The sequence below is a fragment of the Streptomyces sp. NPDC021020 genome, assembly GCF_044333285.1.
Classification (GTDB): Bacteria; Actinomycetota; Actinomycetes; order Streptomycetales; family Streptomycetaceae; genus Actinacidiphila.
In genome coordinates, this window is sequence record NZ_JBIRQQ010000016.1 from 112,791 (window position 1) to 160,399 (window position 47,609).

Annotated in this window: 32 protein-coding genes and 1 pseudogene (1 of these 33 only partly in view); 20 read left to right on the top strand and 13 right to left on the bottom strand. The window is 73.7% G+C overall.

Annotated elements, in window-relative coordinates; all coding sequences use genetic code 11:
- Together ACH4SL_RS35345 and ACH4SL_RS35350 are read right to left on the bottom strand one after the other, a co-directional pair.
- On the bottom strand, positions 1–950 hold the 5' portion of the coding sequence (locus tag ACH4SL_RS35345; RefSeq protein WP_398453872.1) for an ATP-binding protein. 469 nt of this gene lie to the left of the window's left edge; the window shows 950 of its 1,419 coding nt (coding positions 1–950); the start codon lies at positions 948–950; its stop codon lies off the left edge, out of view.
- A 71-nt stretch (positions 951–1,021) separates the two neighbouring features.
- Positions 1,022–1,603, bottom strand: a complete 582-nt coding sequence (locus tag ACH4SL_RS35350) for a TetR/AcrR family transcriptional regulator (protein ID WP_398453874.1) — start codon at positions 1,601–1,603, stop codon at positions 1,022–1,024.
- 139 nt (positions 1,604–1,742) lie between these two features.
- On the opposite strand from ACH4SL_RS35350, the gene ACH4SL_RS35355 reads away from it, so the two are divergent.
- The gene (locus ACH4SL_RS35355) at positions 1,743–2,393 is read left to right on the top strand and encodes a CatB-related O-acetyltransferase (protein ID WP_398453876.1); all 651 of its coding nucleotides are present in this window, start codon (positions 1,743–1,745) and stop codon (positions 2,391–2,393) included.
- On the opposite strand, the gene ACH4SL_RS35360 is transcribed toward ACH4SL_RS35355, so the two are convergent.
- Positions 2,394–2,960 (bottom strand): TetR/AcrR family transcriptional regulator, encoded by a 567-nt coding sequence (locus tag ACH4SL_RS35360; RefSeq protein WP_398453878.1) that lies wholly within the window; start codon positions 2,958–2,960, stop codon positions 2,394–2,396.
- A 119-nt stretch (positions 2,961–3,079) separates the two neighbouring features.
- Between ACH4SL_RS35360 and ACH4SL_RS35365 the strand changes: the two genes are divergently transcribed.
- On the top strand, positions 3,080–4,549 hold the full coding sequence (locus ACH4SL_RS35365) for an MFS transporter (protein WP_398453882.1): 1,470 nt from the start codon (positions 3,080–3,082) through the stop codon (positions 4,547–4,549).
- A gap of 44 nt (positions 4,550–4,593) precedes the next feature.
- Here ACH4SL_RS35365 and ACH4SL_RS35370 read toward each other — a convergent pair whose 3' ends face one another.
- The 5 genes from ACH4SL_RS35370 to ACH4SL_RS35390 all read right to left on the bottom strand — a co-directional run bounded on the left by ACH4SL_RS35370 (position 4,594) and on the right by ACH4SL_RS35390 (position 11,827).
- The gene (locus tag ACH4SL_RS35370; protein ID WP_398453884.1) at positions 4,594–5,175 is read right to left on the bottom strand and encodes a hypothetical protein; all 582 of its coding nucleotides are present in this window, start codon (positions 5,173–5,175) and stop codon (positions 4,594–4,596) included.
- 13 nt (positions 5,176–5,188) lie between these two features.
- Positions 5,189–7,198, bottom strand: a complete 2,010-nt coding sequence (locus ACH4SL_RS35375; RefSeq protein WP_398453887.1) for a vWA domain-containing protein — start codon at positions 7,196–7,198, stop codon at positions 5,189–5,191.
- Complete coding sequence (locus tag ACH4SL_RS35380; protein ID WP_398453889.1) at positions 7,195–8,466, bottom strand: KH domain-containing protein; 1,272 nt, start codon at positions 8,464–8,466, stop codon at positions 7,195–7,197. The genes ACH4SL_RS35375 and ACH4SL_RS35380 overlap by 4 nt, the downstream gene beginning before the upstream one ends.
- Positions 8,463–10,427, bottom strand: coding sequence for a hypothetical protein (locus tag ACH4SL_RS35385; RefSeq protein WP_398453891.1), 1,965 nt, complete (start codon positions 10,425–10,427; stop codon positions 8,463–8,465). Before ACH4SL_RS35385 ends, ACH4SL_RS35380 begins: the two co-directional genes overlap by 4 nt.
- Positions 10,428–10,555: 128 nt before the next feature.
- Positions 10,556–11,827, bottom strand: coding sequence for a hypothetical protein (locus ACH4SL_RS35390; RefSeq protein WP_398453893.1), 1,272 nt, complete (start codon positions 11,825–11,827; stop codon positions 10,556–10,558).
- Positions 11,828–12,112: 285 nt separating this feature from the next.
- Between ACH4SL_RS35390 and ACH4SL_RS35395 the strand changes: the two genes are divergently transcribed.
- From ACH4SL_RS35395 to ACH4SL_RS35415, 5 genes are all read left to right on the top strand, one after another.
- On the top strand, positions 12,113–12,973 hold the full coding sequence (locus ACH4SL_RS35395; protein ID WP_398453895.1) for a DUF4132 domain-containing protein: 861 nt from the start codon (positions 12,113–12,115) through the stop codon (positions 12,971–12,973).
- Positions 12,970–18,108, top strand: a complete 5,139-nt coding sequence (locus tag ACH4SL_RS35400) for a hypothetical protein (protein ID WP_398453898.1) — start codon at positions 12,970–12,972, stop codon at positions 18,106–18,108. The genes ACH4SL_RS35395 and ACH4SL_RS35400 overlap by 4 nt, the downstream gene beginning before the upstream one ends.
- A complete protein-coding gene (locus tag ACH4SL_RS35405; protein ID WP_398453900.1) occupies positions 18,105–19,316 on the top strand; it encodes an AAA family ATPase in 1,212 nt (403 codons plus the stop codon). Before ACH4SL_RS35400 ends, ACH4SL_RS35405 begins: the two co-directional genes overlap by 4 nt.
- Positions 19,317–19,944: 628 nt before the next feature.
- Entirely contained in the window at positions 19,945–24,024 is a 4,080-nt protein-coding gene (locus ACH4SL_RS35410) for a DUF5682 family protein (protein WP_398453902.1), read from the top strand.
- Positions 24,021–25,793, top strand: coding sequence for a hypothetical protein (locus ACH4SL_RS35415; RefSeq protein ID WP_398453904.1), 1,773 nt, complete (start codon positions 24,021–24,023; stop codon positions 25,791–25,793). Before ACH4SL_RS35410 ends, ACH4SL_RS35415 begins: the two co-directional genes overlap by 4 nt.
- A gap of 31 nt (positions 25,794–25,824) precedes the next feature.
- Here the strand turns inward: ACH4SL_RS35415 and ACH4SL_RS35420 are convergent.
- Positions 25,825–27,999, bottom strand: a pseudogene (locus ACH4SL_RS35420) (DEAD/DEAH box helicase).
- A 368-nt stretch (positions 28,000–28,367) separates the two neighbouring features.
- On the opposite strand from ACH4SL_RS35420, the gene ACH4SL_RS35425 reads away from it, so the two are divergent.
- The 13 genes from ACH4SL_RS35425 to ACH4SL_RS35485 all read left to right on the top strand — a co-directional run bounded on the left by ACH4SL_RS35425 (position 28,368) and on the right by ACH4SL_RS35485 (position 43,077).
- Positions 28,368–28,559, top strand: a complete 192-nt coding sequence (locus ACH4SL_RS35425) for an aroma-sacti cluster domain-containing protein (protein ID WP_398453907.1) — start codon at positions 28,368–28,370, stop codon at positions 28,557–28,559.
- A gap of 2 nt (positions 28,560–28,561) precedes the next feature.
- Positions 28,562–30,328 carry a BTAD domain-containing putative transcriptional regulator gene (locus ACH4SL_RS35430; RefSeq protein WP_398453950.1) on the top strand — a complete coding sequence of 589 codons (1,767 nt, stop codon included), beginning with the start codon at positions 28,562–28,564 and terminating at the stop codon, positions 30,326–30,328.
- Between the two features lie 50 nt (positions 30,329–30,378).
- The gene (locus ACH4SL_RS35435; RefSeq protein ID WP_398453909.1) at positions 30,379–30,519 is read left to right on the top strand and encodes a hypothetical protein; all 141 of its coding nucleotides are present in this window, start codon (positions 30,379–30,381) and stop codon (positions 30,517–30,519) included.
- A 107-nt stretch (positions 30,520–30,626) separates the two neighbouring features.
- Positions 30,627–32,756: a glycosyltransferase gene (locus ACH4SL_RS35440; RefSeq protein ID WP_398453911.1), complete on the top strand. Its 2,130-nt coding sequence runs from the start codon at positions 30,627–30,629 to the stop codon at positions 32,754–32,756.
- Positions 32,753–33,964: a radical SAM protein gene (locus ACH4SL_RS35445; protein ID WP_398453914.1), complete on the top strand. Its 1,212-nt coding sequence runs from the start codon at positions 32,753–32,755 to the stop codon at positions 33,962–33,964. Before ACH4SL_RS35440 ends, ACH4SL_RS35445 begins: the two co-directional genes overlap by 4 nt.
- Positions 33,961–34,863, top strand: coding sequence for a DUF6895 family protein (locus ACH4SL_RS35450; protein WP_398453917.1), 903 nt, complete (start codon positions 33,961–33,963; stop codon positions 34,861–34,863). The genes ACH4SL_RS35445 and ACH4SL_RS35450 overlap by 4 nt, the downstream gene beginning before the upstream one ends.
- Positions 34,860–36,257 carry an MFS transporter gene (locus ACH4SL_RS35455; RefSeq protein WP_398453919.1) on the top strand — a complete coding sequence of 466 codons (1,398 nt, stop codon included), beginning with the start codon at positions 34,860–34,862 and terminating at the stop codon, positions 36,255–36,257. Before ACH4SL_RS35450 ends, ACH4SL_RS35455 begins: the two co-directional genes overlap by 4 nt.
- Positions 36,254–39,553, top strand: coding sequence for an ATP-binding protein (locus tag ACH4SL_RS35460; protein ID WP_398453922.1), 3,300 nt, complete (start codon positions 36,254–36,256; stop codon positions 39,551–39,553). Before ACH4SL_RS35455 ends, ACH4SL_RS35460 begins: the two co-directional genes overlap by 4 nt.
- Positions 39,546–40,430, top strand: a complete 885-nt coding sequence (locus ACH4SL_RS35465; RefSeq protein ID WP_398453924.1) for a S8 family serine peptidase — start codon at positions 39,546–39,548, stop codon at positions 40,428–40,430. The genes ACH4SL_RS35460 and ACH4SL_RS35465 overlap by 8 nt, the downstream gene beginning before the upstream one ends.
- A complete protein-coding gene (locus ACH4SL_RS35470; protein WP_398453926.1) occupies positions 40,420–41,070 on the top strand; it encodes a GAF domain-containing protein in 651 nt (216 codons plus the stop codon). Before ACH4SL_RS35465 ends, ACH4SL_RS35470 begins: the two co-directional genes overlap by 11 nt.
- On the top strand, positions 41,063–42,163 hold the full coding sequence (locus ACH4SL_RS35475; RefSeq protein ID WP_398453929.1) for a RimK family alpha-L-glutamate ligase: 1,101 nt from the start codon (positions 41,063–41,065) through the stop codon (positions 42,161–42,163). Before ACH4SL_RS35470 ends, ACH4SL_RS35475 begins: the two co-directional genes overlap by 8 nt.
- A gap of 258 nt (positions 42,164–42,421) precedes the next feature.
- Positions 42,422–42,688 (top strand): hypothetical protein, encoded by a 267-nt coding sequence (locus ACH4SL_RS35480; protein ID WP_398453931.1) that lies wholly within the window; start codon positions 42,422–42,424, stop codon positions 42,686–42,688.
- Positions 42,685–43,077 (top strand): twitching motility protein PilT, encoded by a 393-nt coding sequence (locus ACH4SL_RS35485; protein ID WP_398453933.1) that lies wholly within the window; start codon positions 42,685–42,687, stop codon positions 43,075–43,077. The genes ACH4SL_RS35480 and ACH4SL_RS35485 overlap by 4 nt, the downstream gene beginning before the upstream one ends.
- Positions 43,078–43,109: 32 nt before the next feature.
- Here the strand turns inward: ACH4SL_RS35485 and ACH4SL_RS35490 are convergent, their stop codons facing one another.
- From ACH4SL_RS35490 to ACH4SL_RS35505, 4 genes are all read right to left on the bottom strand, one after another.
- Complete coding sequence (locus ACH4SL_RS35490; protein WP_398453935.1) at positions 43,110–43,928, bottom strand: transposase; 819 nt, start codon at positions 43,926–43,928, stop codon at positions 43,110–43,112.
- A gap of 407 nt (positions 43,929–44,335) precedes the next feature.
- Complete coding sequence (locus ACH4SL_RS35495; RefSeq protein ID WP_398453937.1) at positions 44,336–44,611, bottom strand: transposase; 276 nt, start codon at positions 44,609–44,611, stop codon at positions 44,336–44,338.
- Between the two features lie 249 nt (positions 44,612–44,860).
- Complete coding sequence (locus ACH4SL_RS35500; RefSeq protein WP_398453939.1) at positions 44,861–45,835, bottom strand: WD40 repeat domain-containing protein; 975 nt, start codon at positions 45,833–45,835, stop codon at positions 44,861–44,863.
- A 461-nt stretch (positions 45,836–46,296) separates the two neighbouring features.
- Positions 46,297–47,609, bottom strand: a 1,313-nt coding sequence (locus ACH4SL_RS35505) for a hypothetical protein (protein WP_398453941.1), incomplete at its 5' end; no start/stop codon positions are given.

Consider the following 47,609-nt stretch of genomic DNA (forward strand, 5'->3'; position numbering starts at 1 on the left):
GCCACCCGGTAGCGGCGGTCCTTCGACGGCCGCAGCGAGACGGGCAGCTCCGCGGCGACGATCCGCTTGTCCGTGAGCAGCCTCAGTGCCCGCTGCAGCGGCGCGGCTCCGATTCCGCCGGCCGCGCGGGCGATGTTCGTGAAGGTCCGCTCGCCACTGCCGATCGCCGCCAGCACCGCACGGGCCTGAGCCTGCGGGGGGAATTCCGCGGCGAGTGAGCGCTCGGCCGACACCAGCAGCGCGGAGACCGGATCGTCCAGCTCCTCGGCGAGGAAATCCCACAGCCCGGCGCCGTGCGGCCATTCCGCGCAGATCAGCGGCAGCCCACCCGTGACGAGCACCGCGTCGAAGGCCTGCGCCGGATCCAGCCCCAGCATCCGCCCCACGTCGGCGGGGTTCAGCGGCCCGAGCACCATCTCGCGGCCGCGCTGGTGGAAGGGCCGTCCGTAGCTGTTCAGCGCCTCCATCATCGACAGATCCGAGCCGATGAGGACCAGCAGCACCGGCTTTGCCTCCAGGGCCCTGTCCCAGGCGCGCTGCAGCATCCCTTCGAAGGCGCCGTCGTCATCCATCAGGTAGGGCACCTCGTCGATGACCAGCACGCTTGCCCGGTCGGCGGGCAGCGCCGCGGCCAGCACATCGAACGCCGCGTCCCAGCTCTCGGGCCGCGCGGCGGCGACCAGGTGCGCCAGGGGCAGCGTCGACGCCTGGGCGTCCCGGGCCAGCCGTGCCACATCGTCCGCAGGAGACGAACCGGTAGCCGCGTAGAACAGGAACGGCGCTCCGGATCGCTCCACAAACCGCTCGACCAGCCGTGACTTCCCCACCCGCCGCCGCCCGCGCAACATCACGCACCGCCCCGGCCGCTCGCCCCCGACCCCCGCGGCGACCTTCTGCAGCTCGCGCGCCAGCGTGGCCAGCTCATGCCCGCGACCGACGAAATCCACCATGGACAGACCTCCACACTGGAGCACGTTACTAACACACATGTTAGCAACATTCATGTGAGCAACGGCTCACCTTACGGTCGCGGTCCCATTCCGGCGAAGAGGGCGTCGAGAATTCGGTCGACGTACGCGTGGGTGAGCGGTTCCTGGGTGATCAGGAGGCGGAAGTACAGGGGGCCGGAGAGGATCGCCATCGCGAGGTCCAGGTCGAAGTCGGGGGACAGCTGGCCCTGGGCTCGTGCGGCTTCGAGGCGGGCGGCGGTCTTGTCCGACTGGGGGGTGATGAAGCGTTCGTTGAGCGCGGCCGCGAGATCGTGATCGTGCTGGGCCTCGCCGACCAGGGTCCGGAAGAGGGGGCTGAGGGGCTCCGCGGCCAGGAGGTCGACCGCGTCGTAGATCTGTTTCCGCAGGTCGGCGACGACATCGCCCGTATCGGGGTAGTCGAGGGCCGACTCGCCGAGTGACAGCAGCGAGTCGAGGAGCAGGGCGCCCTTGGAGGGCCAGCGGCGGTAGATGGTGTGTTTGCCGACGCCTGCCCGGGCGGCGATCGCTTCGATGCTGAGTTTGGCGTAGCCGACTTCCTGGCCCAGTTCCAGCGCGGTGCGCTTGATGGTTTCGGTCAGGTCGGCGCCGCCGCGACGGCGGACGGTTGTCATCCTTCGAGGATAGCGGCACGGCACGTGCCGTGCTTGACAGCGTCACACACGCCCGGGCACGCTGGCGAACGGCACGGCACGTGCCGTTCCAGGAGTGGCCCCCGCACCCAACCGCCCGCACACGACGAGGACGCCCGCCGTGCACGTACCCGCCGACCCGACCGTCCTGCACCCGATGCCCGACCAGCCGCGGGTCGTCCTGCTCAAGCCGCTGGTCACGTCGCCGCTGATCGACGTCGGGGAATACTCCTACTACGACGACCCCGACGACCCGACCGCGTTCGAGACCCGCAACGTGCTGTACCACTACGGGCCGGAGCGGCTGGTCATCGGCAGGTTCTGCGCGCTGGGCACGGGGGTGCGGTTCCTCATGAACGGCGCCAACCACCGCATGGACGGCCCCTCGACCTTCCCCTTCCCCACCATGGGCGGCTCCTGGGCCGACCACTTCGACCTGCTCACCGGCCTGCCCAACCGCGGGGACACCGTCGTCGGCAACGACGTCTGGTTCGGCCACGGCGCCACCGTCATGCCCGGTGTACGCATCGGGCACGGCGCGATCGTCGCCAGCGGCTCGGTGGTCACCAAGGACGTACCCGACTACGGCATCGCCGGCGGCAACCCGGCCCGCCTCGTCCGCACCCGCTACAGCGACGAGGACATCGCCCGGCTGCTCGCGCTGGCCTGGTGGGACTGGCCCGCGGAACACATCACCCGGCACGTACGGACGCTCATGTCCGGCAGCGTCGACGAGCTGTGCGACGCGGCGCCCCGCGCCGCAGCGCCGTGATCACAGCAGCCGGTCGACCAGGTCGTCGACGTACTGCGGGGTGAGCGGGCCCATGCCGAACAGGACGCGGATGTACATCGGGGCCAGGACGTGGTCGAGGACGGTGAGTGCGTCGGGGGCGGGCTCGCCGCGGTCGCGGGAGCGGTCGAGCATGGACTGCAGCTGGCGGGTGCGTTCGTCGCGGAGGTCGTCGCGGGCCCGCAGGCCCTGTTCGCCGTTGGTCGACAGGGCGACGGCCAGGCGTACCAGCACCAGACCGTCGGGGCCGGTGATCTCGCGGGCCACCTGGGCCGCGTACGTGCGCAGGTCGCCGGCCAGGCTGCCGGTGTCGGGCATCGGCGACTGCGCGTTGAGGCGGCTGAGCGCCACATCGGTGAGCAGCGTCTCCAGGCCGCCCCACCGGCGGTAGATGCTGCTGTCGGCCACGCCCGCGCGGGCCGCGACCTCGCCGACGGTGAAGCTGCCGTAACCGCGCTCGCTGATCAGCTCGGTGACGGCCCGGTGCACCTCCGCCGCGACCCGCGCGCTGCGCCCGCCGGGCCGCCGGGCCCGCTGCTGCTCGTTCATCCCCTCACCCTAACGCAGGTGGGACTTGCGTTTGTGACGCGAGCCTCCCTATAGTCCTCTAACGCAGTCGGCGACTGCGTTAGAGAGCCGGGCCCGATCACCGAGCGAGGGGAATCCCCATGACCGCACCGCGAACGACCCCGGAACGACGGCCGAACCGGGCCACGCTGCTCACCGTGACCTGCCTGGGCCAGTTCATGGTCCTGCTCGACAACACGATCGTCGGAGCGGCGCTGCCCGACATGCAGCACCGGCTCCACACCCAGCTGACCGGCCTGCAGTGGATCGTCGACGGCTACGTGCTGCTGGTCGCCATGCTGCTGCTGCCCGCCGGTGTCTTCGCCGACCGGTTCGGCCGCAAGCGCCTGTACCTGACCGGCGTGGCGGTGTTCACCGCCGCGTCGGGGCTGTGCAGCCTCGCGCCCACGGTCGGCTGGCTGATCGCCGGCCGGGCGCTGCAGGGCATCGGGGCCGCCGCGCTGAGCCCTGCCTCGCTGGCCCTGCTCGCCGCCGCCCACCCCGTACCGCAGGAGCGCATCAAGGCGATCGGCCTGTGGGCCGGGCTCAGCGGGATCGGCCTGGCCGCGGGTCCGGTGGCCGGCGGCATACTCACCGACGCCTTCGGCTGGCCCGCCATCTTACTGGTCAACCTGCCGATCGGCGTGTTCCTGCTGCTGGTCGGCCTGCGCCGGCTGGAGGAGTCCCGCAACCCGAACGCCCCCGCGACCGACGTCCCGGGCACGGCGCTGTCCGTCCTGGGGGTGGGGGCGATGACCTACGGGCTGATCGAGGGCGGCGCCCGCGGCTGGACCTCACCGCTCATCCTGGGCAGCTTCGCCGCCGCGGCGGCCCTGCTCGCCGCCTTCGCCGCCGTCGAAGCCCGCCGCACCGCGCCGATGCTGCCCCTGCGACTCTTCCGGCAGCGGCAGTTCACCGTGTCCAACACCGCCATGACCGTGGTGGGGTTCGCGCTGATGGGCGCGTCGTTCTTCTTCTCCCAGTTCTTCGTGTACGTCCAGGGCAGCTCGATCCTGCGCGCCGGCCTCCAGACCCTGCCCGCCAGCCTCGCCATGGTGGTCGTCAGCCCCTACGCGGGCCGGCTGGCCGCCCGCTACGGCGTCCGCACCGTGGCCACCACCGGCCTGGCCCTGGCCGGCCTCGGGCTCCTGTCGCTCGGCACGGTGCACGCCGGCACCGGCTACCCGAACGTGTGGTGGCGGCTGGCCGTCACCGGCGTCGGCTTCGCCCTGGCCCTGTCCCCGCTGACCGGCGCCGCCATCCAGGCGGTCAGCCCCCAGGAGGGCGGCCTCGCCTCCGGCATCAGCAGCACCACCCGGCAGATCGGCGCGGTGCTGGGCGTGGCCGCCCTCGGAGCCGTCGTGCGCACCCGCCAGTCCGGCGGCGCCTCCCTCGAATCCGGCATCACCAGCGCCTTCGTCGTAGCCGGCGCCGTCACCCTGGCCACCGCCGCCTTCACCGGCCTGTGGCTGTCGAAATCCGCCCCCGCGCAGGTCACCGCGGCGCCGCAGCCCTCCCCCGGCCCCGGCGCGACCAGCGTCCCGGACGCGGCAGCCGCGAAGAGCCGTTGACCACCGTGCGGCCGGCCAGGCCGACCACGCCCTCGCCGCCGTCCTCAGCCGGCTCCCGGCCGCACGGGGCCGTCGCCCGAGCCGACCGCGTAGATCCGCTCGCGGAGCTGCTCCTCCGCCGAGTCCAGGTCGGTCCACAGGTCCAGCCAGAACCGGCCCTTGCTCTCCCCGGGCCGGTCCAGCCGCACCACGACCCAGGAGAAGGCCCCGGTCAGGACCTCCCGCTTCCGGCCACCGACCACCGACAGCGCGAAGGACACGGCCAGTCCGGCCCGGGTGACGACGATGCTCTCCTCGTCGTCGGGACGACGTCGGCCGCCGGTGAGGAACCGGGGCTTGTCGAGGATCTTGACCCACTCCAGGACCGCGGTCGGCACCTGCGGCAGCAGGCAGTCGAGGATCGCCCCGCGGACCGCCCCGGCAGGGTCGTCGCCGAGCCAGCCGAGCCAGTGACCCGTGTCGGTGAGCTTGGCGAAGTCGTCCTTGGGCGGCCCGTATTCCGGGTTCTCCCTGAACTCCCCCGTCAGCTTCCCGTCCTCCCCGACGAGCCAGTAGCCGTGAACCGCCTCGCCGGGGACAAAACCGTCGAGGCTCTGCGTATCGGCAACGATCCCACACGTCGCCACGAGCCGCCCGGGCTCAGAAGCCCTGGACCCGCAGCGCGGTGCGCTCCGCGGGGACGAAGCCCCCGTCCTGCGGGGTCGGTTCGGCGGCGGTCGGGGTGGGGGGCTGCTCGGCGTTCAGTACCGCGTAGATGTCGGTGAGCATCCCGGCCAGGTCCTCCATCAGGCCCAACTGCAGTCGGCCCCAGCCTGCTTCGTCGTCGTCGGGCAGGTGGTAGCGGCCGGTGTGGGCGAGGAAGACCTCACCCACCATGCGCTGGTGCTGCTCCGCCTCCTTCTTGTTGTTCCGGCCCACGGTGTCGTGCGCCGTCTCCAGCCGCATGGTGTGGATGCGGAAGAGGCGGCCGTCCCAGATGATGTCGGCGACCCCCGGGATGGGGTAGGAGTCCTTGTCCCGGGGGGAGTTGAGGGCGCTCTCCTGCTGCTCGTAGAAGACCTTGTGCACGTCGAGCACCCAGGCCGCGAAGTTCGAGCGATCGCGGACCGGTTGGCCGATGTGGTGCAGGGCCCGGGTGTCGTTGGTCTGCCGGTAGAGCGGCCGGCCGATACGCCGGCGGGACGCGTCGACGCACGACGAATACAACAGGCTGATGGACTCCGCCAGTTCACCTCGCCGGGCATCGGTCGCGGTGGCGGCGCTCCGGCTGAGGGCGAGCGCGATCTCGGGCTGCGGTCCGGGCAGCCGCCCGGTCCGCGGGTGGCCCACCGTCTGGGTGACCCCGGCGCCCAACTCCCCGAAATACTCCATCAGTACGTCGGTACCGCCGATACGGGTGGGGTCGCCGCCGCCCACCTCCACCAGGTGGCGCAGCAGCGCGTGGTTGGGGACGATGCTCACATGCGGCTCACCGGTGCTGCGCCGGTGGTGGCTCTCCCACCACGGCCAGAAGGTGGCCTCGGCGCTGACCCCCACCGCGTGCAGGCGGATGCCGAGCGAGCGGTTCAACTCCTCCATCAGCGACACCGGGTCCGCGGTCGCCGCCAGCATCTCGCCGGTGGCGTCCACCCCCTTCTCCGCCCAGTCGGCGCCGTCGCTGACGAGCACCACCAGGCGCTCGTTGTGCGGATTGCCGTACCGGTGCAGCAGCTCCGACGCGTGGTGCAGTGCCTGGCCGATGTCGGTGCCCGCGTCTTCCGGCTGGAGCAGGCCGACCGCGGCGCGGAATTCCCCGATGGTGGACTCGTCGCCGACGTCGGCCATCCCGCCGGCGCGCGGGAACACCGGGACCGAGGCCTTCGTGAAGCGGACCAGCGCCAGCCGGGTGGGCCGGCCGCCCGCGGACAGCCGGACGTCGGCCATCTCGTGCAGTGCGCGTTTGAGCGCGTGCATCCGGGTCACGTACCGCTGCGTCCGACGGCCGAGGCGGCCGACGTCGCTGTCGTCCAGCACGTCGTCCCAGGACATCGAGCCGCTGCAGTCGGCGAGGATCACCACGTCCACACCGGTCCTGTTGCCCGGCAGGAACAGGTGCACGGTGGTGCCGGCGCCGATCCGCAGGAGTCCGGTCAGCGGGTCGCCCGACCCGTCGGCGACGCTGCGCACCCGGTAGGGCACGCCGTCCACGTACAGCCACGCGGCCTCGCCCGCCTCGGGCTCGTACCGGAAGACCTGGCCGTCCAGCGCGGAGGAGCCGCGCAACTGCTTCACCGAGGCCTCCGGGAGGGCGTCGGCCGCGGACTCCAGCACGACGGACGCCGCGACGGCGGCCGGCTGTTCGAGCAGCTGCCAGTCCTCACCGGCGGCACCGGACAGGCCGGCGGCGCGGGCCAGGTCCTCGTGCACGGCCACCACGCCCGCGGGCAGGCCGGGCGTCGGGAGCATCCGCACGGCCGGGCCGCGCCGCTCGTCGCCCGCCGCGGAGGGCGCTCCCGCCGCGGACAGTGCTCCCGCCGCGGACAGCAGTACGCCCGTGAGCTCGGCGGACACGTCGGACGCCGGGATGCCGACCCGGTTGTCGGCGACCAGCCCGTCGCCGCCGACGATCACCAGCCGCGTGCCATGGGCGCGGCCCAGAGGGACCCTCATCGCTTCTCCACCTTCAACGTGACACCCAGCCGGGCGCCGAGGTCGCGGATACCCGACCCACCGCGCCCGATGAACAGCCCGGCCACATCCGGCGGAACCCTGACGTAGAGGGCGTTCGCCTTGGGCCGGAAGTCCGAGAAGGAGAGCCGTTCGGCGAGCTGCCCCCTGCCCGCGGCGACCAGCATGCGCAGCAGGGCCTCGTAGTGCCGGCGTCCCAGCTCCTGGTCGCCCCGGAAGGCGTTCAGATCCTGCTCGCGGACCCGGGCGTGGGCGTCGAGCAGGGTGGCCATCTCCGCGCCTGCCCCGGTGCTGCCGGCGGTGGCCCGCAGCCGGGTGAACAGCGCGTCGACGACGCCCATGTCGAGCGCCTCGTTCCGCACGTGGATCAGGATGTGCCGGACGACGGACAGCCGCGGGAGCAGGGCCGGGCCGTCCGCGCGCGACCGGCGGCGCAGGGCGGTGGCGGCGACGATCTGGAAGACCACGTCCTCCCGCGACATGCCGCGCAGCCCGGAGAGGTGGGTGGGGCACAGGGCGAGGCCGCGCCGGTGGGGGCCGTAGATCTGCCAGCGCCCGGCGTGCGCGGCGCAGACCCGGTGCGGGCACGTCCCGCCGCCCCCGGAGCGCACGTGCTCGCACCGCAGGTAGCCGGTCTGCCCGCACCGCGGCGCCACGCAGGTCGGGAAGCGGTCGTCGAAGCAGCCCCGGCAGTACGAGGTACGGGCGTCGCCCGGGTGCGGGACGCGGTGGGCGGCGCACCATGCCTTGCGGTTCTTGCAGCCGGACCCGTCGCACCAGAAGACGCCGGGCCGGCCGCAGGCGGGGCAGGCGGGGGTGTGGTCGGGGCACACCGTGCGGAAAGCGCCCTCCAGGATGACCACATGCCGGTCGCAGAGCCGGGTGCCGCCGTCCTTGCCCTTCTCCTCGTTGCAGACGTGGCATTGGAACGGCCCGTACGTGCGACTGCCCGCGGTGGCGCAGGGCCCGCAGGCGTAACGGACCCGCGCGGTCTCCAGGATGCCGCGGACGGCGAACTGCGTGCCGGGGCCGAAGGCGTCGGGGTTGCCGGCCGGGTCGAGCAGTTGGAGCGTCAGGGCGCCGCGGTCGCCCAGGTCCAGCCGCAGGCTCCGGCCTTCGCGCGGGTCGACGCGCAGCAGGTGCGGTTCGATCTGCTGCCAGAGCGCCAGGTAGGCGTCGGCGTCCGGCAGCGGCTCGCGGTATTCGCGCACGTCGAGACTGACGGGGACGGGCGCTGGTGGGGTGGTCATCGGGCGGCCTCCTCGCCCACGGGCAGGTCGTGGTTGTCTCGTTCCCGATCGTCCGAGGGGGGCCGGCGGCGCGCAGGCGACTTATCGTCAGCCGGTCGCCCCTCGCCCCCCGCCGGGGATTCCGCCGCGGCGGAATCCCCGGCGAGGTCGACCAGCAGCAGTTCGGACTTGGCCCGCTGGCCCTGCTCCGAGCGGTAGACCGTGGACGCCAGGGTCAGCACCGCCAGCCCTTCCGGGCGGCGCTGGACGCAGCGCCGCACCGACGCGTTCAGGTCGAGCTTGTCGGCCACCGGGACGTCGCAGGCCAGCAGCGCGGCGCCGTGCCGGCGGGCCAGGGCGACGGCCTGTGCCGCCGCCTCGCTGTCCCAGGTGAAGTGGGCCTCCCCGGCGGTGACGGTCTGGCCTCGCGGCGGGCGCAGCGAGCGGCGGATCTCGCGGGCCTGCGCGTGGTTGCGCAGCTCCCGGTCGAGGTTGCCGCCGCCCCCGCCGGCCAGGTGCTCCCGTACCAGCGCGAGCGACGCGGCACCGGAGGGGTTGCCCGCCCGTTCCAGTGCGGTGAGGAGCGCGGCGGCGGTCCTGGGGGGTTGCGAAGGCTGTCCCGGGTGCTGCTTGGCCGGGTGGCCGCCGGGGGCGTGCGTAGGGGGCCGGTCCTTTTTGGCGGGCCGCGCGGGGGTGTTCCAGGCCAGCGGCTGCTCCCAGGCCAGCGCGAGCAGCGAGACCGAGCCCGGGGCGAGGCCGCGGACCTGCGCCGTCACATGGTCGGTGAGCAGCCAGTCGGCGTCGGCGAGCCGGCCGGCGACGTGCCGGCCGTCCAGATCGGCCGGCGCGGTGCGGCGCCAGGACGCCACCAGGTCGTTCTCGTTGCGGGCGGCCAGCGGATGCGTGTCCTGGAGAGCCAGGCCGGCCAGCATCGGGGCGATCTCCGCGAAGCCGACGTCCATGGCCTGGAATTCCGGCGTGAGGTCCTTCAGCAGCTCCAGGCAGACGCGGTGCGCCTTGCGCACCCGGGCCTGCGGCCTGGCCTTCGGCTGGTCGGCGGTGGTGCGGGGCCCGCCGCCCCTTCCCGGCCCGGCACCGCCCCGCCCCTGCCGCCCCTGCCCGCCGGACTCGACGTCGAAGGAGGCGGCCAGGCCGTGGGCGACGGCCCGGGAGCGGTTGCGGTCGACGATCTGCTGCAGCAGGGCGGGGACGCGCCGCCCCTCCCGCTCGAACCGCCGGGCCCGGATGGCCAGGGCCTGCACGAGCAGGGCGTGCGCCATCGTGTCGGTCACGAGGATCTGGGCGTCGATCATCCGCAGCGTCACTGCGGGGAAGGCGCCGTCCGCCCCGCCGAGCGGGTCGACGTCCATCAGGCCCAGCCGGGTCACCCCCTCGTCACGGCTCAAGGAGGCCGTGACCCGCTCCAGATGGGCGGGCGAGGCGGAGTGCAGGTAGCGCGTGGTGAGCTGGTCCGTGGTCTCGGCCAGTCGGCGCGACCCCTGGCCGCCCGCGGTGTGCGGGCCGTACGCGCTGCGTCCGGTCAGGGCGACGAGCGCCGCCGAATGCAGTCGGAAGAGGTTGGTGCACAGCTCGCGCTGGACGTCGCTGTGCACCTCGACGTCGTGCTCGTCGCCGGTCAGCCAGGCGGACGTGGGCGGCCCGCCCGGCGCGTATCCCGAGGGCAGCAGCACCCCGCCGCGGCGCCGTACCGCGACGGCCAGGGCCGCGGTGGCGTCGGCGAGCGAGCGGGCGATACGGGCCCTGGCCGCGGGGGTGCTCAGCGAGACGGGCCCCGAGTCGAGCCACACCCGCCCGGCCTCGGCGGGCTGCGCCTCACCGCGGACCACGGGCGCCTGCCGCTCCGGCGTCAACGCCCGTCCGAGCAGCGGCCGTAAGACCTCCGCGGGGTCGTCACCGGCGATCACGTAGCCCTTGCGGATGCGCTGGCGTAAGGCGCCATCACGGTACAGACCCACCAGCACGGGCGGCTTCCTCTCTCACGTACGGCGCCCGAATCTCGCGGCGCCCGAATCTCGGCTACGGCGGCCGGATCCCACGGCCTCCGATCTCACGTACGGCCCCGGGCCCCGGAGGCCCCGCGGTCGGTCCGTCACGGGGACCCGGTGCGGGGGCTGCCGCGGAGGGCCCGGAGCATGCCGCGCAGCGGAGGGAGCAGCGCGAGGGCGACCCCGGCCAGCAGCACCGAGATCCCGGTGGCCCACAGGAACGCGCCCGCGCTGCTGCCGGTCGCCACCGCGGCGCCGCCGTAGACCAGGGAGAACGGGACGCCCAGGACCGTGACGATGCCGAGCGCCGCGTTCACGGCGCGGGCGGTCGACGCCTCCACGAAGCGGGTGCAGACGGCCAGGTCGTCCACCACGCGGGCGCGCAACTCCGGCAGCCGGTGCTGCTCGCGATAGGCGGCCAGCAGCTCGTTGCCCTTCCCCCGCACGGTGACGTGGTCCGTACCCAGCACACCGCGGAGGTCGATCAGCCGGCGCTCCAGGGCCGCGATCGCGGCGGGATCCAGCCGGTGGGCCCGGATCGCCGCCACCGACTCGGTCAGGTCGCCCAGCGCCTTCGCCTGGAGCCTGCCGAGCAGGAAGGCGTCCAGGTAGATGCTGTGCACATGGGTGCGGGCCAGGTGGTGGAAGGATGCGCGGTCCCCCGGGTCGGCCGTCGTCCCGAGGAAGGCCGCGCCGTCCCGCAGCACCAGCGCCTGCCAGTCGGCGGAGAACCGGACCCGGCCGCGGAAGGACTCGGCGTGGCCCTCGGGATCCGGCGGGAAGCGGGCCACCGGCGTTGCCGAGGCGAGCATCCACAGCCACTGGTCCCGGGCGCCCCAGGCGCCGTAGGCGGCCGGCATGACCTCGGGCCAGGGCCCTTCGGAGCGGGTCAGGTGGACCAGCGTCCAGCAGCGCCGCAGCGCCCGCGCGACGCGCGTACCCGCCGGCAGCAGGGCCTCGATCGCCGCGCGGTGGGCTGTCCCGGTGCCGGAGGCCGACAGGTCGGTCAGCCCGGCGACTTCGGCGAGCGGATCGGCGCCGAAGCGTACGTGCAGCACCGCGAGCCCGTCGCCGTCGCCGAACTCCGCGGGCACGCGCAGCACTTCGACCGCGAAGACCTGCGTCCCGCCGATGCGGCCGGAGACCTGCCGGGACCAGCGCACCGGGCGGTCCGGCGCCCCGTACAGCGCCTCCGCCACGCGGTGCTCGAAATACCCGAGCCTGACCTCCCGGCCGGCGGGGACCGCCTCGGCCCGGTCCGCCGGGCCGACACCCGTGGCCACCGGTAACGGACCCGCGTCCCAGCCCGCTTCCCCGCCGGCCGCCACCCCGGTGACATCGACGACCAGGCATCCGGTGCCCGTGAACGAAGCCATGACGCAACCTCCCCCAGCCCGCCGTGATTACTCCGCATTGTCCCCTAATTCCCCCCACCCGCGCGTCTCTTTCCACAAGCCGATCCGCCGCCTCCCCCACTTCGCCGGCAGCGGGCGGCAAGGGCGGCCGGGCCGGGGCGGGGGCGGTCCTGGCGGTGATTGGACGCCGTTGTCACTGGGGGCGCCTAGAGTCTGTGCCACTCGTCACGGTGCGTTGCCGCAGGCGGGTTTCATCAGCGTGCCGCCGTGTTCGGCGGCCGTCCGGGGACAACGGGAGAGCAGCGCATGGGGTGGGTTCCGGCGGGCGACTACGAAGTCGCTCTGGAGGCGGGCAAGGTGGTCTGCCGCAACGGGAAGGGCCGACGGCTGAAGTCCGTTCCGGCCAGCTTGAAGGACGACCCGGCGGTCGTCGGGCTCCGGCAGTTGACCGAGTGGCTGGAGCGGCACGAACGCCGCTGCCTGACCGACGTCGAGCAGTGGATGGTGCGTTCGCTGCCCGTCCCCACGGCGGTGCTCGCCCAGGTCTGGCCCGACCCCGCGTGGCAGGCGGCGCTGCGCGACGTGGTCGTCACCGGCGCGGACGGCGGGGTCGCCGGGTTCCTGCGCGATGTCGACCCCGACCGCGGTCTCGGCCTCGTCGACCTGGACGGGGACACGGTCCGCATCACCCCGGACGTCGTCAGCGTGCCCCATCCCGCCCTCCTCGAAGACCTGGACGAGCTGCGGGAGTTCGCCGTCGAGCTGGGGGTGCGGCAGAACGTGGAGCAGCTGTTCCGCGAGGTGTGGCACCGCCCGCCGGGCCTCGCCCCGGACACCACCTCCGTGACCGACTACGCCGGCGGTGCCTTCAAGGAACTGCGCTTCCTGCACGGCCGTGTCACCCAGCTCGGCTACCGGTCGCGCGGCGGATACGCGGTCTGCCCGGTCGTCGAGGACGGCGCCACCACCGAGGCGCGCATCTGGATCGGCGAGCACGACGGATACGACGCGTACGGCACCGAGACCGGCCCCCTGGGCTGGACCGACCCCGCGGGGCGCGCGCTGACGGCCGCCGAGGTCGGCCCGGTCGCGTGGTCCGAGGGCATGCGCATGGCGGCGGCGCTCTACGCCGGCCGCGACGTCGAGGACGAGGAGCGGGCGGCATGAGCACCACGACGGCGACCACCACCGCGACGGCACCGCGCACGCCGCTCCTCCCCGACCCGGCCCGTGGCAAGAACGCCGCGGCCCTGCTGGACGCGGGCTCGATCCTGCCGGTCGGCACCACCGACCGGGAGGACGCCGACGCGCTGACCGCCCGCACGTACGCGCACCCCGCCCTCGGCGACCGCCCCGTGGTCCGGCTCGTGCCCGGCACCCTCGGCGAAGCCGAGGACCTGGCCCTGGAGTTCCTCGGGCTGGCCCGGACCGCCGAGGCCCCCGTCGTCGGCCAGGTGCGCCGCGAGACGCTGGGCTTCCCGGCCTGGGCGCTGGTCAACGACCCGGCCAACGGGCACCACGCCCTGGCCCTGGTCAAGGACATCGAGCGGCTGGGCCGGCAGGCCAGGACCCGCGCCGGAGCGGCCAAGGACGGCTTCGACGCACTCGGCACCCGCCTCGGCCGGGCCGTGCCCCACTTCCTCCCCACCTACTACGAGCAGGTGGCACGCCTCTTCCTCCAGGCCGAGAACACCGCCTACGCCGCCTCCTTCTTCGGCAAGGCCCGCGAGGCCGAGCGGGTGCACGGGCTGGTCGTGGACGAGGACCGGCAGCGGGCCGTCTTCCTGGAGTTCGCCTTCGCCGGTGCGCTGACCGTCAAGGCCCTGCGGCAGTACGTGCGGGACCTGGTGGCCCGGCTCGCGCCGGCGGACGCCTGGGCGCAGTTCCGCCGTCTGCTGGTCGAGCGCTGCGCGGCCGGCATGCCGCCGTACGCGGCGCTGCCGCAGGACGTGCGCGCGCTGGTCAAGGCCGCCGGGCTGGACCGCGAGGCCGCCGAACGCGAGCTGGTGGCCGATCTGATCGGCTCCCCGGGAGTCGTCCGCGCCCCCGCCTCGTTCTGGGCGGCCTACCGCGGCGCGCTCGTCACCCTGGCCCGGCAGGACGCGGCCGTACGGGCCCGGCTCCTCGGCTTCTTCCCGGAGACCTTCAGCGAGGGCGGCAAGGACAAGGACGGCGAATGCGACTGGCTCGCGTTCCTGGCCGTGTCCGGCGCCGAGGACCTGCTGACCGCCCTCCCGGCCACCTCCGACGACTCCCCCGCCGCCGCGTCCGTCTCCCCGGCGGACTGGACCGCCCGCTGGGAGGCGCACCGCCGGCGCCACCGGGCCACCGCGGGCCGCAGCCCGCAGACCCTCGACCTGGTCGCCCGGATGGCGGACCGGCTGCGCGCCGACGGGCGCCCCGTCGAGCTGTTCCAGGGCCGCTGGCAGCGCAACGCCGACCTGGACCTCCTCGACCTCTGCCTGGCCCGCGGCATCCCCGTCGCCGAGCCGGACGACGAGGACGTGGCGCGAACCTGGGCCCCCGCTCTCCCGGTCGGCCCGTGGCTCACCGACACCGCGCCGGGCGCACGGGACCTCACCGCCGTCGCCGAACAGCCCCTCTTCCGCGCCCTTCTGACGCGCAGCGTCGGCAGCCTCGGCGACCACCACCAGCGGCTGGACGACACCGTCACGGCGAGGCTGGCGGCGCACCCGGTGCTCTCCGGCATCCTGCGCGAGTGGCTGACCGCCCGCGCCGAGGAGTACGCGGCCGCGCGCGGGCTCCCCGGGCTGCGCACCGCTCTCGACCGGCTCTCGCCGTTCCGGACCGTCGCCGCGGACGTCGCCCCGGAGGCCGTACGGCTCGTCGAGGGCCGCGATGTCGTGCCGCTGCTCGCGTCCACCCTGCGTACCGGGGTCTTCGACGAACTGGGCTGGCCCGCGCTCGACGAGACGTACGCCGAACTGCTCGCCGAGGCCGCGGCCGCGCGCCGGCAGCACCACAGCTCGGAGAGCGTCGGTGTCAACGGGGCCTGGCCCGCCCTGATCCTGAACACCCTCGAACGGGCCGTCGTCGTCGGCCCGGAAGGCGTTCTGCTGCGGCACACCCTGCGGCTGCCCGCCGCCGTCAACCGCTGGCGGCCCCTCGCCTTCCGCTACGTCGACGGCGAGTTGCTGGTCGTCTGGTGGGAGGAGGGCAAGCAGCACGGCTACTGGTCGCACCGCCCCGCCGAGGTGTTCACCGTCGGCGGCGAGCAGATCTCGCGCTGGGGCGGCTCCGACCCCTCGGACGAGGTCTGCCTGCCGCTGCCCACCGGCGGCCGCGCCACCGGCGGCAAGGCCCTGCACGCGGGCGACACCTCCCTCCCGCCGCAGCGCGCCGTGATCTCCGACGGCACCGGCCACTGGCGGGAAGGCCACCAGGGCACGGAGCAGGTGTGGCTGGAGTACGACCCGGCCAGCGGCACGCACGGCCGCGCGTCCCTCCCCGCCTTCCTCCGCTCCGGGATCCAGGAGGGCACCCGGCTGCTCACCGAGCACTGCCAGGTACTGCCCCTCCAGCCCGGTCTGGAGGCCACCCCGTTCGGCACGGACGGCACGGTCCTCGGCCGCTGGGTCCGCCGCACGGTCGCCGAGCCCGGCACGGCCGACCCCGCCCACGGGCACCGATTCGTCGCCGGCACCCCCGACGGCCGCACGGTCGCCCTGCCGCTCCTGCCCGACGGCAGCTCCCCGGTGCCGCTCGGCGCCCTCGCCCTGCCCGGCGGATCACGGCCGGTCGCCGCCCGGCGCCACGGCCACGTCGAAGCGCACCCGGCGGACACGGACGGCACCGGTGGCTTCCTGTGGTCCGTCTCCCCGGGCCCCTCCGGTACGAACGACGCGACGGGCACGCCCTACGTGCCTCCCGTCGCCTACTGGCACGCCCTGCGCCCGCGGGACGAGCGGGGCTCCGCCGCCCTGCGGGAGCTGACGGACTCACGGGCGCGGGAGCTGTTCGAGGTGGTCGCCGCCGCGGTCGACCGGCACGCGGCGGCCTTCCGGGCCGTCGAGGAGTACACCGGGCCCTCGTCGCGGGAGATGAGCCTGGAGGCCGTCGCCCGGGTGCTGCCCGAGGTGTCCGACGCGCGGCTGCTCGCGGGCGTCACCGCGTTCGTCCGGAACGCGGTGGACCGGGCCGCCGCGGCCGCGCGGTATCTGGAACGGCCCGAGCCCGCGCGGCCGGCCACCCCCCGGGACACCGCGCGCACCCGGGGCATGTTCTTCGACCACGAGCCCGAGCACGGCGACGACACGACGCTGCGGGACGCCTCCGCCTGGGGCTCCGCGCGCATGCAGGGCAGCTGGTGGGGAGGCGGGAGCCGCTGGACGGTGATCCAGCAGATCCTCGCCGTCAACCATGTCCTCGGCGGTGAGCCGGCCTTCGGTCCGCCCACGCCGTCCAAGGTCCGGTTCACCCCCGTGGACGGCTGGGAGCGGGAGGAGAACACCGTGCCCGGCGGCACGCTGACGTGGACCTCCCTCCTGGACAAGCTGCCCGAACTGGCCTACCGGGCCGCCTCGGCGACCACCTCCCCCGAGCACCGCGCCGCGCTCCTGGTGCTGCTGGAAGCCCTGGCCGCGGGCCCGCTGGCCGACCCCGCGGGCACCGTCCGGCAGGTGGAGCTCGTCGAGTCGTTCGGCAGCGGGACACCCGCGCGGGGACACCAGGACGCCGTGCACCGCCTCGGGCAGGTGCTGCGCAGGGGCAGCCGCACCGTCGTCGTCCTCGCTGACCACGGCCGGAACTTCTGGGACAACACCGCCCGTTGGCTTGCCCTGGACCACGACCCGACCGGCGCCTTCGGCCCCGTTCCCGGCTTCACCCTGGAGAACGAGCGCGTCCACCGGCAGGGCATCGACCGCGACCGGCTCACCCGTCTCACCGCCCTGCTGCGCGAGCAGGGCCCGGCGCCCTGGCGTCCGGAGGCCGCCGAGGCCTTCCACACGGCCACCGGAATCGGCCCCCTCCAGTCCGCCGCCCTGCTGTCGGCGGCCGTCGAGGAGCCCGGCGCCGAAGCACTCGCGCTGCTCGGCATGAAGACCCGTGTCTTCGCCACGGCCCGGGCCCGGCTGGACGCCCTGCCCCGCGACGACCGGCACGCCCTGCTCCGCGCGCTGCTGCCCGCGGACCCGGCCGAGCTGTGGTCCACCGGTCCCGACGTCCGGGCCGCCGCCGAGGTCTGGCGCGAGCGCCTGGCCTCCCTCGTCCGCGTCCCCGAGGAGCTGGACCTCGACCTGTCCGGCTCCGGCCCGGGCGCCGTCGAACTGGTCCTCAACGCGGGCTCCCGGACCTGGCTCGACCACGGCACGGGCGTCTACGACGGCGCCGGGCGCCCGGGCCCGCGCCTGGTCAGCGCACACGGCGCGGTTTCCGCGGCCCTGACCGCCCTGCGCACCCTCGCCTACACGCTGCCGTACGGGCACCCCCTGCGGGCGCACCTGCCCGTGGGGCTCGCGGCCCTGCGCGACCGCCTCGCCGACCCCGGCCTGGTGCTGGACCTCGGTCTGGAGTGGACGGAGTCGGGGGGCTCGGTCGGCCCCGCCGTGCGCGCCGCCCACGGGCTCCCCGAGTCCGGCGGCGCGGGCGGCGACGGACTGGTCCGGGCCGGCGAGGCGCTGCTCCTCGCCCCCGGCCACGGCAACAACGAGAAGCTGCTGATACGCCCGGCCGGCCTGACCGGCCCCGACGACCCGGCGTTCGGCCTTGTCGAGGGCACCGTCGGCCCCCACCACACCGGCGACCTGCTCGCCCTGCGCGCGCTGCTGGGCGAGCAGATCGACGCGCTGGTCTCGGCCGGCGCCCCGGACGGCTCCCCGCACCACCCGGCGCAGGACCCGGCCCGTACGGTGCCGGAGCTGCTGGCCGAGGCCGCCGAGACCCTCGGCCTGGGCGCGGACGCCGCGGCCCTCTACCTGATGCTGCTCGCCCTGCCCGACCCCACGGACCGCAACTACGCCCGCTGGACGGGGTGGACACCGGCCCGGGTCAAGAAGGCCCGGACGGAACTCGCCGCCACCGACCTCGTCGTGGAGGCGAAGCGCTCCCGCGCCGGCCGCAGCCTGTTCCTCCCCTGCGGCTGGCTCGAACGCGGCGCCCCCGGGCTGCCGTTGGAGACCTGGAAGGAAGGCCTCTACCCCGTGGCCGGGTCCGCCCGGACCCTGCCCCACCTCCCCGTGCCCGCGCTGTTCGCAGCCGCCTGGGCACGCGTCCGCGGCGGCGACGCCCCCGCCTTCGAAGAACTGGACACCCGCGCATCCCGGAAGGGCCGCCGCCGATGACGACCGACACCACGACCACCACGGACAGCCCCGTCCCGGACCGGGCGGCGGCGTCCGGCACGGAGCACCGCCAGGTCACGCCGCCCGAGGACCGGTACGCCGCCGAGCTGGCCTTCCTCGCCGCCCACGACGCCGGGCCCCGCCCGCCCGGCTGGCTGCTCACCCCGCGCGCCGTCGTCACCTTCGTGATGGGCAGCACGGGCGAGGCGCTGAGCCTGCCGAAGGGCGCCGTGGCCGGAGCCGGGGTGCCGCGCCGCCTGGTGATCGACGAGAAGTTCGTCGGCGAACGCGCCCTGGTCGAACGGTGCGTGGTCACCCTCGCCGGGGAGCGCGGGCTCCTCCTCGTGGGCGAGCCCGGCACCGCCAAGTCCATGCTCTCCGAGCTGCTGGCGGCGGCCGTCTGCGGGACCAGCGCGCTCACCGTGCAGGGCACCGCGGGCACCACCGAGGACCAGCTCAAGTACGGCTGGAACTACGCGCTGCTGCTCGCCCAGGGCCCCACCGAGCAGGCGTTGGTGCCCTCCCCCGTCCTCGCCGCCATGACCCGGGGGGCCGTCGCCCGCGTCGAGGAGGTCACCCGCTGCCTGCCGGAGGTACAGGACGCCCTGGTGTCCCTGCTCTCCGAGCGGCGCGTCGCGGTCCCCGAACTCGCGGGCGGCGAGGGCGCCCAGGTGCACGCGGCCCCCGGGTTCGCCCTCATCGCCACCGCCAACCTGCGGGACAAGGGCGTCTCGGAGATGTCCGCCGCGCTCAAGCGCCGCTTCAACTTCGAGACGGTGGGCCCCATCGGCGACGTGGACGCCGAGACCGCGCTCGTCCGGCGCCAGTCGCGCGCCGCCGTCGAACGTGCGGGCGCGGCCTACCAGGTCGACGACGCGGTCCTCGAAGCCCTCGTCACCGCCTTCCGTGACCTGCGCGAGGGCCGCTCCGCGGAGGGCTGGGAGGTCGAACGCTCCTCGACGGTGATGAGCACGGCGGAGGCCGTCTCCGTCGCGGGCTCCCTGGCCCTGGCCGCCGCCTACTTCCCCGGCGACCGGGACATCCTCTCCCTCCTCCCCGGCCACCTCCTCGGCGTCGTCCGCAAGGACGACCCCGCGGACGCGGCCCGCCTGCTGGGTTACTGGGACGGCCCGGTCCGCAGACGCGCGGAACAGGGCTCGGCGACCTGGCGCGCCCTGTGGGACCTGCGCGCGGTGCTGGAGAGCTGAGCGGATGAGCGAGTCGACTGCTGCTGAGGCCCAGCACGCCGCGGCACCGCCGACCGCCGGCGGGGGGCTGGCCGCCGGCGGGGGGCTGGCCTCGGGCGGGGCGCCGTCTGCTGGCGAGGGCCCGTACGCCGCTGGGGGGCCATCTGCCGACGGGGTGCCGTCCACGGCCGGGGGGCCGGTCTCTGGCGAGGCGCCGTCTGCTGGCGGGGTGCCGTACGCCGCCGGGGGACCATCTGCCGACGGGGTGCCGTCCACGGCCGGGGGGCCGGTCTCTGGCGAGGCGCCGTCTGCTGGCGGGGTGCCGTACGCCGTGGGGGCGCCGTCTGCCGCCGAGCTGGGGGCCTCCGCCGAGGGGCCGTCCGCGGGCAGGGTGCCGTACGCCAGTGGGGTGCGGTCAGCCGCCGAGGGGCCTTACGCCGCCAAGCCGCGGTCCACTGCCGGGGTGCCAGCCGACGCCGGGGTGCCGTCTGCCGACGGAGAGCCGTACGCCGCTGAGTTGCGGTCCGCGGCCGAGGGGCCGTCCACCTCCGAGGGGCCAGCCGACGCCGGGGCGCCGTACGCCGCCGGTGCACCGGCTCTCTCTACGGCGCAGGGCCCGGCGGCGGGGCCCGCCGGGCCGGAGGCCGCGGTGGCGGTCCTCGCGGCGAGCGGGCCCGGGCTGCCGTTCCTGATCGGGGTACGCCACCACGCGCCCTCGCTGGCGGCCGCCCTCCCGGCGCTGCTGGACGCGGCGGCTCCCGACGTCCTCCTCGTCGAGCTGCCCGCCGAATTCCAGCCCTGGCTGGGCTGGCTCGCCCACGAGGAGACGGAGGCCCCGGTGGCGCTGGCCGCCGTACCCGCCTACGGGGCCGGGCCCGGGCCCGGCCCGGCAGGCGAACAGGGGCCGGCCTTCTACCCCTTCGCGGACTTCTCGCCCGAACTGGTCGCCCTGCGCTGGGCGGCAAGGAACGGGGTTCCGGCGGTGGCCTGCGATCTGCCGCTGGCCGACCGGGCGTGGGCGGGGGGAGGTCCGGACGCTCCCCCTGCTCCCGACTCCGCACCCGGGCCGGGGCAGGGGCAGGGGCTGTCCGCCGCGCTGCGGTCCCGGCTCACCGGCCGGGACGGCGAGGACCTGTGGGACCGGCTGGTGGAGGCCCGCGCACCCGGTTCGACACCCGAGGCGCTCCGCCGTGCCGCCCTCCTCACCGGCTGGGCCCTGCGCCGCGAGGCCGAGGCAGGGGGCGGTGTGGACGGCACGGACCTGGTGCGCGAGACCTGTATGCGTGGACACCTCGCCGAGGCCCTGGCGAACGGGCGGCGGCCCGCCGTGGTGGTGGGAGCCTTCCACGCCCCGGCGCTGCTGCTGTCCGCCACGGGGAGCGGCGAGGTATCCGGCCCGGACGCACCGGGCGTGCCGGGCGCTTCGGACGCGTCCGGGCCGGGGACGCCCGAGCGGGCGTCTGAGCCGGGGCCGCCCGAGTCAGGGGCGGACGGGCTAGAGGCGTCCGCGCCACGGTCATCCGCGCCGCACGCGCCCGAACCACGGTCGTCCCAGCCGGACGCGTCCGGACCAGGGCCGTCCCAGCCGGACGCACCCGAGCCAGGGGCGTCCGAGCCGAGGCCGCCCGTACCAGGACCGTCCGAGCCGGGGGCCGACGGGCTAAGGGCGACCGCGCCGGACGCGCCCGTACCAGGGCCGTCCGCGTCGCACGCGTCCGGGCCCGGAACGGGCAGCCACGTGAACGGCGCCGCCGAGGCACCGGCCTGCACCGTCTCGCTCGTCCCGTACACGTACCCGTTGCTCGACTCGCGGTCCGGCTATCCGGCCGGGATCCGGGATCCGGAGTGGCAGCACACCGTCCTGGAGGCCGCCGGGGACCCGGCCGCGCTGCACGAGGCGCTGGTCCGCACCGCGGTCCGCGTCTGCGCCGCGCTGCGCGAGCAGGGGCACCCCTACGGGCCGGCGGACGGCCGGGAGGTCGTGCGGGTGGCGGGGGATCTGGCCCGCCTGCGCGACCTGCCCGCCGCGGGGCGCGGTGAATTCCTGGAGGCCGTGCAGACGGTGCTGGGGCGCGGCGAGACGTACGGCACGGGCCGCGCGGTCGCCCGCGCCCTCGATCACGTGCTCGTCGGAGCCCGCACCGGGCGGCCCACGCGCGCCGCCCCGCGCAGCGGGCTGGGCCCCGCCGTCGAGGCCGAGGCCGCGGCGCTCTCCCTCCCGGGCCCGGGGGACGCGCACGAGCGGACACCGCGCGACCTCCGGCTCGACCCGGCGCGCTCCGCCCTGGACCGGCGCCGCGAACTGCTGCTGCGCAGGCTGACGGTGTGCGGCATCGCCTACGCGCAGGAGCAGGAGGTGACCGGCGCGGCGGGCACGGAGGGGCTCACCACGCGCTGGCAGGTGCGGTGGACCCCGGCGACAGCCGCGACGCTCACCGCGGCCGGGGCCCGCGGCGTCACCGCGGCGCAGGCGGCCGAGGGCGTACTGCGGCAGCGGCACACGGCCGAGCGCGCGGAGGGCGGCCCGACGGCCGCCCAGGTCATCCGCGGTCTCACGGAGGCCGCCGGATGCGGGCTCCCCGCCTTGACGGACGAGCGGCTGACGGAAGTGGCCGCCGTACTTCCCGCGAGCGGCACGCTTCCCGAACTCCTCGCCGGACTCGACCTGCTGGACCGCCTCGACGCCGGCCACCTGCCGGGCCTCGCCGTGCCCGACGACCCCTCGGCCCCCGACACTGCTGCCGCCGCCCGTGCCGCCCGCACCGCGCGCGCGGTCGAACTCCTGACCTCGGCCGCGGTCCGCCAGGTCGACGGCCTGACCGGCTCCGAGAAGCCCGAGGACGCCCGCGCGCTGCTCGAACTGTCCCAGCGGGCCGACCGGGTGGGCGGTATCCGGCTCACCGACGCCCTCGCCCGGCTGGCCGCGGACGGCACCCCGCTGATCGCCGCGGCCGCCGGGGCGGTCAGGGTGCTCACGGGCCACGAAGAAGCCGGCGTCTTCGGGGCGCGCGTCGCCTCCTGGGTGGACGGGGCCGTGCACAGCGACTCCCGGGCCGCGCTCGCCGCCCGCCTCACCGGCGTCCTGACGGTGGCGGGCCCGCTGCTGACCGTCGGCATCGGCGCGCTCGACCCGTTGCTGCACCGGGTCGTCGAGCTGGACGACGCCGCGTTCCTGACCCGGCTGCCGGCGCTGCGCGGTGGCTTCGACACCCTGAGCCCGGCCGCCCGGGAACGGCTGCTGGACACCGTCGAGGAGCGGCTGGGCGAACGGGTGGACACCCTCGGCGCGGACGATCCGGCGGAGCTGGCCCGCCGGACGGCCGCCGACCTCGCGGCCCGCGAGCTGCTGGCCGCACTCGGCCTGCCCGTCCCGCCCCCCGCGCACGACGGCCCGTTCACCCCGCCGTCCGACCACCCCGCCACCGCCACCGCCACGGGGACCGTCCCCACCACCGCCACCGTCCCCTCTACCGAGATCGCCCCCGCCACCACACCCGCCACCGCAAGCGGAAACGCACCCGCACCCGCCGGCACTCCCGCCACCGGGACCGCCGACGCCACCGCCACCGCCAGCGCCAGCGGAAACGCCCCCGCCCCCGCTCGGACCCTCGCGCCCGCCGACCGGTGGCGGCTCGTGCTCGGCCGGCGTCCCGAACAGCTGCCGCCCGCCGCCACCCGGCTGGCGACCGCCCTGGACGAGCTGTACGGCGCGGGACACGGCGAGGGATCCCGCAGCGGCCTGCCCGGCGACGGCCACGGTGGCGGCTCCGGACCGCGCGGCGGCCGGGAGCCGTCGTACCCCGGGGTCCGCGAGTGGTCCGAGGAGCTGGCCGCGCTGTTCGGCCCCGGCATCCGCGAGGAGGTCCTCGCCGCCGCGGCCGCGGCAGGCCGGCAGGACGTCCTCGCCGCACTCGACCCGGCGGCCGCCACCCCCTCCGTCGAACTGCTCCGGACGATCCTGCGGTACGCCGGCGGCCTTCCCGAAGCCCGCATCGCGGCGCTCCGGCCCCTGGTCCGCCGCCTGGTCGACGAGCTGACCCGGCAGCTGGCCACCCGGCTGCGCCCCGCCCTCACCGGCACGATGTCGCCCCGGCCCACCCGCCGCCCCGGCGGCCGGCTGGACCTGCCGCGTACGCTGCGCGCCAACCTGGCCACCGCCCGCCGCACGGCCGACGGAACGGTCCGGGTGATCCCGGAGAAGCCGGTTTTCCGCGGTCGCGTCCGCCGGTCGGCCGACTGGCGCCTGATCCTGGTCACCGACGTCTCCGGATCCATGGAGGCGTCCACGATCTGGTCCGCGCTGACCGCCTCCGTACTCGCCGGTGTCCCGGCCCTGAGCACGCACTTCCTGGCCTTCTCCACGGAGGTCGTCGACCTCACCGGCCATGTGCACGATCCGCTCTCCCTCCTGCTGGAGGTGAGCGTGGGCGGGGGCACGCACATCGCCGCCGGGCTGCGGCACGCCCGCAGCCTGGTCGCGGTGCCCGCCCGCACCCTCGTCGTCGTCATCAGCGACTTCGAGGAGGGAGCGCCGCTCGGCGGGCTGCTGGCCGAGGTGCGGGCCCTGGTGAACACCGGCTGCCACGTCCTCGGGTGCGCGAGCCTCGACGACGCCGGCCGGCCCCGCTACTCGACGGGCGTGGCCGGGCAGCTCGTGGCCGCCGGCATGCCCGTGGCAGCGCTCAGCCCACTCGAACTGGCCCGCTGGATAGGGGAGAAGACCGCGTGACCGCCGCCCAGTTGCCACCCGTCGCGCCGGAGGTCACGGCCACACTGGTGGAGGACCTCTCGCCCCGGCTGCGCAAGCGGCTGGACGCGATGGTCGCCAAGCTCGGCGCCCGCCCGACGCAGCGCGCCGGGGACACGGTGACGGTCGCGCTCGACGACGACACCGAGCTGCGCCTGCACGCCCCGGGCGGCGTGGTGGCGACGGCGGACGCCATCACCTGCGGCTGCCTCCTCGCCCCGGCGTGCGTGCACCGCGCGGCCGCCGCCTGCGCCGCTCCCACGGCGGAGCCGGCGGACCCGGCGCCGGAGCCCGCCGGCCTGCCCGCGCAGGCGGCCCCCGAACCCGCCCCGGACACCGCTTCCCCGCCCGAAGAGGCCGATCCGGCCCAACGCGCCGCCGCCGACGCCCTGTGGGCGGCGGGCGCCGCCGTGCTGGAGGCCGGTGTCGACGGGGCCGGCGCCGTCACCCAGTCGGCCCTGCTCCGGGCCGCGCACACCGCCCGGCTCCGGCACCTGCCGCGCGCCGCGGGCGCCGCGCTGTCCGTCGTCACGCTGCTGCGCGCGGCCCGCGCCGGGAGCCCGTCCTACCGGACCGCCGACCTGGTCACGGCCCTGACCGAACTCCTGGGCACCGCACGCCGGGTGGGGACGGCCTCCGGGGCGGAGCTGGCCGCCGTCAGGGGCCGTGCGCGCCGCCCGTACAGCCCGGACGGCTCGCTGCGCCTGTACGGCCTGTTCACCGAACCCGTCGTCACCGACTCGGGGCACGGCGGCGTCCGCACCTGGGTCGCCGGAGCCGACGGCCGCCTCTGCACGGTCGGCGACGTGGCGCCCGGCGGCGTCGGGCGCGCCCTGGGCGTGGCCGACCGGGCCGTACGCCTGGGGGACAGCGCGCTCACGCACCGGGAGCTGGGCCGGGCCGGGTTGGCGGTCTCGGGGGCGACGATCTCCCCGGACGGCAGGCTGGGCGCGGGCAAGGGCGTCAAGGCCGTCACCGCCCGGGGCGCGGCCTGGACGGAGCCGCCGCTCGCCGCCCTGTGGGAGAGCCCGCCGTCCGAACAGGCCGCCCGCGCCCTGCGGTTCACCTCCCGCTACGCGGACCCGGACGCCGGCGGCAGCGACCTGCTCTTCCTGGACGTCGAACTCCTCGGCGCCGTAAGGGAGTCGGGCGGTACGTGCCTGCTCGCACGGGACGCGGGAGGCCTACTCGTCCGCCTCGCCGCCGCCGGCGACGACCCGGCGCTGGCCCACCGCGACAACCTGACGCTGCTGGCCGCGGCGCCGGGCACGCAGCTGAGGATCATCGGCCGCCTGCTGCCCGCCCCCCACCCCCGGCTCACCCTCCTCGCCTGCTCGCACCCCACCGGCGAGGGCACGGTCGACCTCGGCCTCGACCGCCTGCGCCGCGCCGACCTCCCGACCCCGTCCGCCCCCGCACACCCCGCCCCGCCGCAGCACGGCGAGCCCGGCGCGCACTCCCCCCTGTACCTCCTGGAGCGCCGCGTCGAGCAGGCGGTCCTGGCGGGCCGCGCCCCCCTCGGCATGCTCGGCGACGTCACCCCCGAATCCGTCCGCCTCCGCCGCGCGGGCCTCCCCACGGCAGCCGGACTCCTCACCACCCTGTCCACCTCGGCGTCCCACCGCACCCGCGACCACTTCGGCCGCCTCCTCCCCACCGACACCGACGCCTTCACCACCTCCTGGCTGACCGCCGCCCGCTACACGGCCGCCGTGACCGAATCCCTGTGCGCGTCAGCCTGGCACCCGTAGCCCCGCCGCGCCCCGGCCCTCGGACGACGGGTCACGGCGAGGGCCTCTCGTCCGTCATACCCAGCCGTGCCTGTTCCTCCTCGACGATGCGACGTGCCAACTCGGTGTCCGACACGTCGACCGCGTCCGGGGTGGCTTCGGCCACGGCGCTGCGGCGGGCATAGGCGTCGAACAGGCGCGTCTTGGTCTCCAGCATCTTCACCATGCGTTCGTCCACGCCCCCGGTGGCGAGGATGCGGTGCACGCGGACCGGCCTGACCTGGCCCATACGGTGGGCCCGGGCCACCGCCTGGTGTTCGACGGTCGGCTTGATCTGGGGTTCGCAGATGACGACGACGGAGGCGGCCTGCATGTTGAGGCCGACGCCCGCTGCCTGGATCTGCCCCAGGAGCACGGCAGGGCCCCGGACACCGGCGAAGTCGTCGACGATCTCCTGGCGGCGCCGGGCCGGGACGCCGCCGGTCAGCGGACCGAACACCGGAGCGTCCGTGGCGGTCCCGGCCGCGAGGGCCTCCTTCACCACGCCCAGTACGTCCTTGAAGTTGGAGAAGACCACTGTCTTCTGCCCGTTCTCGCCGGCCTCCTGGACTATCTCCAGGAGCCGGTCCAGCTTGGCCGACTTCTCTGGGCGCATGTACGCGGCCCTGCGCATGGCCATGAAGTTGCCCGCGCGCACGGCCTCGCGGTAGGCCTCCTCGTCCGAAGCGCTCAACTCCTCCCACTCGTCGGTCTGTTGGAGACTGGGGAGTTCCGTCAGCACGTCCTCCTGGTTGCGCCGCAGGTAGACCGGGGCCACGGCCTTGCGGAAGGCGACCGATCCGGCCAACGCGTCCCGTTCGCCGAGGGAGTCCGCGACGTCGCCGTCGAGCATCCGGACCAGGTTGCGGAATTCCGCCACCCGGTTCTCCATCGGGGTCCCGGTCATGAAGAGGGTGCGCTCGCAACGCTCCGTCCACAGGGCGACCGACCGGGACCGCTTGGTCTCCGGGTTCTTCACGGAGTGCGCTTCGTCGACGACCAGGAGTCCGACCTCCCCGCCGCCCGGCGCCGGAAACCCGCGCAGTGCGTCGAACGTCGTCACCCCCACCCCGCCCCGCCCCTTCCAGTCGGCGAACGCGTCGTGCCGGTCGGGGCCGTGGAGCACCATGACGCGCAGGGCGCTGCGGTCCTCGATCTCCCGAGTCCAGTTCACCAGGACGCTCGCCGGGCAGACGACCATGAAGTGGCTCTGCCCCTCGGCGGCCAGGTGGGCGAGGACGGCGATCGCCTGGATGGTCTTCCCGAGGCCCATCTCGTCGCCGAGTATCACCCTGCGCTGCGCGAGCGCGAACCGTGCGCCGAACGCCTGGTAGCCGCGCAGGGAGACCCGCCGGTGGGTGTCGTCGAGGTGCTGGGTCCGTACCCGCTCCGCGATCTCGTCCGGCAGGAAGCCCTCCGCGGCAGCCGCGTCCGGCAGCCGCCCGGAGATCTCGGCGAGGAGGCTGTAGTACTCCGCGGAGCGGAGTTCGAAGTCCACCCAGGCCTCGACGTCGGACGGGAGCCCCCGGAGCAGGTCCACCGACGCCTAGGCGAGCAGCTCGGGCAGGCCGGCCCGCTCCGCCTCGTCCACCAGCGACCGGATCCCGGCGACCGCCGCCCACGCGCGGGCCTTCTTCTCCCGGCCGGCCAGCAGCATCCTGACCCTCCCGGCGGCGGGCCTCGCGTCGGCCAGCAACGGACCGAGCTGTTCCGCCAGGGCGGTGGCCTTGTCGACCGCACGCCGGGCGTCCGGGCCGGCCTGCACCAGGACGTGCAGGGCCATGACAAGCGCGGTGGTGCGCGGCTCCGGCCTGTCCACGTCGATGTGGACGGCCACGGTCTCGTGCACGGCCTCGGAGAGTCGGCGGGCGGCGGCGAGCATCTGGTCGACGGTGCGCTGCCCGACACCGGGAATCTGCCGCAACCGGTAGGGACCCGCTTCGAGGACACTGCCCAGGGTGCGCAGCCCGCTCTTCTCGACGCTCCCCAGCCGCAGCCGCCCTTCGGTGACGTCCTGCAACCGGGCGACGGGAATGGTGTCGAGCTCCCGCTTCACCGCCGCATCGTGCAGCGGCTTCAGCGCCGCCCGCACCGCCTCCACCGCCCGCCCGTGGTCACCGACCACTGCCTGAGCCGCCTCGTGCAGTCGCGCTCCCCCCGCGACCGTGTCCCGCTCCCCACGCCCCACGCTCCCCGCCCCTCTCCGACCCTCCTCGCATCCTCCCACCGCCCCGACCGGGCCTCGACAGACGTTCGCGCACCCCCGCCGGACCGGCGCGGGTGCTTTGCACCGGTTCACGTCGTCGGGGTTCGCCTCTTGCCACCACCCCGGATTCGACGTCAGCATGAACGCGTCACGATTCTGTTACGTGCCGTGGTGAAAGCGGAACATCGTGGGAAAGGGGCGCCACCGCCCGAGGCCGCGCCTGCGCATGCCTCGGCGTGCCGGGGTCCGACCCTCCGGGGGACCGGTCGGCGTCCGGGAACTGCCCGTCCGCGAACGTACTTTGAGCTGGCTCCGTACATGACATGCCGACATACGAACTGGAGGCAACCATGGACTTCGATCCCCTCGCGTCCCTGCGGCAGGCCGGCAACCCGGTCGATCTGCTGAGTGACGCACAGCGCGATGTGCTGGCGCAGCTCACGGAGGACGAGGTCGCCGTCCTCAACTCCGTGAAAACGAGGCTGGACGCGGTCGCGGACGCCGAGGTCGAGGGTCACTCCACCGCCATCAAGCTGGCGTGACGATGGGCGTGAGCTTCGGGATCCTCGGCCCGTTACAGGTGCTCCGGGACGGCTTCCCGGTGGACCCCGGGTCGAGGAAGCAGCAGACTCTGCTCGCCACCCTGCTGGCCCACGCCAACGCGCGGGTCTCGTCGGATGTGCTGGTCGAGGCGCTGTGGGCGGACGATCCACCGCGGACGGCCCGCAAGAACATCCAGGTGTACGTGTCCGCGCTGCGGAGACTGCTGGACGGGGGGTCGGATTCGAGGATCGTCCATCAGCGCGGTGGCTACCTGCTCCAGGCAACCGCCGACGAACTGGACGCGCTCGCCTTCCTGCAGCGGGCCCGGGTCGGCTCGCTGACCGAGGCGCTGGACCTGTGGCGCGGGCCGGCGCTGGACGGGTTCCGCGGCGTGCCGCTGATCGGGGATGCCGCGCGGCGGCTGGAGCGGCGGTTCCTGGAGGTCTCGGAGGACTGGGCGGAGGCGGAGATCGCGGCGGGCGGCGGGGCCGCGGCCATCGAGCGGCTCACCGAGATCGCGCAGCTCCATCCGCTGCGGGAGCGCCTGCGGATGGCGCAGATGACGGCGCTGTGCCGGGCAGGACGGCGCTCCGAGGCGCTGGCGGTGTACGACGACCTGCGCCAGGCCCTCGCCCGTGAGCTGGGGCTGCCGCCGAGCCCGGCGCTGGGGCGGTTCTACCAGTCGCTGCTGCGCGAGCAGGAGGACGCCGACTCCCGGTCCCCGGCGCCGCACCGGGGGCGGGCGCACGCGCCGAACCTGCTGCCGTGGGATCTGCCGAACCTCACGGGGCGGGAGTCGGAGGCCGACGAGGTGGCGGACGTGCTGGTCCGGGGGCGCAGCGGGCCGGTGGTGGTGAGCGGCCCGCTCGGCGCCGGGAAGACGGCGCTCGCGATACGGGTGGCGCACCGGCTCGGCGACCACTTCTCGGACGGCCGCTTCTTCGTCCGGCTGCGCGGCGAGGACGGCAGGTTGCGGCCGTTGGAGGACGCGGTGTCCCAGCTGCCGTTCGCCAGGGCGAGGACGCCCGGGCGGGCAGACCCGCTGCGGGAGTGGCGGACGTGGCTCTCCCAGCGCCGGGCGCTGGTCGTCCTCGACGACGCCCGGCGGGAGTCCGAGGTCCGTCCGCTGCTGCCGGAGACCGGGGAGAGCGCGGTCATCGTCACGGCCCGGTCGGCGCTGACCGGTCTGGAGGGCGCGTACCGGATCCGGCTCTCCACCTTCACCCCGGCCGAGGCGCTGCAGTTCCTCGGGCGGGTGATCGGTACGGAGCGGGTCACCGCGGACCGGGAGTCCGCCGAACGTGTGGTCGCGGCGTGCGGGCTGTCGCCGCTCGGGGTGCGGCTGGCGGCGGAACGGATGGCGTTCCTGCGCCATGTGCCGCTGCGCGAGTACGCGGCCCGGATCGCGGATCCCGGCGGTCTGGTCGACGAGCTGTGCGGGAGCGATCCGGCGGTCCGCTCCCGGCTGACCGAGGCCATCGGGGATCTGCCGGGACCCGCGCACCGGGCGGTGTTCCGGCTGGGCACCCTGACGGAGCCCGTGTTCACGCTCCGGCAGGCGGCCGCGGTCCTGGAGGCCGAGACCGGTACGGCGATACGGCTGCTGGAGACGCTGCTGGAGGCCGGGATCCTCACCGTCGTCGGCGGGGAGGGGGCCGCGGACACCGTCCGGTACGAAATGCCGCGGCTGCCCTTCGCCGTGTTCGTGAGCGGGCGTCATACCGTTTTCGAACCGGTGGAAAGTCGTTTGTATACCGAGGCCTCCTAGCTTCTTCCTGGGGCGGTGTCGCGGATGCCGCCGAAGCGAAGGAGGACAGCATGCCCGAGGAAGTGAACCCCGAGTCTGCCGAGACCGAGGCCACCGAGACCGAGGAGGTCGAGGTCGTCGCCCACGAGATGGGTGAGGACGGGCTTGTCGAGCCCGACTGGTGCGTCACGAACAACAGCTCCGAGCTCTGACCGACTGGTGACCCGGCTTCCGGCGGCGACCGCCGCCGGCCGGGTGGCCCCTGGGGTGCGTTCCGCACGTTCCGAGCGCACCCCAACCGCGGCGGCCGGGAGGGCCCATGAACATCCTGCTGTGCCCGCACAGCAGCGGCGGCTATCTGTACCCGGCGCTCGCGGCCGGGCGCCGGCTGCAGCAGCGGGGCCATCGGGTGAGCGTGCTCGGACGCGCGGCGGCCGGTCCCGTCGCCGCCGAGGCCGGGCTGCCGTTCGCGGCGGCGGAGGACTTCGGCGCAGGGCGGGCCTTCTCGCCCACCTGGTGGGGGACCACCGGCCTTGAGCAGTACCGGGCGGTCACCCGCGCCGCCCGGCAGTCGGGGGCCGACCTGCTGGTCACCTCGGTTCTCTGCAACGGGCCGCTGGCGGCGGCCGAGGTACTGGACATCCCCGTGGTGGTGATCGGGTTCTCGGTCCATCTGTGGGACTACCGGTCCGGCGGCGCCGGCGAGCCGCAGTGGGGACGGCCCCGGGACAACCGGACCGCCGAGATGCTGCGGTGGTACGCCGACACCCGCGAGCAGGCGGGCCTGGCCGCGCGCCCCTCCCGGTGGGCGGACAGCCCGCTGCCGGGCGACGCGCTCCTGCTGCGCGGCGACCCGCTGCTGGAGCACCCCGGCGCGGTGCTGCCCGCGCGAGTGCACCAGGTCGGGCCGCTGGCCTGGGAGCCCGCCGCCGCCCCGGCCGAAGTCGAAGCCGTACGGGCGCATCTGGCGCGCACCGGCAAGCCCGTCGTCTACGTGCACCTGGGCCGCTTCTTCGGGGGCAAGAACCCATGGCCGCGCCTCAACGCCCTCTTCACCGGCGGCCGGTTCCAGGCCGTGGTCGAGCAGGGCCGTTCGACGGACCCGCGGCCTGCTCCCGGGGCGGACATCCTGCCGGTGCGCAAGCCGTGGATGGGACCGCTGATCGACTCGGCCGGACTGGTGCTGACCAGCGGCACCAGCGCTCCCGTCCTGGCCGCGCTGCTGCGCCGGCGCCCGCTGGCCGTCTCGCCCAACGGCTCCGAGCAGCCACTGCTGTCCGGGGCCTGCCTGCGCGCGGGCGTGGCCGCGTACCTGCCGAACCGTGATCTGCCGGACAGGGCCGACCCCGCCGACGTGCTCGCCGCGGCCTGGGAGGACGAGGGCCTGCGGGAACGGGCACGCGCTCTCGGCAGCAGGCTGGCCGCGGGAGACAGCGCGGGACGTGCGGCCGACGTCATCGAGCAGGTGGCTCGTCAGTCCCCGACCACGAGGGAGACCATGGGCACGCGGAGAACCGATCAGGCCCCGGTCGGGCAGCTGGCCCGGGGCACCCTGGAGTGGATACGTGTCCACGCCGGCTACCTCGACTCACCCGCCGGCCGCGCGGAACTGCCGGTCACCCCGCGGGTCAAGGCGCTGCTGCAGCTCGCTCTGCTCTGCCGCTACTGGGCGAAGGCCGCACCGGCGGACCCGGGGCTGCACGAGGTGCGGGCGACCGTGGAATCCGCCTGGCGCTCACCCGCGTACGCGGGTCTGCTCACCGCTGACCCGGACTACGCGCGGCCGATCCAGCTGACGTACGCGGCGCTCGCTCCCACGGACGGGAGCCTGCGGCGCGCGGTACTGGAGCGGATCGCCGCCGAGGGGTATCTGACACCGCGCAGGAAGACGCCGTACCACCAGCTGTCCACCCGCTTCTTCGCCGATCTCGCGGGCGCCGCCCACGAGCTGGATTCGTACCAGGCGCTGTACCGGGCCAGTCAGCTCGCCCGGTATCTGTCCGGGCAGCGGGCGGACGATCCGGATCCGTGCGTCGCCGCGCACACCGCGTTCTACCTCACCGACTTCGGCTTCCGGGAATCCCTCCTGGGGGAGGACGCCCGCGAGCACGCCCGGCGGGTGCTGCACCGGTTCGTCGAGCAGTCCGTGCTGCGGGGGGAGTGGGACCTGGCCGGGAAGCTCGTGCTCGCCCAGCACTGCCTCGGTGGCGACCCGGTGCGCAACGAGGCGGCCGCGCTGCGGATGCTCGCCGGTGCGCAGACGGCCGACGGGGCGATTCCGGGACGGACCGCCGCGGGGCGGGCGACGGCGGGAGGCACCGCGTTCTTCCGGGCGGCCTATCAGACGACCCTGGTGACAGCGATGACCGCACTGATCATCTCCCACCGCCGAGCGGACGACACCGGTCCGGCCGGGCGGACCCCGGAACCGTGGGGGGCCGCGCGGTGACCGCCGTACGGACCGTCCCCGTGCAGACCGGCGGCGCCCGCATTCTCCGCGGCAGCCGCAACTGGTGGTTTCTCGCCCCGAACGGCGCCGTCGCCCGGCTCCGCGACGGGCATCTGACGGCCGGCGGCACGCTGCGGCCGGACACCGAGCGGCAGTTGCGCGAGCGCGGGCTTCTCGGCGGCGCCCCGCTGCCGCGCACCTACTCCCTCACCGTGCTGACCAGCACCCAGTGCAATCTCGGCTGCGGATACTGCTTCCAGAACACCGGCCAGGACGCGGACCCCGACCGCGGCAGCCGCCCACCGCGGATCGCCCGGGCGCGGCTGACCGCACCGACCATCACGTCGATCCTCGGCTTCGCCGAGCGGCAGATGGCCGCGGCCGGGCTGGAGAAGCTCCGGATCATGCTCTTCGGCGGCGAACCGCTGCTCAACCCGCGCGGCTGCCTGGAACTGCTGCGCCGGGCCGCCGACACCGTCGGCCCCACCTCCGCCTGGATGATCTCCAACGCGACGCTGCTCACCCCGCGGCTGGCAGGCGAGCTGGCGGAACTGGGGCTCGACCACGTCCAGGTCACCTTCGACGGTGACCGCCCCGACCACGACCGGATCCGCATCCGGCGGGCGGAGGGCGGGGGTACGTTCGACACCATCGTCCGCAACATCGCGGGGGCCTGCGCGGACACCACGATCAGCTGGACCCTGCGGGTGAACGTCTCCCAGGAGACGCTCGGCGGCGTCGACACGCTGGTCGACCGGCTCGCCGCGAAGCTCGACGCCTCCCGCTGCACGCTGTACTTCGCCCCGGTCGGTGACGTCGGCGTCGGCTTCACCAACGAGCTGCTCTACACCGGCGAGCTGTCGGCACGCTTCGGCCGCTGGCAGCGCAGAGCGCTCGAACTCGGCTTCCGGGTGGCCCGGCCGCAGGCCCGCCGGCCGTGCGCCACGTGCGGTTACCGCGACGGGCGGTACGGCGCGGTGGTCAGCGCCGACGGCACGCTGGCGAGCTGCTGGGAGACGGCGGGACGGCCCGACTGGGAGGTCGGCACCGTGACCGGGGGCTATCTGCCGGACACCGTGACCCGGGAGCGCTGGGTCGGCTGCCAGGACCTCTACCGGCAGAACGAGAACGAGCGGACCCGTGCGGCGTTCCGTGACGCCGTGGACGCGGCGCTGCTCGACCACCTGGACGAGACGGGGCGCCTGTGAGCGTAGCGGCGGATCTTGAACAGCTGTCCGCGGGCACCCTGGGGTGGGTGGTCGAGAACCTGGACTACTTCGACCCGTTCGGGGCGGACGCCCGCACCCCGGGCCTCGGCCGGGCGAAGGCCGCGCTGGAGCTGGCGCTGCTGTGCCACTGCTGGTCCCGGCAAGACGGTCACGACGCCCGGCTGGACAAGGCGAACGCCCTGCTCCGCACGGTATGGCGGCATCCCGGCTTCCCGGGCCTCCTCACCGCCGAGCCCGAGGCCGCCGCCGTCTACCGGCTGGTGGCCGCCGCGCTGGCGCCGCACGGGGTGGACCCCTGGACCGGCGGTGCGCCGCCGACGCCCGAGGACCTGACACCGGAGGGGCTGCTGCCGTACCGGCGGCTGGAGCTGCGCTTCTACGCGGACAAGGCGGGGGTTCACCACACGATCGAGCCGTACGAGGACCTGGTCGGGAAGAACGTACTCGTCACGCTGCCGGCCGCCCCCGCGGGCCGGCCGCCCGAGCCCCCGGTCACGATCCCCCGCGCGTACGCGCTGACCCACTCCGCGTCGTACCTCAGCGACTTCGGCCGCACCGCCCCGGGGCTCACCCCTGACGCCCTGACCGCCGCTGCCGACCTGCTGGACCGGCAGTTGGAGCACTGCGTCCGGCACAGCTGGTGGGATCTGGCCGCGGAACTGGTCACCGCCCGGCACTGCCTGGGCGGCAGGCCGCTCGACACCGCCGTGGGCGCGGCAGCGGTGCGCTGTCTGGCCGACGCCCAACTGCCCGGCGGGGCACTTCCCGGACGGACGGCTGCCGACCGGGACGACGTGTCCGGCCCCCTCCTCTTCGCGAAGGCCTACCACACGACCTTGGTGACGGCGCTGATGACCGTACTGGTGGGTGTCCGATGAGGGCGCGGCTGGTACTGATCAGTCCCAGCTACACCCGGCTGTGGCTCGGGCAGGCCGTGTCGACCGTCGGCGACGCCGTGTTCAGCACGACTCTGGTGCTGTGGGTGGCCACGGTGCTGGCCAAGGGCGAACCGTGGGCGCCGCAGGCGGTCAGCGGGGTGCTGCTGGCCGGCGGTGTCGCCGTGATGTTCGTCGGGCCCCTCGCGGGTGTCTTCGTGGACCGCTGGAACAAGCGCGCCACCATGCTCGGCACCGAGGTGCTCCGCGGGACGATCGTGGCGATGCTGACCGCGGTGTCGCTGCTGCCGGTCCACGCGATGCCGGTCGCCGTGTGGCTGACGCTGATCTACGTGTCGGTGCTGGTGCTCAACTCGACGGGGCAGTTCTTCACTCCGGCGCGTTTCGCGGTCATCGCGGACATGGTGTCGGGGGAGGCCGATCGGGCCCGTGCGGCGGGCATCGCGCAGGCGACGGCCCAGACCGCGTGGATCATCGGGCCGCCACTGGCCGCGCCGCTGCTCTTCACCGTGGGGCTGGAGTGGGCGCTGCTGCTCAACGCGGTGTCGTACCTCGTGTCGTACCTCGCGATCCGGTCGGTGGACATCCCGGAACCGGCCGCCGCGTCCGCACCGGAGAGGGAGCCGCGGGCCGCCGACGCCCCGGAGGCCGCCGCTGCCCCCGAAGCCGGGAAGAGCAGGAAACGTACCGGCCTGCTGACCGAGTTCCGGGCCGGGCTGAGCTTCTTCGCCCGCAGCAGGTTCCTGGTCGCGCTGCTGGCGCTGGCCGTCATCGGGCAGCTCGGGATGGGCGCCCTCAGCACGCTGAACGTCTTCTTCGTCACCGGGAATCTGCACGGCTCCGCGGAGCAGTTCGGCTACTTCGGCATGGCCATGGGCTTCGGCGGCATCGCCGGCGCGCTGTGCGCGGGCCGGGCGGTGAAGCTGATCGGCGCCCGCCGGACCACCTGGATCGGCCTGCTGGTCACCGGCACGCTGCTGTTCGTCTACTCGCGGCAGGACAACGTCGTCGCCGGCCTCCTCCTGATGCTGACGTTCGCGATCCCGCTCACCGCGCTGAACACCGCGATGTCCCCGCTGCTCCTCGCGGCGACCACCCGGGAGTTCCGCGGCCGGGTCGTCGCCGTGTTCTACCCGATGACCCGGCTGTCCTCGCTGCTGGCCGCGGCCCTGTCGGGCTGGCTGGCCGGCGGCGGACTCCCGCACTTCGGCCGCACGGTCGCGGGCATGCACTTCACACCCGTCGACACCATCATCGCGGGGGCCGGTGTGCTCGTCGTGGCCGCCGGTGTCTACGCCCGGATCGCCCTTCCCGACACCGAAGCCGCACCGGCCCCGGCGCCCGAACCGGTGCCGGCCGGGCAGGCCGGCCCGTGAACTGCGCCGCCTGCGGGCGCACCCCTGCCGACTCCGACCGCTTCTGCGCCGGCTGCGGGGCGGCGCTGGCCGTCGACGCGCCGCGGCGGGAGACCCGTAAGCGGGTGTCCATGCTCTTCATGGACCTCGTCGGCTCGACGGCTCTCGCGGAGCGGCTGGACCCCGAGCCGCTGCGGCAGGTCATGGACCGGTACTTCGCCAGCTGCGGGGCGTGCATCGCCGAACACGGCGGGGCGGTCGAGAAGTTCATCGGCGACGCGATCCTCGCGGCCTTCGGCGCCACCGTGGCGCACGAGGACGACACGCTGCGCGCGGCGCGGGCGGCCACCGAAGCACTCGCGGCGCTCGAAGGGCTCAGCGCGGAACTCAGCGCCGACTACGGGGTGCGGCTCCAGGCGCGCGCCGGGATCTGCACGGGTGACGTCGTGGTGGTCTCGACCGTCGGTGACGACTTCCGGGTGATCGGGGATTCGGTCAACACCGCCAGCAGGCTGCAGACGGCTGCCCGGCCGGGCGAGGTGCTGCTCTGCGCCGACACCGCGGCGGTGGTACGGGGACGCATCGGCGTCGAACCGGTCGCGCCGCTGCGGCTGAAGGGGAAAGCCCACATGGTGCCGGCCTGGCGGATCACCGACCGGTCGCCCGTCGAGGACGACCCCCTGCCGGCGGCCCCGTTCATCGGCCGGGACGAGGAGCGGGAGGAGCTGGAGCACCGGTTCCGGCGGGCCCGGCAGCACAGGCACGTGTGCCTCGCGACGGTCGTCGGCGAACCCGGGATCGGCAAATCGCGGCTCGTACGGCAGTTCCTCGCCGAACTGCCGGAAGGAGCCGCGACCGTACTCACCGGGCACTGCTCGCCGTACGGCAGGGGTATCACGTACCAGCCGCTGGCCGAGATGCTCGGGTCCTTCCCCGGGGGATGGCCGGAGCTGGTCCGGCGGGTGGAGGCCGATACCGGTGGGGGACGCGGGACGGCGCGGGGCCTGGCGGTGCGCGCCCTCGGGGCGGTCCTCGCCCGGGAGGGCGGGGACGGGGACAGCACCGGCCGGGACGGCCGGCCCGGCCACGTCGGCGTCGAGGACATCGCCTGCGCGGTCCGGCACCTCCTGGAGGTGCTCGGCCGCGAGCAGCCCGTGATCATGGTCTGGGAGGACCTCCACTGGGCCGAGCCCACCCTCCTCGACCTCATCGACGACATCGCGACCTGGCTGCAGGACGTCCCGGTCCTGCTGCTCTGCGTGGCCCGCCACGAGCTGCTCGACCTGCGCGGTTCCTGGGGCGGCAGGAACCCGCGGGCCGCGACGCTGGAACTCGGGCCGCTGACGGACGAGGAGACGGCGGAGCTGGTCGGCCGGCTGGCGCCGCGCAACGATCCGCACCCCCGTGACCGACCGGACCTCCTGCGCCGGGTCGCCGCCCTCTGCGACGGCAACCCGCTCTTCGCCGAGCAGCTCCTGGACCTCTTCGCCGAGACCAGCCCCGGCACCCACATCCCGCCCACCACCCAGGCGATGCTGGGAGCACGGCTGGACCAGCTGCCCGGCACCGAGCGCACCCTGCTGGAGATGGCCGGCGTGATCGGCCACGAGTTCACCCCGGAACTGCTCCGGGCGATGGCCGGCACGGACGGGATCGGCGACACCGCGACCGACGGCTACGTGGCGCGGCTCACCCAGCGGCGGATCTTCGAACGCGGGTCCGCCGGAACCTTCCGGTTCACCCAGACCCTGCTCCGCGACACGGCGTACGAGTTCATTCCCAAGAGCCGCCGCGAGCAGTGGCACGGCTTTCTGGCCGACCTGCTCGCCGACGAGCGGCCGCCCGACGCCATGGCGGTGGCGGTCCACGTCGAAGCCGGCAGCCAGCTGCGCCGGCAGCTGCGGCCCGGCGACCGGCGCCTGCCGCGCCTGGCCGGGGTCGCCGCGGACACGCTGATCCGGGAGGGGATGAGCGCGCTCGCCCGCAAGGACCTCCCCGCGGCGGTCCAACTGCTGGAACGCGGCCGGGATCTGCTGGCACCCGGTGACCGCCGGCACACCCCCCTGGCCCTGAACATCTGCGACGCCGGCATCTGGCTCCAGGACGAGCAGCGCTGCCACAGCGCGCTGGCCGCCGCGGAGGCCGCCCAGCCGGACGACCCCGCCGCCGCGGCCACCCGCGCGATCCAGCGCGGCATCGTCGCGCTCCGGCTCGGCCTCACCCCGCCCGCGGTGGTGGCGGAGCAGACGGCGGAGATCGCCGCGGAACTCGACCCCGGGGACGACCTCAGCTGGTGCCGGCTGCACCAGCTCCAGGCCTACGTCGAACTCACCGCGGAGCGCGCGGCCTCGGCGGAGAAGCTGATCGGCCGCGGGCTGGACCGGGCGCGGGCGCTGAACGACGGCTACCAGCAGGACCTGCTGCTGTGCGCCCGCTGCGAGCTGGCGCAGTGGTCGCCGACACCTGTCGCCACGGGCCTCGACCTGTGCACCCTGCTCTCCGAACGGTTCGCGGCCGCACGGGTGCTGCTGATGCCCGTACTGGTGACGCGGGCGCGGCTGCAGGCACTCGGCGGGGACATCACCGGGGCCAGGCGCACGCTGGCCGAGGCGCTCGCGTATGCCAGGGACGTCCATCTCGACCTGGCCGACGCGGTGGTGCTGGACGCCTCCGGCTACGTGGAGTCCCTCGCCGGCGAGCACGGGGTGGCGGAGGCCCGCTACCGGCAGAGCCTGGGCGTGCTCCGCTCGGCGGAGAAGGCCCCCGACACCCGGGGCACGGAGATCGCGATAGCCAGGGAGCTCTTCGCCCAGGGCAGGCTCGCCGCCGCGGCGAGCGCCCTCGACCGGACGGGCACCGCGGGCACGGAGGGGACGGGCGCCACGGACCGGACCGGCACCGCGGGCGCGGAGGGGACGGGCGCCACGGACCGGACCGGCACCGCGGGCACCGCGGGCACCGCGGGCACGGAGGGCGCGGAGGGCGTGGGCAGCGGCGACGTGGCCCCGGGCCCCCGTACGCGGATCGCCTCCGCCGCGCTGCGTGCCCGGATCGCCTCGGCCCGGGGCGCCCACGACGACGCCCTCGCCGAGGCCACCGCCGCCTGCGCGCTCGCCGCCCGCTCGGACGACCTCGCCCTGGCCGGTGAGACGTTCTTCGACCTGGCGATCGTTCTCCGGGCCGCCGGCGCGACCGGCCGGGCAACCGAGGAAGCCGCCACCGCCCTCGGGAAGTTCGAGGCGAAGGGCGCCGCGCTACCGGCGGCCCGGGTGCGGGACTGGCTCACCGCCAGGAAGGAAGGAGGGACCGTTGACTGACACCGGCACACCGTGGCGCAGGCCGCCGCGCGATCACTTCCCGGGCGTCCCGGCATGGAGCATGCCCGTCTCCGCGATGCCGGAGGAGCGGTTCGACGTCAGCTCCCTCGGGACGGTCACCCCCGAGTGGGCCTGGGGCGGAGCGGACGGCTCCGGGATCCGGGTGTGCCTGCTCGACAGCGGCGTCGAGGCCGACCATCCCCTGGTCGGCGGCCTGGACGGCGCCGTGGACGTGATCGCCGACGAGGACGGCGGCCTCAAGGTCGTACCGACGGAGCCGGTGGACAACGCGGGGCACGGCACAGCCTGCGCGAGCGTGATCCGTTCGGTGGCCCCCGCCGCCCTGCTCACCTCCGTACGCGTGCTGTCCAGCGGCAAGACCGGCAGCGGCGCCGCCCTGCTGACGGGGTTGGGCTGGGCCGTCGAGCAGGGCTTCGACGTCATCAACATGAGCCTGTCGACCACGCGTACCGACTTCCGCGCCGCCCTGCGCGACCTCGCGGACTCCGCCTACTTCCGGCGCTGTGTGATCGTCGCGTCCGCCCACAACATGCCCGTGCACAGCTACCCGTGGCGCTTCCCCTCGGTCATCTCCGTCGCCAGCCACGACAACCCCGACCCGATGACCTACTACTACAACCCCGCGCCACCGGTCGAGTTCTACGCCCGCGGTGTCCGCGTACCGGTCGCCGGACTCGGCGGCCGGCGGATCCTCACCACCGGGAACAGCTTCGCGACCCCGCACATCGCGGGCATCTGCGCGCTGATCCTCAGCAAGCACCGCTGGCTCACCCCGTTCCAGCTGAAGTCCGTCCTCTACCTGGCCGCCGAGAACGTAGCCGTACCCGATGGAGATGGAGGCGCGCGTGTCGACTGATGTACGGGAAAGCGCGGGTATCCCGCAGCGCAGACTGCTGCAGTCCATCGTGGAAGTCGCCCGCAGCGTCTTCGGCGCGGCGGCCACCTCCGTGATGCTGGTGGACCCGAGCAACGGGGACCTGGTCTTCGAGGCGGTGGCGGGCGAGGGCGAGCGCCACCTGCTGGGCTCGCGTTTCCCCGGCGGCACGGGGATCGCCGGGTGGGCGATGGTGTCCGGGCAACCGCTGGTGGTGGACGACGTCACGGACAACCCCCAGTTCGCCCGCGACGCGGCGGAATCCACGGGCTACGTGCCGCGCAGCATCATGGCCGCGCCGCTGATCTGCGACGGCGACTGCATCGGTGTGCTGGAGGTACTGGACCGGGACAGCCGCCCGCGCTCCGACCTCGGGGACATGGCCTCCCTCGGCCTGCTCGCGATCGAGATGGCCACCGTCCTGGACCTGATCGTCCAGCTCCGCAGGAGCGAGGCGGAGCAAGCCGCCGCGCCGAACGCCGGGCCCGACCTGTCGCCCCTGCTGCAACGGGTGGCGGAACGGCTGCCGCGGGCCGACGAGAAGGTGAGCGCGACGGTCACCCGGCTGCTGATGATGGCCGACGACCTGCTCGCCGACGCGCTCGCCGACGGCGATGGCTGACGGCCCCCAGGACTTCCTCTCCCAGCTGACATCCCCCGACCGCACCCTCGACGTACGGCCGCGGACCGAGCCGGCCGTCGTCCTGCTCAGCCGGGCCTGCGACGCGGATCTCGACGCGGTCCAGGGCCTGCTCGTCGGCGCGGGGATCCGGACGGCGCGGCTGAACGCCGACGAAGTCGCGGACACCGGCCTCACGGTGGATCCGCAGCGGCGCGCGGCCCGTCTGCACGGGCGCTGGCTGACGCCGACCGTGACATGGATCAGGCACTTCTCCCCCACCGCGATCGAGGGCACGGGGGATCCCGCGCGGACCGCGTTCCTGCGGGAGTCCTGGCAGGCGGCAGCGGTCTCGCTGGCCGGTGTCTCCGGGACGAGCCTGCTCGCGTCCGCGCCGGCGCCACTGGCCCAGCTGGACTTCGCCCGGCGGCACGGGGTGGCGGTGCCGCGCACCCTGGTGACCACCGAACCGCACCGCGCCTTCACGGAATTCGGCTGCCCGCGGCTGGTGGTCAAGGCCGCACACCGGCACTTCGTCGAACCGGAACCCGGCCGGCTGCGCGGCATATTCCCCGTCGTCGTCGAACAGCACACGCCGTCCACCGGCCTGGGCCCACCGGTCATCGTGCAGGAGTACGTGGAGCACGAGGCGGAGCTGAGGGTCTACTACGTCGCCGGTCAGCTCTACGCGTTCCGGATCGACAAGGGCTCGGCCGCCGCACTCTGGCTGGCACCCGACACCGTGGGCGTCAGCCCCGTGCCCCCACCTCCGTCCGTGGCCGAGGCCACCACCCGCCTCGCCACCGCGATGTCCCTCCACTACGGCGCCTTCGACTTCCTCCTCCGCGCGGGAACCCCGGTCTTCCTCGAGGTCAACCCGGACGGCGACTGGCGCTGGGCAGAACGCAAGTCCCACACCACCCCGGTGACCGCGGCGGTCTCCGCCATGCTCGCAACCCTCCACCGCACCGCGCCGGATCGTCAGGCCCCTCCACCACCACCCGGCACACCGACGGCGAATACCCACGAGACGCCCCCCGCCGGAACGACACCCAGCCCCGGCGCCACCAAGGCGAACCCCGCGGCAGGACCCTAGCCACGACCGTTCCCCTCCACCCCGAACCCAGCCCCCGGCACACCAACGGAACCGCCCCCCACCCAGGCCGACCCCACCTGACCTGCACGTTTGCATACGGCGCTGCCCACGCCACGGGCAGCCGCTACGCGTTGAAGCGGAACATCGAGCGCAGGACTGCCACCTGCGCAAACGCCCTACAACAGGTCCGCATCCAGCACGAACCCAGCAAGCGTCGATCACCACCACACCCAGGCCATACCTTGGTATGGTGGTTATATGGCAACCAAGAAGGTAACCATCACGCTCGACGAATCCCTCGTTGAGGCCCTGGCCGACGCCGCCGCAGAGGAAGGCATCCCGGTCTCCCGGCTCGTCGCGAGCGCGGCCGAGCGAGAGTTGCGACTGCGAGCCGGCCGGGCCGTGGTCCAGGAATGGCAGACCGAACACGGGAGCTTCACCCCCGAGGAAGTGGCCTCCGCCCGGGCCGAAATGGCCGCCGCCGACGCCGAAGCCCTTGGCGGTCCGGAGGCTTCGGCCGCGTGAACATCCCCTATCTGTACGACGCGGGGGCGCTCATCGCCATCGACAACAACGACCGCCGAATGTGGGCCCGCCACCACCTCGCCCTCGAAGACGGCCGCGACATCCACATCCCCGCCGTCGTCGTCAGCCAGGCCTGGCGCGACTCCCGCCGCCAGGTCCGGCTCGGCAAGTTCCTCACCGGCTGCCGCATCGAGCCCGTGCGCCTCGAAACGGCCGAAGCAGCCGGCATCCTCTGCGGCAAAGCCCGCACCTCGGACGTCGTCGACGCCACCGTCGCCGTCATGGCCGCCGGCCTCGGCGCCATCATCTGGACCTCCGACCCCGACGACATCCACGCCCTGATCGACGCCCAGGACACCAAACCCGCCCCCGTCATTCGCACCGTCTGAACCCAGCAACAGAACGGCAGCGATCTTCCGGCTCAGAGCCCCTGAGCGATTCCGTCGGGGATCTTGATCGGGCTACGTGCCCTGCTGCCACCAGCATTCCCACGGAAGTCCCTGGGAGTCGAGGTGCTGCTGGAAGGCGGTGAGCCTTCGGGGGCTCGGGTTGCGTGAGTACGTAGCGAGTCGTTGACGGGTTGATGGCGATGGCGACGGCGGTGAGGACGTGCTGAACGTGGGTCTTCGCATGTCCGTGGTAGCGGCCGCCGGGCCCGGTGGGTGTTGGCGAGTTCGTGGACGGTGCCCTCGACGCCGGAACGCATGCCGTAGCGGCGCCTCCAGCCACTGTCCTGCTGGTCAGCGCGGTTGCGTTGCTGTTGCTCGTGGAGGTGTTGCGGCAGGAAGTTGACGGTGCGTCCGGAGACTCCGCGCGTACAGCGGGGCTTCTGGCTGCACGGGTTGCACTGTTCGGGTCGGAAACGGGCGACGGCGTAAGGGGCCACAGCGGGTGCGGAGACCCAGGTGCGGGTGGCCTGTCCGGCGGGGCAGGTCACGGTGCGGGCGTCGAAGTCGATCGTGAAGTCGTCGCGGGCGAATCCGGTAGGAGCCTTCTTCTGCCAGGCACCACTTGCCTTGACCGGTCCGACGAGTCGACACCGAAGACGCCGTGCGAGTGGTGGAGTTGTTCGACGGACAGGTAGCCGCCGCCGACCAGGTGCTCGGCCGGCAGGAGACTGCGGCGATCGAGCCGGTCGTGGATGCCGGGGCAGGGCCTGGGGGTCGCGAACCGGTCCGGTGGTGGCGATGTCCGTGATCAGGTTGGCCGGCCCGTCGTCCTGGGTCTCGGTCACGTGCACGAGGTAGCCGGCCCAGCGGTGCTGCCCCTGATGACCCGGCGGGCTTCGGTGTCGTAGGGCGAGGCCAGGCGCCGGGCTCCTTTCGGCACCTGTCTGCCGGGCGCCGGGGCCGCATCCGGCCGGCAGGGTCGATAAGGAAGTTCTGCATGAGCATGCGGCGCGGGACGTCCGCGCGGGCCCGGAGGGGGCCAGCCGCGGTGAGGCGTTCTAGGAGGAGGCGGGGCATCCTGGCCGGCTTCGCCCAGCTTGCCCACGGGTCGGCTGGGCTGGGCCGGAAGCTTGACCGGACGACCGTAGCGGGCTGCCCATCCTGGTCGACCAGACCGTCCAGGACCTCCGGAGCGTGCACAGCAGTCTCCTCCAGGGCTGCCCGTACCGCTTCCAGCACCATCTCCAGCCGGGTCAGGTCACAGGCCGCGGACCAGATGTGGGTGGAGTCGGTCCGCTGCCTGCCCCGCTCGACCAGCAACCCGGCCGACCGCAAACGGTCCAGCGCCAACGGCAGGAGGGCGTCGGCACGATCGGTCCGTGCAGAGCCGGTCACGGAAATCCGACAGAATGCTGTGATGGAATCCGGGATCTTCCAACTCCATGGCCAAGGCGTACTTGAAGTCGATCCTGCACCGCACCGCTTCAGCGACCTGACGGTCCGACAGGTTCAACAGGAACTGCAGCACCAACACCGTCGCCAACCGTGCCGGCGAGAACCCCGGACGACCATTCTTCGGATGTCAGGCGGCGAAGTCCTCGTCTCGCCACAGACCGTCGAGGCAGTCCCGCACCCACATCGCCGTCGCACCCGCCGGATTGCTCGCCCTCGCCACCCGAGCCGTCAACTCAGGCACCACCACAGCCACACGAGGACGAACCGACATGCCACCACCCGGGGAACGAGACGCTCGACTCACCTCATCGCAGTCATTCCGTTAGGACTATCGTGCGGGAACTTCTCCGCCGGGGTGACACAGAATCAACTTTCCATCGATGGTCCCAGACGCGACGGTCAACAGACCGTCCACGTCATCTACCGCGGTGACTGAGTACCCGGGTGTGCTGGCGTCGAGTAGTCGACCGGACATTGCCTCCCATCGTCTCATGCAGTTGTCACTTCCAGCCGAGAGGATCTGACAAATGCCGTCGACGTACACCGTGGAAATCTGAGCGATGCCGGCTCCCACGCGGTGCGTGTCACCGATTTTTTCGCCAGTTAGAGCGTCCCATCGACTGATCTCACCTTCGGAGCCCGTGGTAATGAGCATCGTTCCTGAACTCGCGATGTTCACCGAGGCTATCTGCCGGACAGGGCCGTCAAAGGATTGGATGGGATCGCCGATGGGTTCACCAGACACAGCGTCCCAACGACGAATCACGCCCGCATCGTCCCCCGATACAATCATCGTTCCCTGGGCAGAAATGGGAGCCAGAGCAACGGATTTCACGCTGATTGCGTGACCCTCCAGGGGACTACCCACCGACTCGGCGGTCGCCGGATCCCAACGATGTACCGACCCATCGTATCCAGCAGCCACGACAATCTCCTGGCCGCTGGAGAGGATTCCCGAGTCCACACCCCACACCGCCGTTTCCCGAAGAGGGAAACTCGACAGTTGCTCCCCGGTCCTGGCGTCGAACCGCTCAGCCCCGTCCTCATGCCCAACGATCAAAATGGATCGACCGCCCCGTGAACTGATCACAGATGTGGCGTAGCAAAAATATTCTCCGCCATCATAGCTCCAGCCCCTCTGACCGGTTCTCACATCCCAGGCCGCGATCTCGTCGCCACCACCGAACGAAGAGATCACAACAGTCCGATTCCGTTCATCCCTGAAGGCAACGAGCGGCCACACCGCGTAGTCGTCTTCAACGACAGTGATAATTCTGAATGGGTCCCACTCGCCCTCAGACAACAGACTCTCCGATCATCACACCTTGATGTGCCCCAATTCGAAACCACCTCACGGCACACTGTCGCTTTTATATTCTATACCACAGAAGCAACGGCCACCACCGGGCACTGAGGGCCGAATTTCTACTCCACTTCCTCTTCTCCTGTAATTATCTCACTCCCCATTTGTATACCCGTGAGTTCTCCATTTTGCAGAAGGTTGTACACCACCTTGGAGGGGGTCAGCTTCGTCCCCTGCGCAGTCCGGGCCTCCTTTGTAGAAGGACATGACAGCGGACGTTCTACCGCGGCACGGCAGATCGGGCGGACTAGGAGATTGGCCAACACCTCGCCTGAAGCTGTCACCGACATGTTCTTCACGTGGGGCTCAGGCGACTGCCAGCGCGTCGCCAGCGCCGGCCTCACGAAGTACTTTGGGAGACGGAGCCGTCCGGTCCCTCTTCTTCGGTGATCGTGAGGCCGTCACGCCACCTGGTCGGTGTGGATGTTGCCTACGTAGCGCCGCAAGGCGTCCATGCTGTGGAAGACGCGGTAGTCGCTCGCCTCCAAGGCGGCCTGCTCGTCCGGGGTGGTCTCCAGGACCAGGACGACGGGGTCGCCCACCTCCTCCTGGAGGCTCTGGGGCCAGAAGGCTGTGGCCACGAGTACGGGGCTCCCGGGTACGAGGTTGGTCACCTCGCTGTCCAGTTCCGGTTCGGCGAAGCCCTGCTGATGCAGGTCCTCCAGGAGTTGAGCCAGGCCCGGCATGTCCTCGTCGGTGGCAGTGGCCGGGTCAGGAGCGGCGGCCGGCCTGAGGATCGACGCGTCGGCGGGCGCGGCCAGGCCGACGGGCGACGGCCCTTCGAGCAGTGTACTGAGGAAGCTGTTCGCGGCCTCGGCGAGGAGTTCGCGCCGGGCGGCGAGGAACGCGGAGTAGGCGTCGATGTGCCACAGCTCCGGATCGGTGGGTACCCACTGCGATTCGAGGGCGCCCGGAATCTTCTGGGCGACCTCCGGGAGGTAGTCCTCGGGCCGCTTGGCGCTGATCTGCAGGTTCGTGTCCTGGGTGATGAAGCAGAAATTGGCGACGGCGTTGACCTCGGCCCTGCTGTAACCGTGCTTGTAGAGAAGGGCCTTGGGGAAGACGTGATGCACTTGGAGGGAGCTGAGCTTTCCGAGCATGCCGGCCTTGAGGGGGACGCCGCTGTCCAGGTCCTGTGCACCGTGGACGCGGGACAGCATGTAGAGCAGCGGGTAGAAGCGGGATCCCATGCTGGATGCCTGGAAGTCGTCGGGGCGGACCTCCAGTCGGCCGCCGCGTGCTTGCCTCAGCGTCTCGATGAGCCGGTCGACGCCTCCGGCGTCGACTGCCTCGAGGTCTTGGTTGAGGGCGGTCTCTGTGGCGCCGGTGTGCCGACCCCAGAGGAAGCTGTGAATGAACCAGTAGAAGAGCCGGTCGCGGGTCATGGCGTCGGGGAACTTGCCGGAGTGGTGGTGCAGCAGACGGCTCATGACGGGGAAGGCGGCCCTGCCGTTCAGCACCCGTCCGTGGTCGAGACCGAGGCGGCCGCCGAGGGCGTTGAGCATGTAACTGACGGACTCGATGGTCTGTTTCAGGCCCGTCTGGAATTCTGCGACCTCGATGTCGCCCAGTTTCGAGAACTGGGCCTCTCCGGTCAGGACGGCGTTGACGTTGCGCAGTACTGAACTTGAATGCGTGATGTCGGTCAGCCGTCCATGATCAGGCCGGTGCCGGCGAGGCAGCTGTTGACCAGGTCGGGGTGGTGCTGGATCTG

Coding starts and splice junctions, on each gene's coding strand:
- ACH4SL_RS35425 (WP_398453907.1), top strand. CDS start 28,368: ATGGACTTCGATCCCCTCGCGTCCCTGCGGCAGGCCGGCAACCCGGTC.
- ACH4SL_RS35375 (WP_398453887.1), bottom strand. CDS start 7,198: ATGAGGGTCCCTCTGGGCCGCGCCCATGGCACGCGGCTGGTGATCGTC.
- ACH4SL_RS35435 (WP_398453909.1), top strand. CDS start 30,379: ATGCCCGAGGAAGTGAACCCCGAGTCTGCCGAGACCGAGGCCACCGAG.
- ACH4SL_RS35455 (WP_398453919.1), top strand. CDS start 34,860: ATGAGGGCGCGGCTGGTACTGATCAGTCCCAGCTACACCCGGCTGTGG.
- ACH4SL_RS35475 (WP_398453929.1), top strand. CDS start 41,063: ATGGCTGACGGCCCCCAGGACTTCCTCTCCCAGCTGACATCCCCCGAC.
- ACH4SL_RS35480 (WP_398453931.1), top strand. CDS start 42,422: ATGGCAACCAAGAAGGTAACCATCACGCTCGACGAATCCCTCGTTGAG.
- ACH4SL_RS35365 (WP_398453882.1), top strand. CDS start 3,080: ATGACCGCACCGCGAACGACCCCGGAACGACGGCCGAACCGGGCCACG.
- ACH4SL_RS35390 (WP_398453893.1), bottom strand. CDS start 11,827: ATGGCTTCGTTCACGGGCACCGGATGCCTGGTCGTCGATGTCACCGGG.
- ACH4SL_RS35405 (WP_398453900.1), top strand. CDS start 18,105: ATGACGACCGACACCACGACCACCACGGACAGCCCCGTCCCGGACCGG.
- ACH4SL_RS35430 (WP_398453950.1), top strand. CDS start 28,562: ATGGGCGTGAGCTTCGGGATCCTCGGCCCGTTACAGGTGCTCCGGGAC.
- ACH4SL_RS35350 (WP_398453874.1), bottom strand. CDS start 1,603: ATGACAACCGTCCGCCGTCGCGGCGGCGCCGACCTGACCGAAACCATC.
- ACH4SL_RS35400 (WP_398453898.1), top strand. CDS start 12,970: ATGAGCACCACGACGGCGACCACCACCGCGACGGCACCGCGCACGCCG.
- ACH4SL_RS35440 (WP_398453911.1), top strand. CDS start 30,627: ATGAACATCCTGCTGTGCCCGCACAGCAGCGGCGGCTATCTGTACCCG.
- ACH4SL_RS35395 (WP_398453895.1), top strand. CDS start 12,113: ATGGGGTGGGTTCCGGCGGGCGACTACGAAGTCGCTCTGGAGGCGGGC.
- ACH4SL_RS35380 (WP_398453889.1), bottom strand. CDS start 8,466: ATGACCACCCCACCAGCGCCCGTCCCCGTCAGTCTCGACGTGCGCGAA.
- ACH4SL_RS35360 (WP_398453878.1), bottom strand. CDS start 2,960: ATGAACGAGCAGCAGCGGGCCCGGCGGCCCGGCGGGCGCAGCGCGCGG.